Genomic DNA, 57308 nt, shown 5'->3' with positions numbered 1-57308 from the left:
TCTGGTGGGAGCTGCGCGCTTAACAGCCACTAACCCTGGTTCGGGGATTCCTCGCCGTTGTGTGCGCCGCGATGGCGCTTGAGAATTTCCACCAGCTCGTCCTTATTTTCCGCAATCTTTTCTGGCCGACCGAAAACGCAGACCGCCGCGACAGTAGCACCGTCTTCCTCCACTGCGATAGAGACACCGTCAACGCCACCGCCTTCGGCAATACCCGGGGCAGCACAGACGCCGGTCTCAGCGATTTCCCCGGCCTGGCGGAGGAAATCATCCACATAGACCTGGTCTTCCGGCCGCGCGGAGTTCAGGTAGGACCACAGTTCGCGCTTTTCAAACCGACTCATCAAAACCCAACCTGCAGAGGTGCGCAACAGCGAGCGCGGCAGGAAGTTCTCCGTCAGGTACTGGTAGCGCATGGATTCACCGACGGTTTTGAGGTAGAAAAGCTTGCCACCAACCGGCAGTGCCAGCACGGTAATCAAGCCAGTTTCGTTGTGAATCGCCTCGAGCTCAGCCGTCGGAACGTTGACCATGCGACGACCGGCCATGACATTGAGCAGAAACGGCGCCATGCCGAGCGTGTAACGCTTGTTGGACTCGTCAAGGTAACCTGTCACAGTCAGACCGTTGACAAGGCCCTGCGTGGTACTGAGCGGATAGTTCAGCGTGTGGGCGATGTCAGTGAGGGTTAGACCTTCGTTAGAGCGCGCAACGAGTTCGAGGATCGCCGCAACGCGGTCGACCATGCGGTGGCGGGGGCGGACAGTTTCTGTCATAGGACTAACACTAGCAATCAACCTACGCCATTGTGTTAATTACCTACCCAAATAGGAATATCTAGCAGGTTAGCTATGGCCGTAGAAATTTTTTCCGAATTGTACGCCCTATCGACCTATGCGATGCGTCAGGGCGACCAGAACGCTCTAATATGTACTCCATGAGCTATCTTCAGCCCCAACCTCAGAACCCCATTGAGCTCCGTAAGAACGCGGTGCGAAAGTACTCCCGCAATGCCGTTGTATGGGCAGGCAGCGGTGTCGTCGGCGGTGCAGTGCTCGGACTTCTAGCCGAAAGCATGTCCCTATTCCTCATCCTGGCAGTAGTCGGCCTGGTCGGTGGTTTTCTCAATTGGCAAAAGGTTCAGCGGATTGTGAACTACAAGGATCCGCAGTAAATGCCTGCTCAGCAGCAATTGTCTACCGAACCAGTGCGTATCGATGCCTGGATTTGGGCGGTCAGGTTGCTGAAAACTCGCTCATTGGCCGCAGATGCGTGCCGTGGCGGCCACGTCAAAGTCAACGGCGAAGCCGTGAAACCCTCAGTTCTGGTCGTCCCAGGGGACAGAGTGCGACTGTGGGCAAACCACCGCGAACACATTGTTGAGGTCACCAAGACGGTGAAGAAGCGGGTCGGAGCTCCGGTGGCCAGGCAGTGCTATATCGACCACTCTCCGCCACCGCCTCCGAGGGAGATTCTCGCATCGATGCCGACGCGCGATCGCGGTGCCGGGCGGCCTACGAAGCGCGATCGCCGTCAGCTCGATCGTCTTCGGGGACGTCGCTCATAGGCATCCCGGCCTCCGCTAGTTGCTGCAACCGTGCGCGCAAACGGGCTGGTCGACGCTTCGGGTTATGGCTGGTATCCGCAGTGGCCTTGATGTGCTTTTCACCGCGAGCCGCTAGTAGTAGGTCATCGATAACACGCACATGGCCTGGGTTAAAGCGGTACTTCATGGCCTTGCTTACCGCACTGAGGCGCTGCGGATTAAGTAGCTCTCGCAGCTGCCCGACAGTGCGGATGCCATTGCGCTCCAGCAGTTCTTCTGCCCAGCCGTAATGCTCTGATTTCGATCGGGGCGCATCTGGAAGCAGCATCGTCAGCACGCCGGGTAGGGTTTCCTCAGTCACCACAATGTCATCGGCTGTGGTCTTTGCCGGAGCTGAGGGCTGTTTGCCCTCTCCCTGCGCGGAATCGTCCGGCGTGGATTCCTCCAGCACGGCAACGACTTGGTCGAACTGCTGATCCGCGAGCTCAATAAGGCCAGCGGCCAGCGCAAAAGCTCGATCAATCCGCGGGTCTGTCGCTCCCTCAGGGGCCTTGTAGCGAATATCGTGCTCAAACTCCGCCCACGCATGCTGCAGCACAGTGCGCAGTTGCACCTCAAACTGCATATCCGCATATGGAGCTAGCTCTGACGGCGCCGCCGTCGACACCTTGCAGATCAAGTGCTGGGAGCCGTATCCCAACCGGCCGCTGATTCGTGTCTCCGCGGTTTTGTCAATCCTACGCAGCACAGTCAGCGAATCTCCCAGCGCATCCATAATCGCGGGAATCTCCGTCGAATGGTACGTGGTTACACGCACGCCGATGATGTCGTGGATACCGTGCCACGGGTCAGGGTAGACGTAGTTGCCGTCCGCTTCACGACGCAGGGCCTTCTGCCGCAATGAGCGGAAAGACTTCACCCGCGCCGTGACATTGTCAAAGGCCAAACCGGCATCGGAGAGAATCTCTTTAATCGCATCGACAAAGTCCTGCGCGGCAGTGGGGTGCCGAGTTGCCCACGAGTCGTACTTCGACTGCAGCGCACGTGTAACCTCTCGATCCTCCGCCAACTGAGCCTTGCGGGTCTGCTCGCGGGAACCGTCGGCAAGCGAATCCTTCATTCGATTAATCGTCATCGTCCTCGCGTACCAGCAGTGCTACTGGGAAGGAGCTGAACAGAGAAGCCACGGCGATGGTGCCCGACCAGGTATGGCCGGTGAAACGGTCGGTCCAAAACCCCTTGGGAAGTGTCACTGTAGTGTCGCCCCAACCGCCTTCGCGCTGCAGCCCGAGCGGACGGCGCGTCACCAGCGCGATAACATCTTCCGGCTCGCCCTTCGGTCCACGTGCTGCACCGACCAAATGACGCTCGCCGACACCCACGGCGAATACTGGCTGGTAGGCGCCGCCGACGAAGGACTCCGGACGCTCTGCACGCAGCTTCACTCCGTGGTGAGTCACCATCAGCTTTGCGACGTCCGCATCGGCATCCGTAAAGTCCTCCGGCAGCTCAGCTGGGTGCTCTGGACTCTTAGTTACCGACGTGACCTCATCGCGAGCAACCTTATCCAGCGCCGCGACGCGCGCATCGTAGTCGACGAACCGGCGGTTGTCAGGATCAACCAGGGAGTCCTCTGTGAACTCCGTCCCCTGGTAGGTATCGGGGATGCCGGGGCCGACAAGCTGGAGGAGTTTGCGCGACAGAGACGTGGTCAGGGCAGCTGGCGCAATGGAGCGGACGAACTCTGTGATGGAGTCGGTCAGGGGGCCGTCGAGAAGCGCGTCGATCCAGCTGCGGATGCCGAGTTCGAACTCCTCGACCGGCTCCGTCCAGGAGGTGTGCACATCTGCCTCGCGGATGGCCTTAATGGCGTAGTCGTGGAGGCGTTCACGCAGTTCATCGGTAATCACGCCGTCGGTCGGCCAGACTCCGATGATGTTCTGCAGCAGGAAGTAGCCGGTGGCATCGTCCGGGGCGGGGGTGATGGCCATCCAGTTGCGGACATTTTCAGCCCAGTCGCCGGAGACATCGGAGAGCTGGAGAATGCGGGCGCGGACATCTTCGCCGCGCTTGGTGTCGTGCGTGGACAGCGTGGTCATGGTTCGTGGCCAGAGGCGAGCACGTTCCGACTGCAACAGGTGGAACTCCGCCGCAGACATGCCGTAGCGACCGAGATCACCGCCGACTTCGTTTAGGCTGATCAGGCGGCAGGCACGGTAGAAGGTGGTGTCTTCGACACCCTTTGCCATGACCGCACCACAAACCTGAGCGAACCGCGTGGCGGCCTCACCACCGGCTACCAAACCTGCCGAAATGAGGTCGAGGGCAAAGACACGCGAGGGGAAACGCGCTGCCATTTCACCAATGACCGTGGAAGCCACTCGCGACAGGGAGACATAGTCCGAACGGTAGACAGGCATGGCAGCGACCAGCTTGCAGATGGTGTCGATAAGTACCTCATCGCTGACGCTGGTACCGCTGATAGACCAGTTATCGCGGCGCAGGGCACGTGCTAGACGACGGACTTCTGCAGCCAACTCGTGCGCTGCGACATCGTGTTTGAGAGCCTGCGCAGTTGCCTGCACGGCAGTTTTGTCCCAGGTTGAGCCGGACTGCTGCAGAGCCAACATACTCATGGCGTCTCGGGAGTCGCGGTTGACGAAGACATTGTCGAACTCACGCAGGGCGTCGTAACCCGTGGTGCCGTCAACCTGGAGCCTCGGATCCAGTGGCTCTTCGGCACCCAGAATCTTCTCGATAACCAGCCACTTGTCATCGCCGAGTAGACGGCGCAGCTCACTGAGGTATCCGAATGGGTTGCTGAGGCCATCCGGGTGGTCAATGCGGACACCGTCAATGATGTCCGCAGCTAGCAGCTCGCGGATGATGCGGTGTGTGTGCTCGAATACCACCGGGTTTTCCTGGCGGATGCCGGCCAGGCCGTTGACGCTGAAGAATCGACGGTAGCCAATGACCCCGTCCTTCCAGTACATCAGGCGATAGGCCTGGCGATCATGTACTTCCTGCGGGGTGCCGTCCTCGGTGCCGGGGCGCACCGGGAATGTGTTGTCGTAGTAACGCAGAAGTGGCTCGTCGCCAGAGGTGTCGAGCTCCAGCTTGTCGATATCCTCCGGGGATCCCAGAATCGGCAACCCCATCTTGCCGTTGGCACCGTTGTCCTCGTGCCAGTCGATATCGAAGTATGGCTCGAACTGAGAATCCTTGCCATAGGTCAGAACGTCCCACCACCAGGCATTGAGCTTGGGCTCCTCAACACCGAGGTGGTTCGGTACCAGGTCGATAATGATGCCCAGACCGGCCTTGTGCGCCACCTGCGCGAGCTTCTGCAGCTCTTCCATGCCGCCGAGCTCCGGGTTCACTGTCGTCGGATCGATGACATCGTAGCCATGGTTAGACTCCGGTACGGCGGTGAGGATAGGCGACAGATACAGGTGTGAAATTCCGAGGTCTGCCAAGTAGCCGACCTGTTCAGCCGCGTCAGCGAACGTGAAAGCGCGCCCGTTTGGGTCGGCCTTGGGGCCACGGAGTTGGAGACGGTAGGTGGACGTAATTGGTCGGCGACTCATGTTCCCCTTTATACCGCCCACCAGGAAAAGCTGCTGCCTGACCGCTGTGGCAGCAGCTAGCCCCAGAGTCTGCACCCGCCGTCCGAATGCGGATTTTTTCTCGTGAACGTGGCCTAGAAGGGTGGCATTCCGTCATCGCCCGGCAGGGAAGTGGAACCAAACATTGGAACCGACTCACTGGAGTTGTCCCCGGTGCTGGCGCTAGGTGTTCCTTCCGCAGTGTCTCCCGCTTCGGACGCGCCATCCTCTTCCGGATTCAGCCCGAGTGCGGTGAAGAGCTCCTTCTCAGTCCAGATCTGGATTTCCTGGCCTTCGGCCTGCAGCTGTCGAGCCCTCTTCTCCTTCGACGTCACCGAATCCCACGGACCGGCGACCAAAATGGTCGTTTTCTTCGTGACACCCTTATTGATATTCGCACCTGCAAAGGCAATCTTGTCCCACAGAAAGCCCTTGTCATACGGTGCAAAATCACCGGTCAGTGTCACCCGCTGCTGGTACAACAGGCCGCTTGGATCCGCGTCCGGATTCGGGTCTGGAATGGTGTCCGGTGTCTTGGCCGCATCCCATTTCGCATTGCGACGCGGCCGTCGTGACGGCGCGGAACTGCCGGACTGCGCACCAGCACCAGCACCAGTTCCCGCGTTGGTCCCGGCACCAGTGCTGGCGACACCAGCCGGGTCATAGCGCACCATCCGCACTCGTCCACTGCCAATCTGGCCCAAGCTCAGCGAGACCTTCTGGCTCAAATCAGCCACCGATGTTGCGCGCTGCTGCTCCATCAACCACAGCGCTACCTCAGCACATGCGACCGCATCGGCCGTCGCATCATGATGATTCTCCAGCGACGTCCCCGCGGCCTCCGCCAATGTCGGCAGCTTCAAGTTGGGCAGCCCCAACTGCATCTGCCGAGCCCACATATAAGTACACGCAAAATTCAACTTCGGTGCTGGAATGCCTTCCGCCCGGCACGCCCGCGACAGGGCTGTGAAATCAAACCGCGCATTGTGAGCAACTACGTCCAAATCCCCAACGACGTCAACAAACTTCGCCAGCTGCTCCGGAAATGACGGCTCACCGGCCACATCCGCCGCTGTGATGCCATGAATCGCGACATTGGCTTCATCAAAATACTCCAGCCCCTTTGGCGGACGGCACATCCAGGAATAACGATCCGTCACCTTCCCGCCACGCACGACCGCAACACCAAGCTGAATAATCGAGCCGGTGTCTTCGTTCGCTGTCTCTACATCGAACGCCGCAAACGGTGCGATGTCTGACACCGCAACCTCATCCCCAGTAGGAAGCGGTGCAAAAGGCACAGAGTGCTTTACGACGTCGCCCGCGCCCTCAACCACACTCACGCCTTCGGTGACCGCCGCGCGCTGTGCCACCCACGGCATCAACGTGGAAGTAAAAGCATCTGCTGAGTTGTAGAACTCAGGATTCTTGGCTATCTCCGCCACGAGGTCTGCCAGCAACTGCGCTGCTGCCTGACGATGAGGCATCACACGGGCCTTTGGTAAAGCTACCCCGAGGTCTACCGTGCCGGGGAAAAAGCGGTTGGCCGGAGTGTAGACACCGTTTTTACTTGCCGATGCGACCTCGGCAACGTCGGTAAGCGGGAGGGGCTTCGCGGGGGCGGTGCTGGCCGTGTTGATGGTGTGGGTAAGGCGGAGCCCATCTGCGGTAATAGTCACCGTGTCGCCTGTGAGCTCGAAGACGACGGCGGGCTCGGAGGATGGCGTGGTCGTAGTCATGCACTAGATGGTAGCGCCGATGGCGGATTGAGCCCCATAGAGGCTGTGGTACCTGCGGTTCTCGCCGAGTACACGTGGCTTCCGACAATGTGGAAATGCCCACAAAAATAGGAATATTTATGGAGCGTTCGGACAGTGGGGGTGTCTGTACCCCTGAAAACCACATGTTTTGGGGGGTTAAATGTCCGGATGCATTTTGAGCGGGCGCTCCTTATACTTTTCGACGAACGGCGGTAACTGGTCGTTCGAGCTTTCGAGCTCAAGCGAAGGGCAAAGCGGAAACAACGTATGCCAGTGAAGCGATGAAATAAGGAGTAAACATTTTGAGCACGCATCCTGTGCACCCTGGTTCTATCTTGAACGATAATTTCCTCGAGCCGCGACACCTCTCTATCTACCGACTGGCTCTTGCCATCGGCGTGCCAAGCTCAACTCTGGAGCGCTTTCGCACCGGCCGCACTGCGGTCACCACTGACCTCGCAAATCGACTGTCCGACTACTTTGACACCGAGCCGGAGTACTGGTTGAACTCTCAGGCGGAGTTCAATATGCGCGCATCTGCGTAAGAAGACTTCACGCCAGCTCGGCTCCCGCGGTGCTGTGTTGACCCAAACCCTGTTTTGAGTTGAACTCAGAGCCGAAAATCCCCTGTCAGTGGAAGAAAAGTCTTCCGCCGACAGGGGATTTTGTGTAGGAACCAACCCAGGCCCGGGCCCCTACACCCAACGCGGATGCGGCTAGTGCCGCTCGATCAGCACGATGGTAGAACGGGCTGGCACGCGGAGCTCGCCTTCTGGCTCAACGATGCGCTCGCGGGTCGGGCGACCCGTGATCTCTGTGGTGTCGATGATGACTTCCCAGCTGTGTGCGTATTCGGTGCCCGGAATTTGGAACATGATGTCCTCGTGGTGGGCGTTGAAGCACAGCAGGAAGGAGTCATCTTCAATCCTGTGACCTCGGCGATCAGGCTCAGTGATGGCATCGCCGTTGAGCCAGACCATCAACGACTTGCCGAAGTCGAAGTTCCAGTCATCGGTCGTCATGACACGACCCTCATAGGTCAGCCAGGCAATGTCACGATCGTCGGTTTCCGCACCGAGCGGGCCACCGCGCAGGAACCGGCGGCGTCGGAAGACTGGGTGCTCCGCACGCAGCTCAGTCAGGAACTGGGTGTATTCGACCAGTTCAGAGTTGGTACGCGTCTGATTCCAGTCGACCCAGGCCAAACGGTTGTCCTGGCAGTAGACGTTGTTGTTGCCCTTCTGGCCACGTCCCATTTCGTCACCGTGGCTAATCATCGGAGTGCCCTGGGACAGCAGGAGAGTGGTCAGGAAGTTACGACGCTGGCGGGCGCGCAGCGAAATGATGCGCTCGTCGTCGGTCGGGCCTTCCACACCGCAGTTCCACGAACGGTTGTGGGACTCGCCATCGCGGTTGTCCTCGCCGTTGGCCATATTGTGCTTCTCGTTGTAGCTGACCAAGTCGTTGAGGGTGAAACCGTCATGCGCGGTCACGAAGTTAATCGACGCAGTTGGGCGGCGGTCATTGTTTGCATACAGGTCCGAGGAGCCGGTGATACGTGAAGCGAACTCGCCGAGCGTGGATGGCTCACCGCGCCAGAAGTCGCGGATGGTGTCGCGGTACTTACCGTTCCATTCAGTCCACTGCGGTGGGAAGTTACCGACCTGGTAGCCACCTTCGCCGACATCCCACGGTTCTGCGATGAGCTTGACCTGGCTGACAATCGGATCCTGCTGCACCAAGTCAAAGAAGGCGGAGAGGCGATCCACATCGTGGAATTCTCGAGCCAGGGTGGATGCCAAATCGAAGCGGAAGCCGTCGACATGCATCTCGGAGACCCAGTAGCGCAGCGAATCCATAATCAGCTGCAGCGAGTGTGGGTGGCGCACATTCAGGGAGTTACCGGTGCCGGTGTAGTCCATGTAGTGCTGGCGATCGCCTTCGACCAGGCGGTAGTAGGCCTCGTTGTCGATGCCTCGGAAGCAGATGGTTGGGCCCATGTGGTTGCCCTCGGCGGTGTGGTTGTAGACCACGTCGAGGATGACCTCAATGCCGGCATCGTGAAATGCGCGCACCATGCCCTTGAACTCGCTGACTGCTCCGCCTGGCTTTTGGGAAGCCGAGTAGTCCTGGTGTGGTGCTAGGAAACCGAAGGTGTTGTAGCCCCAGTAGTTGCGCAGCCCCTTTTCGCGCAGGTGGTCGTCCTGGAGGAACTGGTGGACCGGCATCAGTTCGATAGCCGTGACACCAAGGTCCTTGAGGTAGTCAATAATTGCCGGATGCGCGAGACCGGCATAGGTACCACGTAGCTCCTCCGGGATATCCGGGTGAGTCATGGTCATACCCTTGACGTGGGCTTCGTAAATCACGGTCTCGTTGTACGGCGTGCGAGGTGCGCGGTCAGCGCCCCAGTCGAAGAATGGGTTGATGACCACGGAGGTCATGGTGTGTCCCAGGCTGTCCTCGGTGTTGCGCTTCGAGTGGTCATGAATGTCATAGTTGAACAGTGATGGGTGACCGTCGAATTCGCCGTCGAAAGCCTTGGCGTATGGGTCGACCAGCAGCTTGTTGGGGTCGCAACGCTTACCGTTGGCCGGATCGAATGGGCCGTGTACGCGGTAGGCGTAGCGCTGGCCCGGCATGATAGACGGGATGTAGCAGTGCCAGATATGCGCATCGACTTCTTCCAACTCAATGCGTGTTTCTTCGCCTTCGGCGCTAATCAGACAAAGCTCAACCTTTTCCGCAACGTCGGAAAAGAGTGCAAAGTTGGTGCCAGCGCCGTCGTAGGTAGATCCGAGCGGGTAAGGCTCACCCGGCCATACTTGATAATCGCCGACTGTATTTGCTTGGTTCATGTGACTACCTTAACTGTTTTGTAAAAAACATGAGCCGTTTTCGGTCCCGTGTGGGCGCGCCATCCGTCCCATCTGTCGAGCGCACTTCGCAAAAACGACCCCCAAGGAAAAATTCGAGTCGAACGGTTAAGAGCATAAACTTCGCGCGAAAATAAGTATTTAACCCTGCAAGTGGGCAATTTGACACTCTAAACGCACCTTGGTGGGGGCCGAATCCCCAATATTCGCGGTCACCAACGCGCGAAGATCCCCAAAGGCCTTTACTTTTGGAATTATGAGTCCACGAACCATTGGTGTAACGGAAGTAGCGTTCCGAGACGCTCATCAGAGCCTCATGGCAACGCGAATGGCTATGGAAGACATGGTCGATGTCTGTGAAGAAATGGACAAGGCCGGTTTTTGGAGTGTGGAGTGCTGGGGCGGCGCAACCTTTGACGCCTGCATCCGCTTCCTTAATGAAGACCCCTGGGAGCGCCTGCGGACATTCCGCAAGCTGATGCCGAACAGTCGCCTGCAGATGCTGTTGCGCGGTCAAAATCTCCTCGGTTACCGCCACTACGAGGACATGGTGGTTGACAAGTTCGTCGAAAAGTCTGCTGAAAACGGTATGGACGTATTCCGTGTTTTCGACGCGCTTAACGACCCACGCAATCTCGAGCACGCCATGCGCGCAGTTAAGAACGTCGACAAGCATGCGCAGGGCACGATCTGCTACACGACGTCTCCGCTTCACGACGTCGACGGGTACGTGAAGCTCGCTGGTCGTCTACTGGATATGGGGGCGGACTCCATTGCGTTGAAGGACATGGCAGCGCTGCTGAAACCTCAGCCGGCTTACGACATCATCCGCGGCATCAAGGAAACTTACGGCGAGGACACCCAGATTAACGTCCACTGTCACTCGACCACCGGTGTCACGATGGTGACTTTGATGAAGGCCATCGAAGCTGGGGCGGATGTCGTGGACACGGCAATTTCGTCGATGTCGCTGGGCCCGGGGCACAACCCGACCGAGTCGCTGGTGGAAATGTTGGAGGGAACCGACTACACCACCGACCTGAACATGGATAACCTGATCACCATTCGTGACCACTTCCGCAAGGTGCGTCCGAAGTACGCAGAGTTCGAGTCGAAAACCCTGGTCAATACCGATATTTTCATGTCGCAGATTCCTGGCGGCATGTTGTCGAACATGGAAAACCAGCTCAAGGCCCAGGGCGCGGGCGACCGCGTCGAAGAGGTCATGCGTGAAGTACCGATTGTCCGCAAGGACGCCGGTTACCCGCCGCTGGTGACTCCGAGCTCGCAGATCGTCGGCACGCAAGCTGTGTTTAACGTGCTGATGGGACGCTACAAGGTTATGACGGCTGAGTTCGCTGACCTCATGCTCGGCTACTACGGGCAGTGCCCGGGTGAGCGCAACCCAGAGCTGATTAAGCAGGCAGCGGAACAGACCAAGAAGGAAGAAATCACTGTTCGTCCGGCTGATCTCCTCGAGCCCGAGTGGGACGACCTGGTCAAGCAGGCCAAGGAGCTCGACGGTTACAACGGCACCGCCGAGGACGTCCTGACCAACGCACTGTTCCCATCCGTCGCACCGGGATTCTTCACCACGCGCGGCGAAGGGCCGAAGAACGTCGGTAAGACTGCCGAACAGCTCAAGCGCGAGGCGGAGCAGGCCTCTGGTGCTGCCAATGCCATTCGCGAGCCAATTCGCTACAAGGTCACCGTTGGCGGTCGCTCGCAGACCGTCCAGGTGGAACCCGCCTAGGAACATCGGGAGAAGAGATAGCAATGTCGCAAAGTTCAGCAAACCAGCCGAATTCGGCGGATGCCGTCGCGCCGGGCGTCGACGCCTCGATGGCGGAGCGCCTGGATTATTTGGATGCTCAGCGTCGCCGTGTTGAGGCCGGTGGCGGTGAAGCCCGCCAGGCCAAGCAGCACGAACGTGGGAAGATGACTGCCCGCGAGCGTATCGACAACTTCGTCGACGAGGGCACTTTCCGTGAAACCGGCATGTTCATGACTCACCGCACCACCGACTTCGGCATGGATACTGCCGACGCGCCTGCCGACGGTGTGGTCACCGGCACTGCTGCGGTTCTCGGCCGGGCAGTGCATGTGGCCTCCCAGGATTTCACGGTCATGGGTGGCTCCGCTGGTGAAACGCAGTCCCGCAAGGTTGCGGCCACCATGCGCGCTGCTGCCGACAACGGCACTCCGTTCGTTTTCATCAACGACTCCGGTGGCGCTCGCATTCAAGAGGGAATTGACTCTCTGTCGGGCTATGGCCAGGTCTTCTACAACAACGTGTGGCTATCCGGTCTGGTGCCGCAGATTTCCATCATTGCAGGCCCATGTGCTGGTGGCGCTGCCTACTCGCCAGCGCTGACCGACTTCATTATTCAGACTCGCAAGGCACAGATGTTCATCACCGGCCCGGGCGTTATTAAGTCGGTGACCGGCGAGGAAGTCACCTCCGAGCAGCTCGGTGGCGCTGATGCGCACATGGCCAAGGCCGGCAATATTGACTTCGTTGCCGACGATGACGAGCAGGCCATCCTGATTGCGCAGAAGCTCTTAAGCTTCCTGCCACAGAACAACACGGAAGAGCCACCAATCGTGGATCCGGTATTCGACGCCGAGCCGGATCCAGAGCTCCGCGACATCGTCCCCGTCGATGGCAAGAAGGGCTACGACGTCCGCGAGGTCATAATCCGTATCGCCGACAATGGCGACTTCCTCGAGTGCCAGGCGGGTTTTGCCACCAACCTAGTCGTTGGTTTTGGTCGAGTTTTGGGGCGTACCGTGGGCTTTGTCGCCAACCAACCGAACGTGATGTCCGGTGTGCTGGACATCAATTCCTCGGACAAGGGCGCAAAGTTCATCCGCTTCTGCAATGCCTTTAACATCCCGCTGGTCACCCTGGTTGACGTTCCTGGCTTCATGCCGGGCGTCACCCAGGAGCATGGCGGCATCATCCGCCACGGCGCAAAGATGCTCTACGCATACTCCGCAGCGTCTGTGCCCAAGGTGACCGTCGTCATGCGTAAGGCCTACGGAGGTGCGTACCTGGCGATGTGCTCGAAGGACCTCGGCGCGGACTACGTATTCGCATGGCCGACCGCGGAAATTGCGGTGATGGGCGCAGAGGGTGCGGTCAACGTGGTCTTCCGAAAGGAAATTGCCGCAGCGGGCGACGAGGAAGAGCAGGCGCGCGTGCGCGACGAGCGTATCGCCGAATACAAGACACGCTTCTCGACGCCGTATGTCGCCGCCTCGCGCGGACTGGTCGACGACGTGATTGACCCGGCGGAAACCCGCCTGCGTGTGGCTGACGCACTGTCGGTTCTGCGTAACAAGCGCGAGGTTCGCCCGGCCAAGAAGCACGGATTGGGGCCACAGTAATGTCTGACGGCATCGGTGAGATTAAGGAGCTGCGAGCGCTCGTCGCTGAACTGAACGACCGGTTGGATGCGACCTCGACAAGCTTGCAGAAAGCCACGGCACGCCTGAATCAGGCAGAAAGCGAGTTGGCTGAACTGCGCAAACGCGTGGACGCAGATATCCCCGAGGATACTGTCATCGCTATTTCGGCAGCAGTGTCTGCGTACCTGGGCAATCGCGGCAAGGTGAAGGCAATTCGATACAACCGCCATAAGACGTGGGCTGCGCAGGGACGCCAGATCCAGCAGCAGCGCAACCTGCGTTAGTTGGAAATTTTCGATACCCGACTTAATTGAGTCTGACTCATTGACTTTTGCTACGTGAGGATTGTTGAGCCATGAAATTGAAAGTGACTGTCGGCGGCATTGCCTACGATGTCGACGTTGAAGTAGTTGAGGAGCCCAAGCGTCTTTCGCCCATCGTGTTGGGTGGATCGTCGAGCGCTTCCGTTGAGCCGGCCACCGCTAGTGTCTCGGGTGTCTCCGCCAATTCGGTGGTGGCGCCACTGGCAGGTTCGGTCAGCAAGATTTTGGTCGAGGAAGGCCAGAAGATTGAGGCTGGGGAGGTGCTGCTCATTCTCGAGGCAATGAAGATGGAAACCGAGATTACGGCCCCGGCTGCAGGCACCGTCGGCTCTATTCATGTCGAAGTCGGCGACGCAGTGCAGGGCGGCCAGGGACTCGTCTCGATTGATTAGCCGCATTAGCCGGGGTGTAAAGATTTTGGGGTGAAGTCTTTCTAGCCCCGGTTGCTGGAAATACTTAAGGTTGCCTTAATATTTTCCTTATGAATGCCGTTCTTCTCGCCGTTTTGGTGATGCTAATCCTGGCGGTCTGCCGGGTACACGTTGTGCTAGCGCTGTTTATTGGCGCCTTAGTCGGTGGTCTTTCCGCCGGTATGGGGCTCGATGCCACAATGGTTGCCTTCCAGGAAGGCCTCTCTGGTGGTGCGAAGATTGCCCTGAGCTATGCCATGCTGGGTGCCTTTGCCATGGCAGTGGCATCCTCTGGGTTGCCCAAATTGCTGGCCGATTGGCTGATTGCCAAGATCGGTACGGAGGATGAAGGCGCTAAATCTAAGGCAGAGGCATGGACCAAGTGGGGTATGGTCGCCGGCATTTTGGCCATGGCGATTATGTCGCAGAACCTCATCCCAGTTCACATTGCGTTTATCCCGCTGATTATTCCGCCGCTGTTGCCGGTATTTAACCGCCTCAACATCGACCGTCGAATGATTACCAGTGTGATGACCTTCGGTTTGGTCACCACCTACATGTGGGTTCCGGTCGGATTCGGTTCTATCTTCCTGAACGACATCCTGCTGGGGAACATCGAGAATGCTGGCCTTGATGTTTCCAATATCAACATCATGATGACGATGGGCATCCCGGCTCTCGGCATGCTGGCCGGTCTGGCCATTGCCGTATTTTTCTCCTACCGGAAGCCACGGCATTACGAAGATCGGCCGATTGCCCAGTCCTCACACGCAGAAACCCAGTCTGACGAACCGGTGTCGAAGTACCGAGTTATCGTCGCTCTCGTTGCAATCGTGGTGACTTTCGTCGTCCAGATTGTGATGAATTCTATGGAGACCGATGCCGATCCGTTGCTGATTGGTGCACTCACTGGTCTGGCAATCTTCATGCTCACCGGCGCCGTGCGCTGGCGTGAGGCGGACGACGTGTTCACCGCCGGTATGAAGATGATGGCCCTGATTGGTTTCATCATGATTTCTGCACAGGGCTTCGCCTCGGTGATGTCGGAGTCCGGCCAAATCGAGCCGCTGGTGACCGCTACTGCAGAGCTGTTTGCGGGCAACAAGCCTGCCGCTGCATTCGCCATGCTGGTCGTTGGTCTGGTGGTCACGATGGGTATTGGTTCGTCCTTCTCGACGCTGCCGATTATCGCCATCATCTATGTGCCGTTGTGTGTATCGCTGGGCTTCTCGCCGATGGCTACCGTCGCCATCATTGGTACTGCAGGTGCTCTGGGCGATGCTGGTTCGCCGGCATCGGACTCGACGCTCGGCCCGACGATGGGTCTCAATGCCGACGGGCAGCACGACCACATTCGCGATTCGGTTATTCCGACCTTCCTGCACTTCAACCTGCCGCTGCTGGCAGCTGGTTGGGTAGCAGCTCTGGTGCTCTAGCGCCGGGGCGTGACCGTGAGCGTGATTGTTTCAGCGGGGCTTAGTGACCTGCAATTCCCTTAGTCCCCGCAACCCCCGCAATTCCGGCGATAAAGAGCTCGGTTCCCAGTGCAATGCGCTGGCGGCCGAGCTCTTTTGTCTGTGTAGCCGTATCTTCAGGGGAAGTCGCGACCTCAGCGTCCTTACCGGCGGTGTTCTCGCCACTGGCATCACCATTGTCGGAAACGCCCTTGGCGCCATTTAGATTAAGCGCGATGGCTGTCTGCTGGTCGACTGTCGCACCGAGAATGAAGTACACGAGGACAGACGCGGTATCACCCGCTAATGGGGTGCTGATGGAGGTTTCGGATGCATTCTCCAGGACGTCGGCAAGCAGTTGTTCGGGGCGAATCGTGGCGGTGCCCGTAGCGAGCGCGGCCGAGACGACCTCGGCGCCATCCCGATGAGCGGTGAGGCAGGAGTAGAGCAGCTCGGCGACGGCTTCGATGTCGGCACGCCAATCGCCTGTGGCGGAAAACTCTGTGCAGGGAGCCAAGATGCGGTCAGCGACGGCGCCCAGCAGTGCCTGCTTGGAAGGGTAGTGCCAGTACATTGCGCCAGCGGCGGTACCCAAGTGGCGAGTCAGGCGGCGGATTGTGAGATCGCCGAGTCCGTACTCGTTGAGAATGGTGAGAGCTGCGTCGACAATGATGTCCTTGGTCAATTGCACACTGCCTACCGTAGACGAAAGAAGAATCATCTGGAAGATGTCTCAAGGCTGAAATGGGGAGCGTAAATCCGCGACACGACGGGAATTGAACCCTGTTCGACATTCTGTAGCTGCGGTATTAAGTTTGATAACTGAACAACTTCTGAAACGGTGTTCAAGTTTTATCCCCAGCCTCAAGGAGCATCACCCCCATGACTCAACAGCAGCAGGACATTTTGGAACTCGCCCGAGAAAAGGTGCTCGGCCGCGGTGAGGGGCTGAACTATGAGGAGACCCTGGCAGTTCTGAACCTCGATGACGACAGCATCGAGGATCTGCTGGCACTGGCGCATGAGGTGCGCTTGAAGTGGTGCGGCGAAGAGGTCGAGGTTGAAGGCATTATCTCGCTGAAGACTGGCGGCTGCCCAGAGGACTGCCACTTCTGTTCGCAGTCGGGTCTGTTCGAGTCCCCGGTGCGTTCGGCATGGCTGGATATCCCGGCACTGGTGGACGCCGCAAAGCAGACTGCAAAGTCGGGTGCGACTGAGTTCTGCATCGTTGCTGCAGTAAAGGGGCCGGACGAGCGACTGCTCAGCCAGATGGAACAGGCCGTCGCCGCCATTCAGGCAGAGGTTGACATTAATGTGGCCGCCTCTATGGGCATTCTGACGCAGGAGCAGGTGGATCGCCTGGCCAAGGCTGGTATTCACCGCTACAACCACAACCTTGAGACCGCTAAGAGCTACTTCCCGCAGGTCGTGACCACCCACACTTGGGAAGAGCGCCATGACACCCTGCGCATGGTCGGCGAAGCCGGTATGGAGGTCTGCTGTGGCGGCATCCTGGGTATGGGAGAGACCCTTGAGCAGCGTGCCGAGTTCGCTCAGGACCTGGCGGAGCTCAACCCGACCGAGGTGCCGATGAACTTCCTCGACCCGCGTCCGGGCACTCCGTTCGCCGGTCGCGAGCCGATGCCAGCCAAGGACGCACTGCGCGCCATCGGTGCCTTCCGTCTGGCCCTGCCGAAGACCATCCTGCGTTTTGCTGGTGGTCGTGAGCTCACCCTGGGCGACCTGGGCGCAGAAAAGGGGCTGCTCGGCGGTATCAACGCTGTCATTGTCGGTAATTACCTGACCACGCTGGGCCGTCCGGCGGAGCAGGATCTGGACATGCTTGGCAAGGTACGACTTCCAATTAAGGCCCTCAATGCAACTGTCTAAGCCTCGGACATCTAGCCCGCGTGCGACGCGGGGTAAGAAAGTCGACTCCACGGAGCTGCTCCAGGCCATGGTGCTGGGGGACGATCCCAAGTTCGATCCTTTTACCGGCGCCGACCTCGAAGCTGGTGAAGTGCGCGAACGCTCCTATGGTGCAAAAGCTGGACTGGAGGCGCCTCGATTCTGTCAGCTCTGTGGGCGCCGGATGGTGGTGCAGGTGCGTCCGGACGGCTGGACTGCAAAGTGCTCGCGCCACGGCGAAGTGGACTCCGTTATGTTGGAGCAGCGATAAAAGGCGCTGGTTGTGCTAGTGCGCCATTCGGGCACGCTAGTACTGGATGTGCGCCGTGAGGTAAGTTAGTCAACTATGACCATGAAAAATACCCGAGTCCCGCACGTTGAAAAGCAGAGCGTGGCAATGGCCTCGGGTATTGTTCTCTTCTCCGTTGTAACGGGAACGATAGCGGGAGTGGCCTGGGCATTCCTGCGCCCCAAGCAGCAGGTGCAAATGCTCCCAGATAACCAACTGGCGATTATTCAGGAAACCGTTGACGCTGGTTTTATCGGGCTGCTCTGGTTTGTTGCTGTCACTGCCATCAGCGGCCTGGTGCTGGGAATTACTACCTTCCGAAACCGTGCCATCACGACTCCTGTGCAGATGCTCACGGCAATTGGATGGGCAGGTTTCTCCGCGTTGATGAGCGCAGCAGTGACGTACCTCGTCGGTCAGTCGGTTGCGGCATTGCTCCAGCCGGATCTGGCGGGAATGCAGCCGGGCGATAAGTTCTCGGTGATTCCAGACTTCAAAACCTATGTAGCACTGCTGGTCGCGCCACTGGTTGCCATGCTCGCACTGTGGTCCCGGGTGCTGTTCCAAACGGACTTCACGGAAGGCAACGAGAGCGCTGCAGACAATGTTACGGACGCAGATTCGGTCACTAAGTGAGACGGAGAGGTTCGGCGTGGGGGCCGTCGTAAAGCACTAATTCCTACTGAACAGGGGTAGTTATTGGGAAATAGGCTTATACAAGCCTTACAATTTTGGGAAATAGGTTCGTCCTCGATGTCAGTATTCGCCCCGATTTAGGGGCTTTTTCGATATTGTGTGGCGAGCTTAGGTCTCTTGCACTTGCCCGTTTGAGTCCGCTGCGAATGCCTCCGGGGACCGTTGCCGGTAACGGTGACGGCGTTTTCTCCGGTCGTAGCCACAGCCCATTGAAGTAAGGACGTAGTTTTCCGTGAATACCAGCCTTGCGGCCAATGCTTCCAGCCTGCCGCGCCTTGAATCGGATCTGTACGAATCGGTAGTCGATAAAGATGGCCGCTACGGTGGCGTAATTGCAGATGAGCGCTGGGCCCAGGAGATTAAGCGCCTCGCCCGCGAACGCAATGCCGTAATTCTTGCGCACAACTACCAGCTGCCGGAGATTCAGGATATTGCCGATTACACAGGCGACTCCCTCGGACTTTCCCGCATCGCTGCGGAAACCGATGCTGACGTCATCGTCTTCTGTGGTGTCCACTTCATGGCGGAAACCGCCAAAATTCTGAGCCCAGAGAAGACCGTCCTTATTCCGGACGAGCGCGCCGGCTGCTCCCTGGCGGACTCCATCACCGCAGACGAACTGGCCGAGTGGAAGGCAGAGAATCCCGGCGCACTGGTAGTCAGCTACGTCAACACCACGGCAGACGTAAAGGCTCTGACCGACATCTGCTGTACTTCCTCCAACGCCGTCGACGTGGTCAAGTCCATCCCGGAAGACCAGGAGATCCTGTTCAACCCGGATCAGTTCCTCGGCGCACACGTCCGCCGTGAGACCGGCCGCGACAACATCAAGGTATGGGCTGGTGAGTGCCACGTCCACGCCAACATCAACGGTGAGGAACTCGCGTACCGCGCGGAGGAGAACGCCGATTCGCAGCTGTTCATTCACCCGGAGTGCGGTTGCGCGAACTCTGCGATTTACCTCGCAGGTGAAGGCACCATCGAGCCCGAGCGCGTGCAGATGCTCTCCACCGGCGAGATGCTGACCGAGGCGCAGAAGCTGAAGGAGAACAAGCCCAACGGCAAGGTGCTCGTGGCCACTGAGGTGGGCATGCTCCACCAGCTGCGCAAGGCCGCGCCGGATGTCGACTTTGAGCCGGTCAACGACCGCGCTTCCTGCTCGTACATGAAGCTCATCACTCCGGCGGCTCTGCTGCGCTGCCTCGTCGAAGGCACCGACGAAGTCGATGTCGAGCCGGATGTCGCCGACAAGGCGCGCGCTTCGGTCGAGCGCATGATCGCCATCGGTAATCCAGGCGGAGGCGAGTAACACGTTTGGTCTGCGCCCATCATTCGACAGTTGGACACTGACGTGTGACTTCCTCGTCATCGGCGGGGGAGTCGCAGGGCTCAGTGCTGCGCGTCGGGCTCTTGAGCTCGGCCTCGACGTGCTGGTTATCGACAGCGTCGAGTGGCGCGTCGGTGCCCGCAAACAGCTGCGTTTCGCCGATGCTGCCACGAATCTCGCCCAGGGCGGGCTCGCGGTCGTCGGGCTTGACGACGACCCCAGCGGCCATGTGGCCAACGGGTTCGACGACACCATTGATTCCCACATCGCGGATACTCTCGATGCCGGTGCCGGCCACTGCGATGAAGGGGCCGTGGCTTCTATCATCCGTGCTGGCGCTGCGGCGACCGAGTGGCTGATTGGGCTAGGCGCCACATTCGACCCGGCACCGGATAACCCGGCCGTACATTCCCGTACCAAAGAGGGCGGACACCACGCGCGGCGCATCATGCATGCCGGTGGTGACGCCACTGGTGCTGAAATTGAGCGCGCCCTAGAAGCCTCAGTTACCGGCGTGCGAGTACTGCAAAACGCTACAGCTCGCCAGCTCATCGTTGGCAATGACGGCCGCGTGCTGGGGGCGCTGGTAGCGGATCCCCGTGGTGGCGGCGCTATTCGCGCTAGCGCAACTCTGCTGGCTACCGGCGGCGTGGGCCATATTTACCGCGCGACCACGGCTCCCTCGGGCGCCCGCGGTGAGGCTATCGGCATGGCCTCCGATGCTGGCGCAGAGATTCGGGACATGGAGTTTATCCAGTTCCACCCGACGGTGCTCTATGACGAGCGCTCGGCATCAGATGGCACCGGCCGACGCCATCTCATCAGCGAGGCTGTCCGTGGTGAAGGAGCCTTTCTCGTCGATTCCCGGGGAAACAGCGTGACCGCCGGCGTTGACCCTCGCGGGGACCTGGCTCCGCGTGATATCGTCTCGCGCGCCATCGCGACCCGCATGCGCGAGCTCGGCGAGGACCACGTCTTCCTCGACGCACGTCACATCGACAACTTCGCCGCCCGCTTTCCGACGATCACAGCGGGCCTGACCGCAGCGGAGATTGATCCGACCAAGGACCTCATTCCCGTGGCCCCGGCGGTCCACTACACCTGTGGTGGCATTGCCGTCGACCCATTCGGTGCAACTAGCGTGCCGGGTCTCTTTGCGGCCGGCGAATGCTCCGCGACGGGACTTCACGGTGCCAACAGGTTGGCCTCCAATTCGTTGCTGGAGGGACTGGTCGTCGGCAAGCGGGTGGCCGAAAAAGTCGCTGAAACACACGCTGTGCCGGTCGGGGACGAGGAATTCGCAGCGGCGGTTGAAGGCCTGCCACAGCCACGGCCAGAACTGGAACCGCGCCAGCTTTTCCGGTTGCAGACGGCGATGCAGGAAGGCGCTGGTGTAACGCGTAATGAGCAGAGTTTGCGGCAGGCGTTGGCGGTTATCGATCGGCTCCCGCAATCGGTTCAGGTCGTGGCCGCAAGGAAAGTCGTCGAAGCAGCATTGGCACGACCATATACTTTGGGGTGCCACACTTGGTTTGAAAAGGACGGGGATTAGCCAACCATGACTCTTGAGAAGGACACTCTGCGCGGGGTGCTGAACGAAAACATCACCCGTGGCCTCATTCGGACGGCACTACAGGAAGACATGAGCTTCGGGCCGGATGTGACCTCGCTGTCGACAGTCTCGGCATCTGCGCAGGCACGCGCCCGCCTGGTGGCCCGGCAAGAGGGCGTTATCGCGGCAATCGATGCGGTGGAGTGGACGCTGCAGGAGGTCATCTCGGGTGAGTTCACCGTCGAAAAGCACGTTGAAGATGGCACCCTGGTGCGTCCTGGCACAGTGCTGGCAACGATTTCTGCGCCGACTCGGGGGTTGCTGACTGCTGAGCGGGCAATGCTGAATATCCTCACGCACGCCAGTGGTGTAGCTACTGCGACGCGCCAGTGGGCTGACGCGATTGTTGGCACCGGTGCGCGGGTGCGCGATTCCCGAAAGACGCTGCCGGGGCTGCGCAACTTGGAGAAGTATGCGGTGACTTGCGGCGGCGGAATTAACCACCGCTACGCTTTGGGCGATGAAGCACTGATTAAGGACAATCACGTGGTGGCTGTCGGTTCCGTGTCCGGTGCGTTGAAGAGGGTGCGGAATCAGTACCCGGAGCTGCCGTGTGAGGTGGAAGTCGATACCCTCGCACAGCTCGATGAAATCCTGCCGATGAAGCCGGACATCGTCATGCTGGACAACTTCGAGGTCTGGGAGACCCAGATTGCGGTGCAGCGCCGCTCGCAGATTTCTCCGGCCACGCAGCTTGAGTCCTCTGGTGGACTGACCATCGATGTGGCTCGTGAGTACGCGTCCTGTGGTGTCGATTACCTGGCTGTGGGCGCGCTAACCCACTCGGCCAAGGTGTTCGATGTCGGACTCGACTTCGACGAGCAGTAGCTGAATCAGCCCCCCCGGTATCGCTTCGCAGCTTCGCCTACAGGCGACGGGCGATTTCCGCGCCAATCTCGCTTAGTGCCGACCCCCAGCGCTCCCGCGACCGCTCATCACAGGTTTCCTGTGCGCGGTAAAGTGCCTTCTCTGCAGCAGCGACATCGCCCAAATGCAGGTGGCACTGTGCAATTTGTGCAAGCAGAGGCACGGCCTGGATATTGAGGTTATCGGACTGGAAAAGTCCCGCCGCCAACTCCAGGTGATCAATGGCGCGCCCTTGATGTCCTCGACGAATCTCTGCTTGGCCGTTCAAGGTGTGCCACATCGCCCAGCGCAGGTGGCGCGGTGGGGTGTCCGCAGTCGGCTCGAAGCCGTCTTTCTCCAGGTTATCCAGCAAATCCAACCAGTCCGCGGCCTTGTCCATCAGCTTCGGTGCAGAGCCACGGATGGGGCGCCCTAGACTGTCGGTCTGCGGGGCATCAGCCTTGTCGCCGAGCTCCTCGAACCCCTGCATCAGAGTTAGGGCTGCTTCCCAGAGGTTGTTTTCCTCAGCCAATGCCGTGGCGGCGTCGAAAAGCTGCTGTGGGCTAGAAGTCGCGGAATCACCAGAAGTAGTCATGACCTAACACTCTACTTTGTGCCACCGCCAGCACCGAAGTGGGCGGGGCGCTAGTATTCGTCGTCAAGCGACTGAATGATGATGACGTCAAGGGCATCGAGAACAGGATGGCCTTCCCACACGTCGCGGGGCAGAAGCTCTTCGACGCGCCGAGCATAGGTGGCGGCACCGTCGGAATCACCCGCGTCGAGACGGTAGCGAACCCCCGCCAGCAGCGCGCGGGCGGCTTCCTCGCCATCACCGGACTGCAGGTAGCCCTTCGCGGCGGCTTCCACATGGTTGATGGCCAAAGTGTCCCGGCCAGCGGAGTAGAAGACGTAGGCGGCATCGTCGTGCCAGTCGGCGAGTGACCAGTCGTCGGAGATGAGCTTCTGAGAACGCAGCAGAAGGTCCTCAGCCTCGTTGAGCGTGTGGTCAATGGCGGCGGAAGCATCCTCGGAGACGATCTCGGCGGTGAATTCGGAGCCCTCTTCGGAAATGACCAGGTCGATGACATGAATGATGGAACGCGCAGCCTGGCGGTAGGCCTTGGCAGCGCCCTTGGTATCGCCGTTGCGTTCAAGATGCTCGCCGTGCTCGATGAGCAGCTTTGCCGCTCGGCGGGGATCATTGCCGAGCCCCGCGGCTGTGGAGGCAATAGAAAATGCCGCGTCGGTGCGTTCTTCATCGGCGGTAAATGCTGACCAGTGCGCAACTGGTTCGGCAAAGCGCAGCGCCTCGTCAACCTCGTCGGCGTCGAGGAGACTGCGGGCCAAAACGAGCTGGATATCCATGGTGATGGGGTTAACCGGCATGCCTTCGGCACTGGCGAGCGCGCGCCGGGCAATCTCGGCGGATTCCGCGAAATCGCCGTGGGCGTTGAGAAGCGCACAGAGCAGACGCACGCTGCGAAGCACCGCGACCGTGAGTCCTGCATCGAGACCAGCCTGCACGATTGGGCGTAGCTGGCGGATTGCCTCCGCTTCCTCACCAGCTTCCAGAGAGAGGAAAGCCAGGAATTGGCGAGCTTCAATCGTCGTGGTGACGGGTTCCGACTGAGGGGCTGCCGCGACGCTGGCTGCGATGCGGGCGGCCCTGCGCAGCTCACCACGGCTGTGCGCGAGCTGCGCCTCCAACAGCTTGCGGTCATCAAAACTGCTTCGCTTTGGTGCCCAGCGTACGGACCATTCAGAGAGTTGACCGGCGATTTCCGCCCGGCGCGCCAGCGATGCTGCGGCACCAGCAACAGCCGCGCTGACCAGGTAGTAATAGGCCTCCCCGGGCTGTGGTGTGGTGGCGACGATGTCCTTAGTAAGACTGATCAGCTCTGGGATTTCGGAGTCCTCGGGGCGCCGGCCGGTGATGGCATCACCCGGGTTGGTGTCGATGAAGGCCTCTGCCTCGGCGAATGCTCCGTAGGAGCGTGCGTGCAAGATCGCGGGGCGGATGTTGGCCTCAGTTGCCCAGCGCAGCCACTCGGCGCGTGCAGCAGCGGCTTCTTCTACTAATTCCAGCTGGTCGGCGACTGCGTGCCTGAGCGCGTGGAATTCGCCAATGACATCGGGGGAGTTGGTAGGTGCGTCGGCCAACCAGTACGTGTGGGCGAATTTGGTGACAGCGCGCCAACTGGTGACGTGGTCGAGCGTGGCACCGGCCTTGCGGGAAATAACCAGCAACTCCGGGAGAGAGTCCGGTAATGCCTTTAGCGGATTGGGCAGGGGAGGAAAGTCCAGGGGTTCGGACGAGTTCTCCGTTGCTGATGCGTCTTCTGAATTCCCTGACGCGTAGTCGGCAGCGATGCCGGCATCCCAATCGCCAACTTGAATTCCAGACTCAGAGTTTTCTTCTTCCCACCAGACCATTGGACTATCTTCGCCCGTGGCATCGGGAAGATGCAAAAACTGCTTTGTTTTTCAGACCTGTGCAGTCGGGTGCGCTGTTAATCCGGGTTTGAAAAGCTACGCATTAGTCCACGAACTTCATCGCGCACTGGGTGATCCGGGCCGACTAGGTCGCCGATGCGAACCGCGAACCGGCGGGCGCGATCCTCATTGTTATCACTAGCAGCAGCACGCACTGCGATAGTCAGCGTGCGGGCGGCGTCGGCAGGGGCGTGGGCTTCTAAGAAAAGCTCGGCAGCTTCGTCGGCGTACTTGTACACGCCGTCGTTGTCCCACACAGACCAGCACAACAGCGCCTGTGCTTCGTGCCACTTGGCCGATTCCCAGGACCCAACCACGTAGCCACGTGAGCGTTCCATCAGGTGGTCGGTCAGCTCACTTGTGGCGCCCACGTTACTGAGTGATAGTGCGGCATCCATCAGAGTTTCCGCAGGCGAAATCGGGGACGAGTATCCGGCACGAATATCGGCCAGTGCGTCGAAGAGCACTGCAGCATGCTCAGTATTTCCCTCTTGGACTGCCGATTCCGCCGCAATGGCACAGGAAAAATCAGTACGTGCGGCATCCTCGGTAGGCTCAGACCACTTTGCAACCGACTCCGCTTCCTGGCCGGCATGACGGAAATCTCCGAGTTCGTACAGTGCCGTTGCCTTCAGCAGCGCGATTTCCATGGTGACTTCACAGTTGGGGTAGTCTGCCGACACATCCTGGGCGCGCTGAGTTAGCTTCAGCATCTCCCCGGCATCGGGCTTGTTGTGTGCCACCTCGAAGTTGATGTCTGCCATCTCACGAACCGCGAGAATATAGTCAGTGTCCAGTCTGTGCTGGTCCGCGACTGCCACGTTGTTTGACAGCATTCGGAACGCGGTATCGCTATTACCGGTCTCTATCGAGTACCGTGCCAAATTCTGCCTCAGCTCAAGGCCCGCGATTACGGAGCGGTTACCGATTGCATTGAGCTGTGAGGCGCAAAGTCGCGCTGCGTCGACGACTTTCCCGGCTCGGTGCAGCAGTGATGCCTCCGTCAGAGTCTTCGCCAGCGCAATCGACTCAAACTTATCCTCATTTGGCAGTGCACGAATCATCTCGTGCAGCTCCCGTGCCAAGTCCTCGCGGTTGACCTTTCGCAGGGCGCTTGCAATCCGAATCAGCGCGTCAGTCAGTGCTGCCCGCTTCTTCCACTGGCGTGGGCTAAACGGCTCCTCCGCTTCTTCGCTTGCCGACGATTCCTGCGGCCGCGGCCCATCCGCATCCGTGGTCACCGCGCTGTGACTGCTGGTTGGGGCATCCAGATCGTCGGCAAGCACGAGTGCCCGGTACGATGTAATCTCCCTGCTCATGCGTGCGATGAGTGGGATTTCGGTCTCTGCGGCAGCAGAGGTGGGGCCATCGGCGATAAAGGTGGTGTAGCGGCGGGCTTCATCCGCCGCTAGCCGTGCCCGGGCGCGCCAGTACTCCGGGACGTTGTCGTTATCGGATGCCCATACCATCCAGTTCAGGGCGGCATCGTGCGCAGCCGTCATCATGCCGAGCGATTCGGTGACCTCGCGGACTATGCGGTAAAACGCGCCGACGTGTTCGGTAACGCCGTGGGCTTCCGGGTCAGAAAAGAGCTGTGGGTTGTAGAAATGATGCGCGAAAACTGATTCCAGTTGGCGCGTGGCCAGGGAATTGTCGGCTGCGGTCGCGTCTGCATAGGCTGCGACGAGCTCCGGCAAATCCGGGCTGTTTCCTTCCTGGTTCAACAGCTGACCTTTCTACGACTGGTTACTACTTTCCTTAACACTGTAATGGGTCACTGTGGCGGAGCTAACTTGCGCCACAGTATGAGGGGTTAAATGGGGCAATCGGTATGAACCTAACGTGAGAAAGATATGCTTAGTTCATACTCAAGGGTGCCTTTAAGGGCGAATAGTAGCGAAAACCGTGGATAAAGTCTTTGGCTTTGACCCAGATTTTCAATACTTTGTTGTCATTTCTTTGTCACTCTGAAGTGCTCACGTATGAATCCATCGTGCGAATAGGCGGTTACTAATTAATTATGTTGTCCACTATTGATCTTCGCGGTCAGACTCCCACCACCGCCACTCTGCGTCGAGTGTTGCCGCGTGGTGCGGCAGACGTTGATTCGATGATTCCCACGGTCAAGCCCGTTGTCGATGACGTGGCAGCCCATGGTGTGGAAGCGGCGATGGAGTACTCCGAGAAGTTCGACCGTATTCGTCCGGCATCCATGCGCGTTCCAGCGGAGGTTATCGATGCCGCGGAAGCTGCGCTGGAAGACGATGTCCGCTCTGCTCTGCAGGAGTCCATCGGGCGTGTGCGCGCGTTCCACGCTGCTCAGAAGCCGAATGATAAGACTGTCGAAATTCTGCCCGGCGGCATTGTCCGCGAGAAGTGGATTCCGGTTTCGCGCGTCGGTCTTTACGTCCCCGGGGGCAACGCCGTCTACCCGTCGTCCGTATTGATGAACGTCATCCCAGCTCAGGAAGCGGGTGTGGAGTCCCTCGTCGTCGCCTCTCCGCCGCAGGCCGACAACGACGGCTGGCCGCACCCGACCATTCTGGCCGCCTGCAAGCTGCTTGGCGTGACCGAGGTATGGGCCGTCGGTGGTGCACAGGCTGTCGCACTGCTCGCATACGGCGATGAAAACGAGAGCCTCGAGCCGGTCGACATGGTCACCGGTCCGGGCAACATCTTCGTTACCGCCGCCAAACGCCTGTGCCGCTCGGTCGTCGGTATCGACGCCGAAGCTGGCCCGACCGAAATTGCCATTCTCGCAGATAACACCGCTGATCCTGTCTCCGTCGCCTACGACCTGATTTCCCAGGCTGAGCACGACGTCATGGCCGCCAGCGTACTTATCACCGACGACGCCGATTTCGCCGCCACCGTCGACCGCGAGGTCGAAAACCGCTACGAGGTCACCATGAACGCCGACCGCGTTCGCGAGGCGCTCACCGGCGATCAGTCTGGCATCGTGCTTGTCGACGACATGAATATCGGCGTCCAGGTTGCAGATGCCTACGCCGCTGAGCACCTGGAGATCCACACCGAAAACGCGCAGGCCGATGCCGAACGTATTACGAACGCTGGCGCAATCTTCATCGGTCGCTTCTCGCCGGTGCCACTGGGCGATTACTCGGCCGGCTCTAACCACGTGTTGCCGACCTCCGGCACCGCCCGCCACGCCTCGGGCCTGTCAACGCACACCTTCCTCAAGTCGGTCCACATGATTGACTACAACGAGGCCGCGTTGAAGGAAGTTGCCGACAGCGTAGTAGTCCTGGCCAACGAAGAACGACTGCCAGCGCACGGCGAGGCCATCCGTGCCCGCTTTGAGACGCTTCTCGGCTCTGAGGGCAATGGCGCAGAAAAGGGGAACAACTAATGAGCAACCAGCCTGAGAATCAGCCACAGCCGTCGGTAGCTAAGTTGGCGCTGGCAGATTTGCCGCTGCGCGACGAACTTCGCGGCGAGGAAGCCTACGGTGCTCCGCAGCTCGACGTCGATGTTCGCCTGAACACCAACGAAAACCCGTATCCGCCATCCGATGACCTCATCGCCGACCTGGTCGCAGAAGTGGAGAAGGTCGCCTCTGACCTCAACCGCTACCCGGACCGTGACGCAGTAGCACTGCGCAGCGCACTCGCCGACTATGTCACCCGCCAGACTGGCGTCGACATCACCGTCGACCAGGTATGGGCTGCCAACGGCTCCAACGAGATTCTCCAGCAGCTGCTGCAGGCGTTCGGCGGGCCGGGGCGCAGCGCAATGGGCTTTGTGCCCAGCTACTCGATGCACCCGATCCTCTCGTCCGGCACGCAGACGGAGTTCATCGGCATCGACCGCGACCCGGAGACCTTCGACATCGACCTGGATAGTGCGCTCGCGGCAATTGCCGAGCACCGTCCTGACGTCATCTTCATCACGACTCCGAACAACCCGACTGGCAACCTGACCACGCTCGCTGACCTGCGCCGCATTATTGAAGCCGCGCCGGGCATCGTCATTGTCGATGAGGCCTACGCCGAGTTCACTGAGGAGCCGTCGGCGACAACGCTGCTGGCTGAGTTCCCGTCGAAGCTGGTTGTCTCCCGCACGATGAGCAAGGCTTTCGACTTCGCCGGAGGCCGCCTCGGCTACTTCGTTGCTAACCCGGCATTTATTGATGCTGTGATGCTCGTACGTCTGCCATACCACCTGTCGACGTTGACGCAGGCCGCAGCCACGGTTGCACTCCGCCACTCGGATGCGACGCTGTCGACCGTCGCAAAGCTTGCCGACGAGCGTGACCGCGTCGTAGCCGCCCTGAACAGCTATGGCTACGACGTGATTGACTCGTACTCGAACTTCGTCTTCTTCGGGCGCTTCGCCGATGCCGCGGCGGCATGGCAGAGCTTCTTGGATGAGGGAGTACTCATCCGCGATGTTGGCGTGTCCGGTCGTCTGCGTGCCACTATTGGTCTGCCCAGCGAAAATGATGCGCTGCTGGCGGCGGCCAAGAAATTGGCAGCGACCGCGCTGGCTTAAGCGAAATGCTGCCGGTACATCCCACTACAAGGAGAGATCTGACTTATGCACTTCAGTGATAAGGCCCATCTGGAGGCAGAGCGCACTGAGCGCGTTGGCCGTGTCGAGCGCGCCACCCGCGAATCGAGCATCGTCTGCTCGGTGAATCTCGATGGCACCGGCAAGACCGATATTTCGACCGGTCTGCCGTTCTTCGACCACATGTTGACCGCTTTCGGCTCCCACGGCAGCTTCGACCTGACTGTGCACGCCAACGGCGACACCGATGTCGATGCGCACCACACGGTGGAGGACACCGGCATCGTTATGGGGCAGGCGTTTGCCCAGGCACTGGGGGATAAGTCCGGTATTCGCCGCTTTGGTGACTGCTTCATTCCGATGGACGAAACGCTGACGCACGCAGTGGTTGACGTGTCGGGCCGTCCGTATTTTGTTGGCACTGGCGAGCCAGAGCAGATGTTGACTGCCGTTATTGGTGGCCACTACGCAACGGTTATCAACGAGCACTTCTTTGAGTCCTTCGCCCTAAATGCCCGTATTGCGCTGCATGTTCGCTGTCTCTACGGGCGCGATCCGCACCATATCACCGAGGCTGAGTACAAGGCTGTGGCCCGTGCCCTGCGTGCTGCCGTCGAGGACGACCCGCGCGTCCACGGTGTGCCGTCGACCAAGGGCACTCTGTAGGTCGCAGCTGTAGTAGACGGCCGCTGTAGGAAACCGGAAAATCCGCCTTAGCTGGCATTTTAGGGGAATCGATGGTAACAACGTCTGTAGACGTGCTTTTAGCGCAGGTGTCTACCGCATCGACGCTGAGCACTTATTTTTTGTTCATTGTCGCTGGTCTGCTGGTGGGCGGAACGTGGTCACTCTATAAATCCGGATCGAGGGTCGGAACAATTGTCCTTGGTCTCTTATCTGTGATCGCGCTTGCCGGCGCAATTTTGTGGTTGATAGGAGTGATGGAGTAAATGGCGTCCCGGGTGATGGACCGCAAGCAGTTGGACGAACTGGACAGCATGTGGAAAGCGCCCGGACTAGTACCTACGCTAGTCGCCGTGATGGCCGCCTTCGGTGGCTGGTCACTCCTCATGCCTGTCATTCCGCAGGCAATTCTTGACGATGGCGGTGGAACCTCGCTCGCCGGTGCCTACACCGGTGTTTTTATGGCCGCCACAGTTCTCACGCAAACGCAGACTCCACGTATGTGTCGCCGTCTTGGCTACGGCATGACCATGCTGATTTCAGGTTTGTTTCTGGGCTTGCCGACGATTCTGCACATCTTTGGCACCGATGCTGCTTTGGTGCTCATCATTGCGGTTCTCCGCGGTATGGGCTTCGGTGCGCTGACTGTCGCCGAGTCCGCATTGATTGCAGAGCTTGTGCCCCTGAAGTTCCTGGGGAAAGCCTCCGGTGTGCTTGGTGTGGCCGTTGGTTTGTCCGAGCTCATTTTCCTGCCGCTTGGTCTCATCATCGCGGACAAGACTGGCTCCTACACTCCGGTTTATATTCTGGGTGCCGTCATTTCGCTCGTTGGCTCGGTGATGGCCCTATTCATTCCGAAGATTAAGCCAGCGCCGAAGGAGGGCAAGGGCGGCAAGGAAGACGTCGGCGATCCTGTGCCCGGATCTGCAGCAACTCAGCCGAGCCCCGTTGAGCACGTTGCCACATGGAAGCTGGTGGCCATTCCCGCGCTCGCAATTTGCACGATTGCGATGGGCTTTGGTGGTATTTCCGCATTCCTTGCCCCGGCAGCTCGCGAAATTGATCTGGTCTCCGGTGCGGTTGTGGCTGGCCTGTCGCTGTCTGTTCTCGGTGGCGCGCAGATGGTGTTCCGTTATTTCGCAGGAATCTACGCCGACCGGAAGTCGGAGGCTGGAATTCTGCTGATTCCGGCATTGATCAGTGGTTTTATTGGCCTGCTGATGATGTCCGGCGTGGTTCTCTTTGATCTGTCGGCCTGGCTGCTGCTGGTTGCGGCCATTTTCTACGGCGCGGGCTTCGGCATAGTGCAAAATGAGGCTCTGCTGCTGATGTTTGCCCGCCTGCCGCGTGACCGTACTGCTGAGGCCAGTGCCTTCTGGAACATGTCCTTTGACTCGGGCACTGGTATCGGCTCGTTCGTTCTGGGAGCCGTAGCCGCGGCTGCACTCCGTCCGTACCCGGCTGTCTTTGCCTTTGCGGCAGCTCTGCTGGCAGTTGGCCTCATTGGTGCGGTGCTCGACCGAATCATCGGAAAGCACCGCGTGGCGGAATACCAGAACACCCGCGCTACGCTGCGTCGTCTGGGGGATGCCGTGAAGCGTCGTACGCCGGAGGCCGCTGTGCGTGTTGCCCGCCCGGCAAAGAATGCAGTGACGCGTTTGACGGTTCGGGACCGCAAGAAGAAGTAACTACATACAAAGAGACGTTTGAAAAAGAGTGGCTGCGCAAGTTCTTGCGCAGCCACTCTTTTTGGTTATTAGATGCAACCCCCGGCGTGGGGCAGCCGTGCCTGTTTATGCGACGGCGACGTCCATCTCGGTGAAGAGAGCCCGCAGGCGGGTTTCGATATCGTCGATAAGCGACTGGAGCTCATCGTCTGCGAGATTGTCCGGATCTGCGACATCCCATTCCACGTAGCGGTCGCCGGGGACTGCTGGTGTCTCGTCGATGCCCATGAGTACGACAACGTCGGCGCGGTGGGAAACGCGGGGAGTAATCACCTTTTGGGTGAGGCGTGAGGTGTCCACGCCACGGTCGTGAAGAGCCGCGACGACGCGAGGGTTCAGGCCATCCTCTGGATTGAGGCCGATAGTGCGGATAAAGACTTCGTCGCCAACCAGGTGGTAGGCCAGGGCAGTGGCAATCTGACTGCGGCCGGAACCGCGGCTATCGGCAAAGAGAATCTCTTGGCGCGGGGCGAAGTCCTTGCATCCGCTCGCGGCTTTGATGCGTTCGGTGGCCTCGCGTTCGGCGAGGACGGGGAGGAAGTTAGTCACCTTCGCAGAGCTGGACAGCTCTGCAATGACATCGTCGAGGATGGAATCGATAGTCGCAGCATCGCAGGCTGCACCATAGAGCCGGTGAAGGTCCTCGCGGACAATGGCAAATGATTTACTAAGAACGGATGCGGTAGTCATGGCGTCGGAGCCTCTCTGTGAAAAGTAATCAGGGGTATTAGGGATAAATCAATAACTTAGTTAACCTGTTGTTAACCTTGAGTTTACCAAAGTATTCGGTAGTTGTATACCAGCGCTTTTGCCTGTCCAAGCAGTTTTCTTGGGGTAAGTGGCAAACATCGATTCCCAGCGCCTTAAAATGTCCAACTATGGAACAAGTCTCACCTTCGACGAAGACCCCGACCGTTGCCATTCTTGATTACGGCTCCGGTAATTTGCGTTCAGCTGAGCGCGCTGTGGCTACGACGGGTGCCGAGGTTATTGTGACCGCCGATCCGAAGACCGTGATGGAGGCCGATGGTCTGCTCGTTCCCGGCGTTGGCGCCTATGTCGCATGCATGGAGGGTTTGCATCGAGTACAAGGGCCGCGCCTGATCGGCTCTCGACTCGCAGGTGGTCGACCAGTGATGGGAATCTGCGTCGGTATGCAGGTGCTCTTTGACCGCGGCGTCGAGTACGCCGACGGCATCCACGCAGCGGAGACCGACGCATCCGCAGCTGTCACCGGCACCCCGGGTTGTGGTGAATGGCCCGGTACTGTCGAGCGTCTCGAGGCGTCGATTCTGCCGCACATGGGCTGGAACACGGTTGAAGTACCGGAAGGCTCAAAGATGTTTAAGGGACTGGAAGATCAGCGTTTTTACTTCGTCCACTCCTACGGTGTGCGCAAGTGGGACCTTAATACGGATTCTCGCATCGCTCCGCCGCTGGTGACGTGGTCTGCCCACGAATCCGATCGGTTTATCGCAGCCGTGGAAAACGGTCCGCTGTGGGCCACGCAGTTCCACCCTGAGAAGTCTGGTGAAGCAGGGTTAAAGCTGCTGCAGAACTGGGTGGACACGCTGTAGTTGCCCAATCGGTAGTATCTGCCCTAACCGCACTACCTGGTAGGTGACGGAGTTTCGCCACCTAGACCACCTATACTGAGATAACTAGCAACAAGCGTCGTGGTGACAATCGTCACAACGCCCAAAAGTCGAAGAGAGTAGAGCCCCCATGAGTTTGACCCTGCTGCCCGCTGTAGACGTAGCCGATGGCCAGGCTGTGCGCCTTGTTCAGGGTGCTGCTGGAACCGAGACTTCCTACGGTGCACCGCTGGAAGCTGCCATGAATTGGCAGAACGCAGGCGCTGAGTGGATCCACCTGGTCGATCTCGACGCCGCGTTCGGTCGCGGTTCGAACTACGACCTGCTTGCCGACGTGGTGGGCAAGCTCGACGTGAAGGTGGAGCTCTCCGGCGGTATCCGTGACAACGCTTCGCTCGAGGCTGCGCTGGCCACCGGTTGTGCCCGCGTCAATATTGGCACCGCCGCACTGGAGAACCCGGAGTGGTGCCGCGAGGTTATCGCCAACTACGGCGACCGCGTGGCCATTGGCCTGGATGTTCTTAACGAAGATGGTCAGTGGCGCCTGCGCGGTCGCGGCTGGGTCTCCGACGGCGGTGACCTCTGGGAGGTGCTGGAGCGCCTGGATGCTCAGGGTGCATCCCGTTTCGTGGTGACTGACGTCTCCAAGGACGGCACCCTGCAGGGGCCGAATGTGGAACTGCTGCGCGAGGTCGCCGCTGCTACCGATGCTCCAATCGTCGCTTCCGGCGGTGTCAGCAGCCTGGACGACATTGCAGCTATTGCCACACTGGTCGATGAGGGCGTTGACTCCGCAATTGTGGGTAAGGCGCTCTACGCAGGGCGTTTCACCCTGGAAGAGGCCCTGGCAGTAGCTCGCGGCTAAAGAGAACACTTTCGTGGCCGGGCCGGGGAGACGTCGTCAAGCGAAAGCGTTAACGAGCAAACGGCACCCCGGCTGAGACGGCGGATGAAGGACTTAGAAAGTATGGATGCCCTGGAACCGCGGGCGATGCTCGCTATTGCTGAAGCGGCGCTCGATGAGGTTGAAGGCCTGTTCACTCAGCAGGTGGGCGCGGACCCGGTTGTCATGAAGCCGCGCGGAGATTTCGCGACGGAGACCGACCTGGAAATTGAGCGTCGTTTGCGCCAGCTCCTCACGCAGTATTCTGGCCTGCCCGTCTACGGCGAAGAATTCGGTGGCAAAGTCCCCGAGGAACATACCGCCTGGGTCATCGATCCGATTGACGGCACCACGAACTATTCCAACGGCTTTCCACTGTGTGCCATGCTGCTCACGCTCATGCATGAGGGGGAGCCGGTGGTCGGAATTACCTCCATGCCTCTGCTGCGCCGGCGTATTACCGCAGCTAAAGGTAGCGGCACGTTCGTCAACGGCCGTCGCGTCAACATCGATGCCGAGGCCGGCCGCCCGGTTTCGATTGCCTTCGGCTCCGTTATCGCGAGTACCGACGGCACACTCCCGCGCAAGTGGCGCCAACTGCTGCTGTCAAAGGTGGGCGAACGCTATCCGACGATCCGAATTACTGGCTCTGTCGGAGTGGACTTGGGTTCCACCGCGATGGGGGCATTCGGCGGCACCGTGACTTTCTCACCGCATGTGTGGGATAACGCAGCTGGTGTACTTCAGATTTCCGAAGCTGGTGGCGTGGTCACAGACTTGGCGGGCAATCCCTGGCGGCATGATTCCGTAGGCGTGCTGGCGGGAACTCGAGATGTTCATGCCACGCTGCGGTCGATTATTGACCAACTGGGTCGTCCGGAGACTTTCCGGAGCTAAACCGTGGGCGACGTCCCGAGCTGGGTGGTTGCGCAAACCGTCGAGCCACAACTTTGAGCTAACACGAGGAGAACTTAAAAACTATGTCTCTGGCAGTACGCGTGATTCCTTGCCTGGATGTCAACAATGGGCGGGTCGTCAAGGGGGTTAACTTTGAGAATCTCCGTGATGCCGGCGATCCGGTGGAGCTGGCTCGCCGCTATGGCGAGGAGGGCGCTGATGAGCTGACCTTCCTGGATGTCACGGCTTCCAAGGATGGCCGTGGCACCATGCTCGACGTGGTGCGTCGCACCGCAAGTGAGGTCTTCATTCCGCTGACGGTCGGCGGTGGCGTGCGCAGCGTCGAGGATGTCGATCAGCTGCTCCGCGCCGGAGCTGACAAGGTCAGTGTCAATACCGCTGCGATCGCACGTCCAGAACTGCTCAGCGAGCTGTCGCGCCGCTTCGGTGCGCAGTGTGTCGTTCTGTCGGTGGATGCCCGCCGCGTTCCCGAGGGAGGCACGCCGCAGCCGTCGGGCTTCGAGGTGACGACGCATGGTGGTTCACGCTCGGCGGGGATCGACGCCGTCGAGTGGGCACGCCGCGGCGAGGAGCTCGGGGTCGGCGAGATTCTGCTGAACTCCATGGACGGCGACGGCACCAAGGACGGTTTCGACCTGGAGCTTCTGGAGAAAGTCCGCGCTGCCGTCGACGTCCCGGTGATTGCCTCTGGCGGTGCGGGCAAGGCAGAGCACTTCCCGCCAGCAGTGCGCGCCGGCGCCAACGCGGTGTTGGCCGCATCCATTTTCCACTTCGGCGAGGTCAGCATTGCTGAGGTTAAGGAAGAGATGGCCCGCGAGGGAATCGAGGTGCGCCAGTGACTGGTCTAGCCCCGGGCGCTGCAGCTCACGGCGCCGGCGACGATCCGCGTGAGTACACGCTCCCAGCAGATATCGCGAACATCGCCAAGTTCAACGCTGACGGCTTGATTCCCGCTATTGTGCAGGAGGAATCCACTGGCCGCGTGCTCATGATGGCGTGGATGGATTCCCACGCACTGGCATATACCATCGCTACCAAGCGCGGCACCTACTGGTCGCGCTCCCGGTCCGAGTACTGGATTAAGGGGCTTACCAGCGGCCATTTCCAGACCGTGACATCGCTGGCGTTGGACTGTGATGGCGATACCGTGCTGATGCAGGTAGTGCAGGACGGCGCGGCATGCCACACTGGCTCGCACAGCTGCTTTGACGTGCATCCCGTGTTCGAGGACTAGGCAGTCAACCCCGGCTGCCGAGGTGGGGATTTCGTCGTCAAGCGCGCCCACCTCCGGTGAAGTCCGGGGTTAAGTGATGTGCAATCCGGGTGCGTGGCACAATAGCGGCTATGACTCGTATCACCATGACCACGCGTGAGCGCTTTCGTGAACTGGCTGCACACCATCGGGTCGTGCCCGTGGTTCGCAAGGTTTTGGCGGACGGCGAAACGGCGCTGTCGGCCTACCGCAAGCTCGCGGCCGATCGTCCCGGCACTTTCTTGCTGGAGTCCTCCGATGTGGGGCAGTCGTGGTCGCGCTGGTCATTTATCGGTTGCGGCAGTCGTGCTGCGCTGACGGTGGATGATGCGGGGGAGGCAACCTGGATTGGCAATGCGCCGTCGGGTGCGCCAGAGGGCGGAAATCCGTTGGATGCTCTGCGTCGCACGCTGGAGCTGCTGCACACGGAGCTTCCGCTTGCCGACGATGCCTCGGTACCCAAGCTCACCTCTGGTCTCGTTGGCTACTTCGGGCATGACATTGTCCGCTACATCGAGCCACAGCTGCCGGATACCACTGACAATGATTTGCAGATTCCGGAGCTCATGCAGCTGCTGGTGGAGGATCTGGCTGCTTTTGACCACCACGAGGGTGTGCTGTGGCTGATTTCTAATGCAGTGAACTGGGACGGCTCGGATGAGCGGATTGACCAGGCGTATGACACCGCCTGTGATCGGGTCAATGCGATGGTGGAGCGGCTGTCGGGGTCCTCTGATCTGCGTCCGGCGGAAATTAGCTTCCCAGAGCCGGTGATTCGTCGCCAGCGCGCCGCCGACGACCACATGGATCGTATTGAGCGTTGCAAGGACCACATCCGAGCTGGTGATGCGTTCCAGATTGTGCTCTCGCAGCGGTTCGAGATGGACACGCAGGCGTCAGCATTTGATATCTACCGCATCCTGCGGGTTTCCAATCCGTCGCCCTACATGTTCCTGGTCAACGTTCCAACCAAGGACTTCTCCGATACCGCTTTCCAAATTGTCGGTTCCTCCCCGGAATCACTCGTGGCAGTCCATGGCAGCGAGGTCATCACCAATCCCATCGCGGGCACACGTCCGCGCGGTGCCACGGTGGAACAGGACAATGCGCTGGAAGCTGATTTGCTGGCAGACGAGAAGGAAAATAGTGAGCATCTGATGCTCGTTGATCTTGGCCGCAATGACCTCGGACGTGTCTGCCGCCCGGGCAGTGTAGTTGTGCACGACTTCCGTCATATTGAGCGCTACAGTCACGTTATGCATCTGGTCTCTACGGTCACCGGCGAGCTTTCCAGCGACGCCACTGCCGTCGACGCGTTCGCGGCCACCTTCCCAGCGGGAACGCTGTCGGGTGCGCCGAAGCCTTCCGCACTGAGCATTATCGACAAGTTCGAAGACACGCGTCGGGGTGTTTACGGCGGCACTGTTGGATACTTTGACTTCCGGGGCAATACCGATCAGGCAATTGCCATCCGCACAGGTGTGAAGAAGGGCGATACGGTCTATGTTCAGGCTGGCGGCGGAATTGTCAGTGACTCTGACCCGGTGGCAGAGGATGAGGAGACCCGCAACAAGGCCGCGGCCGTGCTGCGAGCTGTCGCGGCAGCTGAGACACTAGTCCCAGCGGAAAGGAGCTAGGTTTTCGATGAAGTCGACAACGATGCTCTCCGGTGGCCTCATTGGTGTGGCCGCAGCGGGAATGTGGTTGTGCAGCCGTAGTGCGTGGCTGACGGTCGATACTGTTGATGACAAGTCCGGTCCAGCGACCACAGATTTGGTGGGCGCAGTCTGGGCTCCAGAGTTGACGTCGATTGCGCTGGCAATGGTGGCTGCACTGTTTGCCACCACCATTTTGGGCTCACTGGGGCGCCGTATTGTCGGTGGCCTCGCGGCGCTGCTCGCAGTTGCGGCGTCGTGGACTCCGATGACTCTGCTTGCCAGCGGAGAAGACGGGGTGGATTCCCAGCGGGCACTGGATTTGTTGACGTCGGGAAGCGCCTCACAGCGCGCCAGTGATGCGGTGACTGTGGCAGACTGGGCGCAGATCTCAGCGATTGAAGTGCATGCGATGGGGCCATCCCTGGCCTTGCTGTGCTGCGCATTGGCGCTGGTCGGGGCGGTATTGTTGGTGCGTCGACCGGGTACTGTGAAGAAGCAGAAGTCCAGCGCGTATGAGACCCCGGAGGTACGCCGTCAGCGTATCGCCGAGGACCTGGAGGAAGACCCACAGTCGGGTCGAGTTCTGTGGGATGCTTTGGATGCCGGTGTAGATCCTACGGATCTGGATAAGGAGTAAGGCCGTGGCTAACGTTCTGGACAAGATTATTGAGGGCGTGCGGGAAGATCTCGCTGCTCGGGAAGCCAAGATTTCCTACGGTGAAATCAAGGAGCTCTCGCTGAAGGCGCCGTCGCCGATTGATGCCGTGGCGGCACTGGCTAAGCCCGGGGTGCAGGTGATTGCAGAGGTCAAGCGTGCCTCTCCGTCGAAGGGAGAGCTGGCTGACATCCCTTCGCCGGAGGTCTTGGCGGCAGAGTACGAGCAGGGTGGCGCGGCTGTCATTTCCTGTCTGACTGAGGAGCGCCGCTTCCGCGGTTCGCTCGCCGACCTCGATGCCGTGCGCCGCGCGGTCAACATTCCAGTGCTGCGCAAGGATTTCATCGTCACTCCGTACCAGGTCCATGAGGCCCGCGCACACGGTGCCGACCTGGTGCTGCTGATGTGCTCCGCTTTGGATCAGCCGACGCTGGAATCCCTGCTGGATCGCACCGAGTCGCTTGGCATGAACGCTCTGGTTGAGGCGCACACCGAAGAAGAGGTCGAGCGTGCCGAGGCCGCTGGTGCCAAGATCCTCGGCATCAACGCCCGCAATCTAAAGACCCTCGACGTGGATCTCTCCGTGTACGAACGCCTTGCGCCGATGTTGCCGGATCATGTTGTGAAGGTGGCAGAGTCCGGTGTCAAGGGGCCGGAGGAACTGCGCTACTACGCCTCCCACGGCGCCGACGCGGTACTGGTGGGCGAGGGCCTGGTTACCGCGGGCAAGCCGGGTGAGGCTTGCCGACGTCTCGTTGCCGCCGGTGTCCACCCGACACTCCGCAGCGAGTAGTGATAGACCGCAGTTGCGATAAGCAGCTGTACCGCGCTGCGAACTGCGCCTAGTTTGGTTGCGTGTCACACCTGTTGTGCTGGCACACCACAGTTTCTTAGGCCTTATGTCCCCGCAACCGGTGGGGATAGTCCACAATAGATAACTGTGAGTGACCAAGATTTCAAGAATCATGATGCCCGCGGTGACCGCCTGCCCACGATGGGTGAGGTTATCGCGGAGACAACGAACCACGAATCAGATGCCATTGGGCACTGGGGTAAGTGGGGCGGCCAGTTTGTGCCGGAGGCGCTGATGGCCGTTATCGGTGAGGTCACCGATGGCTACGCGAAGGCCCGCGTTGATCAGGATTTTCTCGATGAGCTCGACCGGCTTCAGCGTACTTATGTCGGACGTCCCTCGCCGCTGTACTACGCGGAGAAGTTCTCCGCTGATATCGGCGCTGACGTCTGGCTCAAGCGCGAGGATTTGAATCACACCGGTAGCCACAAGATTAATAACGTCTTGGGCCAGGTTCTGCTTGCCAAGCGCATGGGCAAGAAGAACATCATTGCCGAGACCGGTGCCGGCCAGCACGGTGTCGCAACCGCGACTGCCTGTGCGCTGCTCGGCCTTAACTGCCGTATCTACATGGGCAAGGTCGACGCAATCCGCCAGCGTCTCAATATCGCTCGCATGCGTTTGCTTGGTGCCGAGGTTATCGAGGTCGAGATTGGCTCGAAGACTCTCAAGGACGCAATCAATGAGGCCATGCGTTTTTGGGTTTCACACGCCGATGACACCTACTACTGCTTCGGCACTGCAGCCGGCCCGCACCCGTTCCCAACAATGGTGCGCGACTTCCAGCGCATCATCAGCGCCGAGGCACGCCAGCAGATCCTTGCGGAAACCGGCTCGCTTCCCGACGCTGTCGTGGCCTGTGTCGGCGGCGGTTCTAATGCGATCGGCGCGTTCCACCACTTCATCGATGATGAATCGGTTCGACTTATTGGCGCTGAAGCTGGCGGTGACGGTGTTGAGACCGGTCGCCATGCAGCACCGATTTCGGCCGCCGGTAATCCGGGTGTGTTCCAGGGCTCCTTCGCCGCCCTGATGCAGAACGAGGACGGCCAGATTACAGAGTCGCACTCGATTTCCGCGGGTCTGGATTACCCGGGCGTGGGCCCGGAGCACTCGTACCTGGCCGATATTGATCGCGCCTCCTACCTGCCGGTGACCGATACCCAGGCGATGCAGGCATTCCAGGACCTGACTCGGATGGAGGGCATCCTGCCCGCTATCGAGTCCGCACACGCGGTGGCTGCCGCCCGACTCATCAGCGGTGATCTGAATGAAGAGCTGGGCCGTAAGCCGCTGATTATCGTCAATGTTTCCGGTCGCGGTGACAAGGATGTCGACACCGCTGCTAAGTGGTTTGATCTGATGGAGGAGTCCTAAATGAGTCTGAGTGACGTCTTTGACAAGGTCCGTGAGGAAAACCGCGCAGCATTTATCGGCTACTACCCAGCGGGTTTCCCGACCACCGATAAGTCGATTGAGAACATCAAGGCGATTGTCGACGCTGGCGCCGACATCATCGAGGTTGGTCTGCCTTTCTCCGACCCGATGATGGATGGCCCAACCATTCAGGATGCCGCCAACGTGGCTTTGGATGCGGGTTTCCGCACCCGTGAGATTATGCGTGTGGTCCGCGAAGTCACCGAGCACGGCGGTACCTGTGTGGTCATGAGCTACTGGAATCCGATTCTCCAGTATGGTCCAGAGCGTTTCGCCGAGGACTTGGCCGCCGCTGGTGGTCGTGGCACCATTATCCCGGATCTCATCCCCGAGGAGGCCGGCCAATGGCAGCGTGCGGCAGAGGCCAATGGTCTATCCAACATCATGCTGGTGGCTCCGTCATCGACTAACGAGCGTCTGCAGCTAACTGCCACCGCGTCGACCGGCTTCGTCTACGCCACCAGCCACATGGGTGTCACAGGTGCCCAGGCCAGCGTCGACTCGGCCGCCGGCAAGTTGGTTGCCCGCACGCGCGAGGTCACCGATACACCGGTGTGCGTCGGTTTGGGTGTCTCCAATGGGGCACAGGCCGCCGAGATTGCCGAGTTTGCAGATGGCGTGATCGTTGGCTCAGCACTGATCAAGGCCGCGATGAAGAGCACCGATGACCTGGTAACGCTCGCCCGCGAACTCGCCGCGGGCGTACGAGGAGAGAGCTAGCGCATTTATGAGTTCCACCCTTGTTCTCGCTGAAACTGCAACGACGTATCTGGCCAACATTCCCTCTCCGCCGCAGGGGGTGTGGCAGCTAGGGCCGCTACCACTGCGTGGTTACGCGATTTCCATCTTGATTGGCGTACTCGTCGGCATTTACTGGATGCAGCGCCGCTACGCGGCCAGGGGTGGAGACCCGGAGTTGGTCCTCGACATTGCCATTGCGGTTATTCCTGCGGGCATTATCGGCGGCCGTCTCTACCACGTCGCCACCGACTGGGAGAAGTACTTCGGCCCCGGCGCCAATCCCGCCGATGCACTGAAAATCACCAATGGTGGCCTCGGCATCTGGGGAGCGGTGGCGCTAGGAGTGCTGGCTGCGTGGGCGGTCGCTAAGTGGCGAAAGGTGCCGTTTGCGCCAGTTCTTGACGCGGCCGCACCCGCAATCATCCTTGGACAGGCCATTGGGCGTCTGGGCAATTGGTTCAACCAGGAACTCTACGGTGGCCCAACGTCACTTCCGTGGGGCCTGGAAATTTACCAACGAGTTGATGAGCTTGGACGGGTTGCCCCTGTCACCGGAACGTCGACAGGCGAAGTGCTGGCCGTGGTGCATCCAACGTTTCTCTACGAGATGGTGTGGAACGTCCTCGCCTGTCTGGTCATTGTGTGGGCGGACCGAAAGTTCAAAATGGGCGGCGGGCGCGTCTTTGCACTCTATGTCGCGGCCTACACTTTGGGACGTTTCTTCATTGAACTCATGCGCGTCGATGACGCAACGCTGATATTCGGTGTGCGTATTAATAACATCACGTCGCTCGTGGTCTTTTTCTGCGCTGTCATTGCTTTGTGGATTCTGCGGTCCAAGAGCCGCGAAACCGCAGCTGAAGTCAGGGGAGAGCGCGAGGCTGCTGAAGCTCACAGTGCTTCCAACTGACGCATAGCCCGTTAAGGGACTAGGCTGGAGGCCGTGCTTAGACGAACGAAGATTGTATGTACCCTCGGTCCAGCAGTTGCTTCGCTGGAGGGGATTACCGGGCTGGTCAACGCCGGCATGGATGTTGCCCGTCTGAATTTCTCTCACGGTGAGCATGAGGACCACGCTCAGAACTACCACTGGGTGCGTGAAGCATCCGACGCTACGGGACATGCCGTCGGTATTCTCGCCGACTTGCAGGGACCAAAGATTCGCCTCGGTCGTTTTAAGGAAGGCTCGACGTATTGGGCTGACGGCGAGATTGTCCGCATCACCGTCGACGATGTCGAAGGCACGCACGACCGCGTCTCCACCACGTACAAGAATCTCGCTGACGATGCCCGTCCGGGCGATCGCCTGCTTGTCGACGACGGCAAGGTGGGCCTGGAGTGCATCGAGGTAGATGGCAACGATGTGGTGTGCCGTGTCATCGAGGGCGGTCCGGTCTCGAACAACAAGGGTGTTTCCCTGCCGGGGATGAACATCTCGGTGCCGGCTCTGTCAGAGAAGGATATCGCCGACCTGCGCTTCGCTCTGAAGCTGGGAGTCGACTTCATCGCGCTGTCCTTCGTCCGTTCGCCTTCCGACGTCGAACTGGTCCATGCGGTCATGGATGAGGTTGGCCGTCGTGTCCCGATTATCGCCAAGCTGGAGAAGCCAGAGGCAGTCGAGTCTCTCGAGGCCATCATCCTGGCCTTCGATGCCGTGATGGTCGCCCGTGGTGACCTTGGTGTTGAGGTGCCGTTGGAAGATGTTCCGCTGGTTCAGAAGCGCGCTATTCAGATTGCCCGCGAGAACGCCAAGCCGGTCATCGTCGCCACCCAGATGCTCGACTCCATGATTTCGAACTCGCGCCCGACTCGTGCGGAGGCCTCCGACGTGGCCAACGCTGTGCTCGATGGCGCAGATGCCGTGATGCTCTCGGGTGAGACCTCGGTTGGTAAGTACCCGCAGTCCACGGTTAAGACCATGGCTCGCATCGTCACCGCCGCTGAGCGCGAGGGGGAAGTTCCTGCGCTGACCCACATGCCTCGCACGAAGCGTGGTGTGATTTCCTACGCAGCTCGCGATATCGGTGAGCGCTTGAATGCCCGCGCTATGGTTGCTTTCACCACCTCGGGTGATACCGCTCGCCGTGTGGCACGCTTGCACTCTCGCCTGCCGCTGCTGGTATTCACTCCGAATCAGCAGGTTCGTTCGCAGCTTGCGCTGACGTGGGGTGCGGAGACCTTCTTGGTGCGCGAGGTTAACAGCACGGATGAGATCATGCAGGTCATCGATGAGCAGCTCTTGACCATGGAAAACTACAACGCTGGCGACACGCTGGTCGTTGTTGCTGGTACCCCTCCAGGAAATGAGGGCAATACCAACATGATTCACGTCCACGTTATTGGCGAGGACGCTCGCTAGCTCTCTGGCGCGTTAGGAAAAGCCGGTAAGCCCTTTTGGGGCTTACCGGCTTTTTGCTTGGAGCCTTTCGACCTGGGGGTTAAGTAGCAAAACTGACAACCCGAAAACTGAGCTGTCTTTTTTGGCGCGGTGCGCGGTGGCAAGCGGCCGGCACGCAGCTCTTACTTTGCCAAGTAGGACAGTACGGCGGCAGCGGCGGCAGAAGTCGCGGAGGTAGCCGTCGGCTCGAAGTCCGGCAGGAATGTCGGCATGTGATTCGACGATACGTCTTCGACCACGCGGTCGGCAGCAACGGCGGCTTCCCACGTATCCCGAGGTGTGGCGCCAACGGTCCAGTAGACATATGGGCAGTTCAGTCCACGCGGCAGGTCTGAGAAGTCCTCCGATGCGGTCCACGGCACAGCATCGGTGGAATCGTCGCCGAGCACAGCGTCCATGACCGGGCGAATCGTGGCAAACGCCTCCGGATCATTGTCAGTGACTTCGCCGTGATCGGAGTACTCAATCACAGGCTCAACCTCAGTGCCGGAAGCCAGGCACTCGCCACGAACAACGCGCTCAATGCCCGCAATGAGCTTCGCGCGCACATCGTTGGAGTAGTAGCGAATATTCAGCACAATCTTGGCCTGACCGGGGATTGTGTTATTCGAATTGCCGGACTGCAGCGTGCCGACGGACAAAACACCAAACTCGTGGGGAGGAATCTCGCGCCCCACAATTCCTTGCAAGCGCAGAACGATTGCGGCAGCCAAGTACGTCGGGTCAATGGCGTTGTGCGGCATAGATCCATGTGCGGAGCGACCTGTCAGCGTGATGCTAATGGTGTCACAGCCAGCAAGTGCCGGGCCGGGCATAGTCATTACCTGACCTGCGGGGCCGGGAACAATGTGCTGGCCGAAGCACACATCTGGGGTGGGGATGAGGTCTGCCAGGCCGTCGTCAATCATGGCCTGTGCACCACAGGCCAGTTCCTCGGCGGGCTGGAACAGGGCAATGAAAGTACCCGACCACTCAGACTTAGTTGCTGCCATCAGGCTAGCCAGACCAAGACCGGCCGTCATGTGCATGTCATGGCCACAGGCGTGCATGACGGCGGTGGCAGAACCATCGCGGGCGGTACCGGTGGCAGAGGAAGCGAAGTCCACACCTGTTTCCTCGAAAACGGGAAGCGCATCGATATCAGCGCGGAACAGCACGGTAGGGCCGGGGCCATTTTCCATGACACCAACGAGGCCGTGACCGCCGATTCCCTCATGCACTGTGTAAGTGCCCATGTCGCGAAGAGCACCGGCCAGATACGCGGCAGTGTTCTCCTCCGCCTGAGATAGCTCCGGGTGCTGGTGCAGGTAGCGGTAGATTTCCCACTGCCGGTCCAATGGCACTCGATGGGTGGCGATGAGGTCGCGAATGCGGCTCAGTCGTGCTTCATTGTTGCTCACCTGGTCTAAGACTCCTAACTTCTCTCTCTACTCTGTGCCAGAGACCTACAGCCGCGATCCGTCTTCAACGAGCGGGTTGTATTTCAGCGAGTTGGGCTGGCACTGGCACTCGGTCGCAATGTGAATGCTGTCCGAGATTTTTCCGGTCTCCCGTAAACGGTACATCTCCGGGACAACGCGGTCGCGCAGATCCCATGGGGAGATGGTGTTCAGATAAATCTTGGTGCCACCTTCAAAACCGGCCAAATTTGAGGTGCGCCACTTAATCATTACGCGCCACGGCATGCGGGCATCCAAATCGACAGGGCGGTGGTGCCATTCCTCGTTACACGGAATGGTGGGCCCGGCAGCGGCATGACATGCGTGAATCAGGTCCGACATTGCGTCTATCTCAGCCCGGGTTTGCAGCCACGGTTCGCAGACATCCGACTTCGAGAAGATCTCCAGCGTCGGGTAGCGGTGTCCGAATCCTGCGAAAGCCACCGCGTGCTCGTTTTCAGCGATAACCAGGTTGTGGCGGGCCGCATAGTCCACTGCGTATTCGTTGTAGATATTCGGGTTCTTGCGCACCGCCTGCACTTCGCGCTTGAGCTGCTCACCGTGCTCATCGATGGCCACAAGCTGCTTGTGCAAGTGATCGAAGCTTGCGCCTGCCGGTTTCAGCCAGTTTTGGAAAGCGGCCACATAACGCACGTAGCGGTTACGTCGGTACAGGTCAGCAATCGACTCGACGGTAAACGCAATAAGTGCGCGGTGCTCGGCAACGCTCAATGTGCCAGAAGAAGCCAGCTGATTATCGTGAGTAGCGCCGTCGACAAAGTGGCGACGGGCAACAATCACATCGTGGCCGCCGGCGAAATAGCTTGGGGCGCGGCGCAGCAATTCCTCGTCGGAAAGCGCGCTGATTTCCTCTTCACTGCGTCCAGCGGCGCGGTAGCGCGTGCGAATGATGTTGAGCACGTGCTCGCGGCCCTTCGGGTCATCGAGGTAGGCCTCCATGCGTTGCTGAGTTTCGCGGTCGGGCTCGAAGCCGTAGTTTTCCGACCAATAGTCATAGGAGACGATCTCGAACAGGTTGGGCACGCGGCGGAACTCCGCAGTGGTGTCGAAGAGCTGGTCGGGCAGTACTCCGGTCACCGTGCTGTAGCCGCCGAATACCGATTCGTCGAGGACAACACGGGCCTTCTCCGGCGGGGTTTGCAGCAGGTTGTTCCAGCCAAAGGAGTCGCGGGATCCAAAATCCTCCTCGCTCAATGGCTGCGGATCCGTGTGCTTAATTCCCAACGGCCGATTTCCACGACCTGGGACTGTCCACACCTGGGTACCGGAAAAAGGATTAACTTGCTTCACCGTGCCGTCGGCAAGCGTGATGAGGGGATTGCTGAAAGCCTGCATAAGTCCAACACTACGTCTTTGCTGGCGGTCGGCGCGCCAACGTAGGGGGACAAGGGCTTGACGACGGTTAGCTATTGTCTGGCCGTCTCGCGTGGCTTAGCCTGTGAAGTTATGTCGAAGATTGTTTTTCACTGCCTGGTGAAGCCGACCGAATCGGAGGCGCTGGCCGAGGCATTTCGTACCAAGTTGAGTGAGTTTGACCGCGCCGGGCGAGTTAGTGACGTGGATGTTTCGGTGGCGTCGGCGGACACGGACGCGCAGTTGGTGGAGCAGTGGGAGCGTGAGAACCCGAAGGAGCCGTTGGGGGATAGGAAGGTATTCCGTTATCTCTTGAGCTTCGATCAGCACGGTGGTTCTCTCAATGAACTCGCTATGGACCTCTCTGAGCTACTGACTCCGCGTGCAGAATTGCCCCCGGACCCAGTGCTGCGTGAGTTCGACGAAATGCTCGAATCTGTTGCGACGTATCCCTGGAATGTTGCCGTATTTAGGTAATTTCCTACCTAATTCGTGAAAAGTGTAAGCCTCCACAGAGTCAGTGATTGGCTTGGCCAACGGGTGTAGCGCAAATCGCTACGAGTTTTCCCAGCAATATGCCGTTGTATAATTATGTCCGCTTCAATATCTACAGTTGCCCAGTCCTTGTGCACACAACCTGTGCCACCGAGTTACGGCAACCGGGAAGTGGTTTACAACCGCTGACGGTTTGTTCTTCGTGGGCGCCATAATGGTTTCGCAGAGAGGTTTATTTTGAATATCGAGCAGAAGGTTTCGGGACTCTATGACCAGATTCTCACCCGAAACGCCGGTGAGCCGGAGTTCCACCAGGCAGTGGCAGAAGTTCTGGAGTCGCTGAAGGTCGTCCTGGAAAAGGACCCACACTACGGTGACTACGGCTTGGTTCAGCGTCTGTGTGAGCCGGAGCGTCAGATTATTTTCCGCGTGCCGTGGGTCGACGACCAGGGGCAGGTCCAGGTCAACCGTGGCTTCCGTGTTCAGTTCAACTCTGTGCTGGGCCCGTACAAGGGCGGTCTGCGCTTCCACCCGAGCGTGAACCTCGGCATCATTAAGTTCCTGGGCTTCGAGCAGATCTTCAAGAACTCCCTGACCGGCCTGCCGATCGGTGGCGGCAAGGGTGGCTCCGACTTTGATCCGAAGGGCAAGTCCGAGCTGGAAATCATGCGCTTCTGCCAGTCGTTCATGACAGAGCTGCACCGCCACATCGGTGAGTACCGTGACGTCCCGGCCGGTGACATCGGCGTCGGCGGCCGCGAGATTGGCTACCTGTTCGGTCAGTACCGCCGTATGGCCAACCAGCACGAGTCCGGCGTTCTCACCGGTAAGGGCCTGACCTGGGGCGGTTCCCTGGTTCGTACCGAGGCCACCGGTTACGGCTGTGTCTACTTCACTGAAGAGATGATGAAGGCCAACGGTGCCGACATCAACGGTGCCAAGGTCATCGTTTCCGGTTCCGGTAACGTCGCCATCTACGCCATTAGGAAGGCTCAGGAGCTCGGCGCTACCGTCGTCGGTTTCTCTGACTCCTCCGGTTATGTCTCCACTCCGAACGGTGTCGACGTCGAGCTGCTGAAGGAGATCAAGGAAGTTCGTCGTGCTCGCGTCTCCGAGTACGTCGCTGAGGCTGAGGGCGCTGAGTTCCACGAGGGTGGCAACATCTGGGAGCTCAAGGCTGATGTCGCACTGCCGTGTGCAACTCAGAATGAGCTCAATGGCGAGTCCGCCAAGCTGCTGGTCGACAACGGCTGCCGCTTCGTTGCTGAGGGCGCAAACATGCCGTCCACTCCGGAGGCTATCGAGGTCTTCAAGGCCAACGGTGTCCACTTTGCGCCGGGCAAGGCTGCCAACGCTGGCGGTGTTGCAACCTCCGCTCTGGAGATGCAGCAGAACGCTACCCGCGATTCCTGGTCCTTCTCCTACACCGATGAGCGCCTGAAGCGCATCATGACCAACATCTTCAAGAACTGCGAAACCACCGCCGCTGAGTACGATCACGAGGGTAACTACGTGCTCGGTGCCAACATCGCAGGCTTCAAGAAGGTCGCTAACGCAATGCTGGCTCAGGGCGTCATCTAGTCTGCTAACGTTTCCGCTTTACGACGGATCCTCGGCGACCCCGCCCGTCGAATAGCCAAAAAGCCCACGCTGTAAACTCCCTCCCATGGAGTTATCAGTGTGGGCTTTTGTCTTTATCGTGGCAACGATTTTCATCGGGGCCCTGATGCAGCGAATAGCCGGTATGGGACTCGGACTGTTGGGAGGTCCGGTCCTCTCACTGGTTGCAGGTCCCGTAGCAGGAATTTTGATTATTAACGTGCTCGCATCGGTCAATGCGATCATGCAGACCATCTCGGTGCGAGAAAACGTCGATTGGAAGAAATTCTGGCTGATTGGCCCGGTGATGGCTCTCGGCGCACTGCCCGGCGCTTGGGTGGTTCACAACACGCCCAGCGGGCCGCTCCAGGTGTTGGTCGGCGGGCTCGTGCTACTTGCGCTGCTGGTGACATCGTTTATGCCTCAGCGCATGCGTGTCGACGGTCCACAGTACGCCGTCGCCTCTGGTGTTGCCGGCGGTTTTATGAATACCCTGGCCGGCATTGCAGGACCTGCCATTACCGTTTACGCGCAGGCTTCCCGTTGGCCAGCGCAGACCTTTGCGGCCACCCTGCAACCGCTCTTCTTTGTTTCCGGCGCGTTGTCCTTGCTGTTCAAGGAAGTCAGCGGTGACGTATCTGTCTTCGCCACCACACCGGTTGTGCTCTGGCCGCTGTGTTTGATTGCCATGATTGTGGGTATATTTTTGGGCACCCGCGTTTCTCGACGAGTGCCCATTGTGCAAGCTAGAAAACTCGCGGTCATTCTGGCGACTACCGGCGCGGCAGTCACTATGTTTCGCGGAATCTCCGCAACTTTTGGCGCTTAGGCTTGCTGTTCCGCTTGCCAGCCTCTCCTTGCTGTTACTTCAACAGCGAAGACAGGAAGTTGCGGGTGCGCTCGTGCTGCGGATTACCCAGCACCTCATCCGGGGTGCCTTTCTCCACGACCACGCCGTCAGCCATAAACACGACCTGGTCGGCGACTTCGCGGGCAAAGCCCATCTCGTGCGTCACGACGACCATGGTCATGCCCTTATCGGCCAGACCACGCATGACGTTGAGAACCTCACCGACGAGCTCGGGGTCAAGAGCGGAAGTCGGCTCATCGAAGAGCATTAGCTTCGGCTCCATGGCCAGGGCTCGAGCAATGGCAACACGCTGCTGCTGACCGCCCGAGAGCTGAACAGGGTAGGCATCGGCCTTGTGCGCCAGACCAACAGTCTCCAGCAGCTCCATGGCACGCTTTTCAGCCTGCTCCTGAGAGACACCCTTTACCAGCACTGGTGCCTCAGTAATATTTCCCAGCACCGTGCGGTGCGGGAACAGGTTGAAGTTCTGGAAAACCATACCGATATCGCGACGCTGACGGGCAGCTTCTGCGGCGGAAATCTCGTAGAGGCTGCCGTTCTTTTCGCGGTAGCCAATCAGGGAACCGTCGACGTAGAGACGGCCGGCATTGACCTTCTCCAGGTGGTTGATACAGCGCAGCAGCGTGGACTTACCGGAGCCCGAAGGACCAATGAGGCAGGTAACCGTACCGCGTGGAACTTCCAGGTCGATGCCCTTGAGGACCTCGAGACGGCCGAAGTTCTTCCGAACCTTTTGCGCCTCAACCATCAAATCTTTGGTAGTCATTTACTGCGGATCCTCTCGGTAGAAGTGCTCTTCGTCCTTATCGACAACGCGAGCATTTGCAAGCGGCACACCTTCGGCGTCGGCAAGCGCGGCCAGCTGGCGGGCGGTGAGCTGACGGGTAGCGCCGCGGGCGAAGTAGCGCTCAAGGTAGAACTGTCCGACCATCAGAATCGATGTGATGACCAAGTACCAGGTGGCCGCGACAAGCAGCATCGGCACCGGCAGGAACAGCGCATTGGCGATGTCCGTGGAGCGGCCGTAGAGCTCCAGCGAGAACGGCACTGCGATGACCAGCGAAGTGGTCTTCAGTAGGGAGATGAACTCGTTGCCCGTCGGCGGGATGATGATGCGCATAGCCTGCGGCAGGATGGTGCGGCGGACAGTCTGCCACCAGCTCATACCCAGTGCCTTCGATGCTTCGGTCTGGCCCTCTGGGACAGCTTGAATGCCGGCACGGACAATTTCAGCCATGTATGCGGACTCATTCAAGCCGAGACCGACGAACGCCAACACAAAGGTATTGGACAGGACAGTGCTGAGATCAACCTCGGCAACGCCCAGGTCAATCGTCGAGTAGATAGTGCCGAGGAGGCCCCAAAAGACCAGCTGCACGTAGACCGGAGTTCCTCGGAAAACCCACAGGTAGAACCAAGCAACAGTGGACAGCACGGGGTTGTCCGACATTCGGAGTACGGCGACGATGGCACCGCCGACGATACCGATGAGCATGGCTAGGACAGTCAGTGCAATGGTCCAGCCAGCGGCAGCGGCGATTCGTGTGTCGAACAGGTACTGGAAGTAAACATCCCAGTGGTAGGCCTCGTTACGGGCGGCACCGATGATGAACCACAGGAAGAGCACCAGCAGCACTGCTGCGGTGATCCAGCGACCCGGGTGCGGCAGCGGTTTGGCCTTAATTTCTTCGTTGAGTTCCGCCTGTGTGGCCTCGTAGCGGGCGCCAGACGCAGATGAGTCGCTCACTTAAAGTTCCTCTCCGTTAATAGTGGCGCGTTCCAAAGCACCGTCTTCCAAACCCCATGTGGTCAGGATTTGCTTGTACTGGCCGTTGTCGATGAGGTACTGCAGTGCCTGCTGCAGCACTGGGCCAAGTTCTGAATCCTTCGGAATAGCGAAGCCGAACGGGGCACCATCGTAGATATCTCCGGCAAGCTCGAGTTTGCCCTCAGAACGATTGACCGCGTAGGCACTGACTGGTGAGTCAGCTGCCAGCGCGTCAGCACGCCCCAGCACCACGGTGGTAGCTGCGGTACCAGCATCCTGGTAGGCCAACTTGTTAACTGGTGGCAAACCGCGATCCAGACAATCCTGATTCTTTACCGGCAGGTCCTCCATGTCAGCGACGGTATTGCGCTGAACAGCGACAGTTTTGCCACAGTAGTTGTCGGAGCTGGCGTCGCTGCCCGGGCGACGTGCCCACTGCAGGCCGGTATCCAGGTAGTCGACGAAGTCGTAGGTCTTGCGGCGCTCCTCGTTTGAGGTGAAGCCGGAGGCACCAACATCAACTGCGCCGGCCGACAGGGCCGGCAGAATCAGTGCGAAATCCTGTTCTTGGATTTCCAGCCGCAGATCCAGGACGCTGGCCATGGCCCGCATGAGGTCAATGTCGAATCCGATGATGGAACCGGCGGAATCCTTAAACTCTGCCGGGGCGAATGTTGGGTTGGTGCCGATGCGCAATACTTCGCGCTTACGAAGATCTGCTGGGACCTGTTTCGCCAGTTCGGGGACCGCTGCCGGTTTGATCTCTGACCAGCCCTCGGGGTTACCGCTTTCGTCATTGGTGACGCAGCCTGTAAGCCCTAAGAACAAGGTCGCAGTCAGCGTGGCAGCCGCCAATGCGATGGGTCTTTTCATATCTGAATATGTTACCTAGGCACAGGAATACCTTAAATTCGGTACCCCTATTCAGCTGCGTCTTAGGCTGGTGCAGGAAAACCGCACACTTTTCAGACTTCCCGGGGAATAGTCAGCGCCGGTTTTCTAGTTCGCTTCAGCTGCAGCAAAGCCATTGCCAGTGACGTCGAGCGGGCCGACCGCGCCGGAGGCCGGGGCGCTCAGCGCAGCATCGCGGACAGCCTTCGCCACGGCCGGCATGACGCGCGAATCCAGCGCCGACGGGATAATGCGGTCGGCACTCAGGTCTTCTACGCCAACATTTGCAATGGCCTGAGTAGCAGCCAGCTTCATGGCCTCGGTGATCCGCTTGGCGCCCGCCTCCAGTGCGCCACGGAACAGACCCGGGAAGGCCAGCACATTATTAATCTGGTTCGGATGATCCGAGCGACCGGTGGCTACCACGGCTCCGTACTTGCGGGCGACTTCCATCGGAATCTCCGGAATCGGGTTGGCCAGCGAGAACAGAATCGGGTCAGCAGCCATCTGGCTAATCGCATCCTCGCCGATACGGCCGGCAGAGACGCCGATGAACACGTTAGCGTCGACAAGCGCATCGTTGATCGAGCCGGTGATACCGCGTGGGTTAGTCATGCCGGCGACCCACTGCTTGATGTCGCTCAGTGGCTCGCGGTCCGGGTGGATGATGCCGCGCGAATCGACGACGACGATGTCGGACACGCCAGCGGACAGCAGCATCTTCGTCGCAGCGACACCAGCAGCACCAGCGCCGGAGATGACCATACGGAGATCCTGGAAGCTGCGGCCGGTCAGCTTGCAGGCGTTGATCAGGCCGGCGGCGATGACGATGGCGGTGCCGTGCTGGTCGTCGTGGAAGATAGGGATGTCGAGTTCTTGGTCGAGACGCTGCTCGATCTCGAAGCAGCGGGGCGCGGAGATGTCTTCGAGGTTCACTCCGCCAAACGACGGTGCCAGCGCCTTGACCGTCTGGATGATTTCCTCCGTGTCGAGGGTATCCAGGACGATTGGCACAGCGGAGATGCCAGCGAACTGCTCGAAGAGCTGGGCTTTTCCTTCCATCACCGGTAGCGCGGCCTTGGGTCCGATGTCGCCAAGGCCAAGCACCGCGGTGCCGTCGGAGATTACTGCGACGTTCTGGCCGGTCCAGGTGTAGGTGCGGGCCAGAGCCGGATCTTCGTGGATGGCCTCACAGACGCGAGCGACGCCTGGCGTGTAGCCGATGGAGAGGTCGCGAATCGTCTCGAGCTTCATGGTCGAGTGCGAGCGGAGTTTGCCGCCTCGGTGCGCCTCGAAGATTTCTGCATCGGTGATGGTCGACGGATCTGTGGGGGCGGTGTCCTCCGGTACTGCGTGAAGCGGCGCCTTAGTGGAGTTCGCGTTCGCAGTGTGGTCGGAGGAGCTAGAAGAAGAATTCGCAGCAGGCATGATGACAGTCCAAAACGTGTTGAGTACTGAGTACCGTGTTGAGTACTGAGTACTTTGTACTTTGAGAAAACTCGACCGCGGCGAGAGCTGCTGGTGGGCAGTGCGCAAAGCCGGGAGCAAAGGCTGGCAGATGATACGTAGTGGTGTGCGTAGAAACTAAACCAGTCTTGCTATACGGGATTGGTATCTCATTATATGGACGGTGGGGTGGAAAATAAAATCTTTGTGGGTGTCTGCGCGGATTGGGGCTGGTAATCGAAAATATTTGTGTAGTGGCGGGAAATTGAATCCGGGGTTCCTGAGGTAGTTCGAACTGACGGCAGAGAGCTGTTCGTTTATTGCAACTTCTACGCAGGAGGCTTCTTACGATGTCCGATTCCACTTTCCCCTAGAACCCGCAGAGCCCACAGAACCCGTATGGCCCCGAGGGGGCGTATGTCTCCGAGGGGTCGTATGGGTCCCAGAATTCGCAGGATTCGCTGGGGCAGCAGTCTTACCAACACAACCCGCAGGATCCGCTCGGTCAACAGTCCTACCCGCAGGGTCTGTCGGCAACTGGGCAGGTGCCTCCGGCGCCGAAAGAAAAGAAGAAGGGTGGCTGCTTCAAATGGGGCGGTATCGCCGCGGGTGCTGTTGTGGTCCTCGCTGTGGCGGCTAGCTTGACCGGTGGAGGCGATGCCGATTCGGGCGGCGATTCTGAAGCTGCATCTCTCTTTGGTTCGGATACTGCAGTTGTGGCTGATTCTGGCTCTGTTGAGAATGCCGATTTCGCTGAGGACCTTGGGGCTGCTGTCGATGAGAGGGACGGTACAGAGAAGCAGGAAAAGCAGGATGAGAAGGTTCCGACCGAGCACAAGAATGCTCTCCGCAAGGCAGAGATTTACGCAAATCGTATGCACATGTCGAAGGCCGGTATCTATGACCAGCTGACCTCGGAGTATGGCGAGAAGTTCTCACCGGAGGCTGCCCAGTATGCAATGGAAAACCTCGAAGCGGACTGGAATAAGAACGCACTGGAAAAGGCGCGAATCTACCAGAACTCGATGGCAATGTCCCCGGATGCGATTTACGAGCAGCTGACGTCGGAATACGGCGAGCAGTTCACTCCGGAGGAAGCTCAGTACGCGGTGGATAACCTGTAGCAGCGGGCTTCGTTTGTTGATGATGCCAATTGGCCAGAGCCCAGTTGGATGCATGCTGCAAAAGGACGGCTTCCGCTTCACCAGAATGCATTTGCTGCACACTGAACGGCTGCTGGTGAAGCGGAAACCGTCTTGGCTGTTTTAAGCGTGACCTGGCAGTTGAGCGACTGTTGGCAGCACAACTTCGGCACGGTGCAGATCGTGCCGGGAAAAATGTGGATCAGATTGCTGATTACGCATATTTCTCTAATGACTCGTGGATGATTGGTGCTGCTGAAGGCGAGCCAGAGGGTAGCCCTACGTACTTTGTGGCAATAGATGAAAGGATTATCGAAAAGTCACATCGCGAATTAAAAGAGATAATTCGGTTTGCATCCAATGCTGTAGAGATTGCTTTGTAGGTTAGTTCCTGCATATTGATCCAAAGAATCAATACCATCGGCAAATGGGTATCACGATAATTGTGAGGGTGTCGCCACCGATCTTTGTGAGGGACGAAGTCGTCTTGCCCGTACCACCAGCACATCCTGAAGAAATTAAGCAGGCGGTGATGACCACGTTCCGTTTGGTGAAGGTTACGTGCACAAATGATATCAACGTGCCGACCATGTCAGATTCGGCCGGACCTGCTGACGACTGGGCAGGCTGCAAATAATAGGGTAGCCATCCGGCTACCCCGGCAGTCGAATGGCTGGAAACATAGTGTTTTAATGCGTTAACTTAATTGTGTACCTGGATTGTCTATAGGTTGTCCAAAGGGATTCTTTATGCAGAAGAAGATTCAAAGTCTTGTCAACAGGTTGTTGGCCGGGATTGGGGTAGCATCTCTATGTCTGGTGCAGTTACCCTCACCTGCACATGCTGAAAGTATTGAAGAACTCGCTAAGCAAGGGGTTCTCGAATGGCGAATTAAGCCAGATATTCCCAACGAGAATCCGTTGAACTCTGTACCCATGTCGTGGAACCCCGATTCGGGGCTTCCTCCATTTGCAGCGTGTGGTCCAGCAACCGACACATTCAAAACGGTAGCAAGCTGGAAGTATGTTGATTTAGGAACGCCGCAAGACTTCATGCACGCAAATGAAATCACGTTGCGCTGTGGAGATGCTCATCACGGATTAAAGCACATTCGACAGAATCATCCTGAATGGTCAACGCTCGCAGACATTGAAGGAAAGGACGGGGATTCACTAATCCGGATTGCGATTGATGCTGCACTGGAGAACACTACGTGGTCAAAGAGAGTTGAACCTTCAAGTCAGAATCGTGATGGTAAGTTTTGCGCGTCCGCTCAAATTTACTTAGTTGATAAGATCCGAGGGATAATTGTAAAGACACTTGAACCATCAATCTTTGTCGCCGAACATGGCCACCACGTTATTACTGCCTACCCCACCAATACGTCGAGGTGTAAATAGTATGGGGTTTGCACAAAAATTTATCGGTGCTCTTGAGGCAGATCCCCATGTCGATGCTGACCATGCTGCTTTTATCGGATCTGACGGCGATGCTGTTTTGATTCGATACCGGGGCCGGGATTTGCAGTGGCAGATTCCTGTGCGAATCAATGAACCTGGTTGGCAAAAAATGGACTATATTACAAGTAGCTTTGATGGTGTAGATTTTGGTCTCTTCTTAGATGAGGAGCTTTATAAACTGAACGAAAAGGAGTGGATTAAACCGGAGTTGCACCTTAGTGATGACACAGGGAAGTGGCATTTGGTAGAAACAGCTAAGACCTTTACCTAGTCTGGGCAGTCTTCACCGCAGTAATCACTAACTCCAATCATCAACCCCGTCACATTTGGTGAACTGCTCCCCATTAGTTGGACTGAGAAATCAGTTACCGACTAGTGGGGAGTAGTTTTCTTTGAGAGCACGAAGTTCGCTAAGTGAGCAGCAGCGTGAACAGTTAGTGGAGTGTTTCGAGCAGGGCATGGGGTGCAAACAGCTGCCAATTCCCTCGGGGTCTCCAGACACGCCGTGCAGAGTCTCTACCGTCGGTTTGTGCTGCGTGGCAGGCTATGTCCCCTGGAGAAGCCGACGAAGCAGCAGTACTCGTTCGAGATCAAAAAGGAAGTTGTCGAGCGTCACCTTGCTGGCGAGACAGCGATGGATTGGGAGATTCGCAGGCGCTACCGACAGCCCGGAATCCACCGACCGAGACATAAATCAAGAATCTTTGCCCCGCTGGTTTGAGCTGTTCGGAAATTCCGAACAGCTCGCTGGCGGGGCGTCTTTCATTCCTACAAGGAGGGCTGGGCAACGATACTGTTTTCGAAAAGTGTGATTCCACAGCCGAACTCTTGGGATTGGAAATCCTGCTCCTTTACGGGCTCTTCCGTTTTTAGAGTGCGTTGATCTTCCCCTGCAGCTGTCCGGAGTGGATCAAGCACCGCAAGATGTAGTGG

At 59.1% G+C, this 57308-nt stretch carries 56 protein-coding genes (1 of these 56 running past the window's edge); 40 read left to right on the top strand and 16 right to left on the bottom strand.

Annotated elements, in window-relative coordinates; translation table 11 throughout:
- Nucleotides 1–23, top strand: partial view of a YigZ family protein gene (locus QP981_RS04180; RefSeq protein WP_181895421.1) — the final stretch only. The gene continues 679 nt to the left of window position 1, outside the view; only the last 23 of its 702 coding nucleotides appear in the window; its start codon lies off the left edge, out of view; it ends in the stop codon at nucleotides 21–23.
- A gap of 6 nt (nucleotides 24–29) precedes the next feature.
- On the opposite strand, the gene QP981_RS04175 is transcribed toward QP981_RS04180, so the two are convergent.
- Nucleotides 30–776, bottom strand: a complete 747-nt coding sequence (locus QP981_RS04175; RefSeq protein ID WP_016422973.1) for a helix-turn-helix domain-containing protein — start codon at nucleotides 774–776, stop codon at nucleotides 30–32.
- A 152-nt stretch (nucleotides 777–928) separates the two neighbouring features.
- Between QP981_RS04175 and QP981_RS04170 the strand changes: the two genes are divergently transcribed.
- Nucleotides 929–1174 (top strand): hypothetical protein, encoded by a 246-nt coding sequence (locus QP981_RS04170; RefSeq protein WP_256886859.1) that lies wholly within the window; start codon nucleotides 929–931, stop codon nucleotides 1172–1174.
- Nucleotides 1175–1567 (top strand): RNA-binding S4 domain-containing protein, encoded by a 393-nt coding sequence (locus QP981_RS04165; RefSeq protein ID WP_080969602.1) that lies wholly within the window; start codon nucleotides 1175–1177, stop codon nucleotides 1565–1567.
- Here QP981_RS04165 and QP981_RS04160 read toward each other — a convergent pair.
- From QP981_RS04160 to QP981_RS04150, 3 genes are all read right to left on the bottom strand, one after another.
- Nucleotides 1515–2681 carry a GTP pyrophosphokinase gene (locus tag QP981_RS04160; protein ID WP_284857481.1) on the bottom strand — a complete coding sequence of 389 codons (1167 nt, stop codon included), beginning with the start codon at nucleotides 2679–2681 and terminating at the stop codon, nucleotides 1515–1517. The two genes, QP981_RS04165 and QP981_RS04160, sit on opposite strands and share 53 nt — an antisense overlap.
- On the bottom strand, nucleotides 2671–5133 hold the full coding sequence (treY, locus tag QP981_RS04155; protein WP_016422970.1) for a malto-oligosyltrehalose synthase: 2463 nt from the start codon (nucleotides 5131–5133) through the stop codon (nucleotides 2671–2673). The genes QP981_RS04160 and treY overlap by 11 nt, the downstream gene beginning before the upstream one ends.
- A 113-nt stretch (nucleotides 5134–5246) precedes the next feature.
- On the bottom strand, nucleotides 5247–6890 hold the full coding sequence (locus QP981_RS04150; RefSeq protein WP_070595599.1) for an exonuclease domain-containing protein: 1644 nt from the start codon (nucleotides 6888–6890) through the stop codon (nucleotides 5247–5249).
- Nucleotides 6891–7213: 323 nt separating this feature from the next.
- On the opposite strand from QP981_RS04150, the gene QP981_RS04145 reads away from it, so the two are divergent.
- The gene (locus QP981_RS04145) at nucleotides 7214–7456 is read left to right on the top strand and encodes a HigA family addiction module antitoxin (protein WP_005510305.1); all 243 of its coding nucleotides are present in this window, start codon (nucleotides 7214–7216) and stop codon (nucleotides 7454–7456) included.
- Nucleotides 7457–7627: 171 nt separating this feature from the next.
- Here QP981_RS04145 and glgX read toward each other — a convergent pair whose 3' ends face one another.
- The gene (gene glgX, locus QP981_RS04140) at nucleotides 7628–9769 is read right to left on the bottom strand and encodes a glycogen debranching protein GlgX (RefSeq protein ID WP_049193987.1); all 2142 of its coding nucleotides are present in this window, start codon (nucleotides 9767–9769) and stop codon (nucleotides 7628–7630) included.
- Nucleotides 9770–10043: 274 nt separating this feature from the next.
- On the opposite strand from glgX, the gene QP981_RS04135 reads away from it, so the two are divergent.
- The 5 genes from QP981_RS04135 (at nucleotide 10044) to QP981_RS04115 (ending at nucleotide 15367) form a co-directional block, all read left to right on the top strand.
- The gene (locus tag QP981_RS04135) at nucleotides 10044–11540 is read left to right on the top strand and encodes a methylmalonyl-CoA carboxytransferase subunit 5S (protein ID WP_049170291.1); all 1497 of its coding nucleotides are present in this window, start codon (nucleotides 10044–10046) and stop codon (nucleotides 11538–11540) included.
- Between the two features lie 23 nt (nucleotides 11541–11563).
- A complete protein-coding gene (locus QP981_RS04130) occupies nucleotides 11564–13177 on the top strand; it encodes an acyl-CoA carboxylase subunit beta (protein WP_049193986.1) in 1614 nt (537 codons plus the stop codon).
- Nucleotides 13177–13482, top strand: coding sequence for a hypothetical protein (locus tag QP981_RS04125; protein WP_176719111.1), 306 nt, complete (start codon nucleotides 13177–13179; stop codon nucleotides 13480–13482). The genes QP981_RS04130 and QP981_RS04125 overlap by 1 nt, the downstream gene beginning before the upstream one ends.
- A 71-nt stretch (nucleotides 13483–13553) precedes the next feature.
- On the top strand, nucleotides 13554–13913 hold the full coding sequence (locus QP981_RS04120) for a biotin/lipoyl-containing protein (protein WP_016422964.1): 360 nt from the start codon (nucleotides 13554–13556) through the stop codon (nucleotides 13911–13913).
- A gap of 89 nt (nucleotides 13914–14002) precedes the next feature.
- A complete protein-coding gene (locus QP981_RS04115; RefSeq protein WP_016422963.1) occupies nucleotides 14003–15367 on the top strand; it encodes a Na+/H+ antiporter family protein in 1365 nt (454 codons plus the stop codon).
- A 40-nt stretch (nucleotides 15368–15407) separates the two neighbouring features.
- On the opposite strand, the gene QP981_RS04110 is transcribed toward QP981_RS04115, so the two are convergent.
- Nucleotides 15408–16076, bottom strand: coding sequence for a TetR family transcriptional regulator (locus tag QP981_RS04110; RefSeq protein WP_284857484.1), 669 nt, complete (start codon nucleotides 16074–16076; stop codon nucleotides 15408–15410).
- 191 nt (nucleotides 16077–16267) lie between these two features.
- Between QP981_RS04110 and bioB the strand changes: the two genes are divergently transcribed.
- The 6 genes from bioB to nadC all read left to right on the top strand — a co-directional run bounded on the left by bioB (nucleotide 16268) and on the right by nadC (nucleotide 22045).
- Nucleotides 16268–17275 (top strand): biotin synthase BioB, encoded by a 1008-nt coding sequence (bioB, locus tag QP981_RS04105; RefSeq protein ID WP_016422961.1) that lies wholly within the window; start codon nucleotides 16268–16270, stop codon nucleotides 17273–17275.
- Entirely contained in the window at nucleotides 17262–17564 is a 303-nt protein-coding gene (gene bsaP, locus QP981_RS04100; RefSeq protein WP_048734678.1) for a biotin synthase auxiliary protein BsaP, read from the top strand. Before bioB ends, bsaP begins: the two co-directional genes overlap by 14 nt.
- Before the next feature lie 75 nt (nucleotides 17565–17639).
- A complete protein-coding gene (locus QP981_RS04095) occupies nucleotides 17640–18218 on the top strand; it encodes a hypothetical protein (protein ID WP_284857485.1) in 579 nt (192 codons plus the stop codon).
- 292 nt (nucleotides 18219–18510) lie between these two features.
- The gene (nadA, locus tag QP981_RS04090; protein WP_410193892.1) at nucleotides 18511–19587 is read left to right on the top strand and encodes a quinolinate synthase NadA; all 1077 of its coding nucleotides are present in this window, start codon (nucleotides 18511–18513) and stop codon (nucleotides 19585–19587) included.
- Nucleotides 19568–21157 carry an L-aspartate oxidase gene (gene nadB, locus QP981_RS04085; protein ID WP_350309522.1) on the top strand — a complete coding sequence of 530 codons (1590 nt, stop codon included), beginning with the start codon at nucleotides 19568–19570 and terminating at the stop codon, nucleotides 21155–21157. The genes nadA and nadB overlap by 20 nt, the downstream gene beginning before the upstream one ends.
- A gap of 6 nt (nucleotides 21158–21163) precedes the next feature.
- Nucleotides 21164–22045, top strand: coding sequence for a carboxylating nicotinate-nucleotide diphosphorylase (gene nadC, locus QP981_RS04080; protein WP_284857486.1), 882 nt, complete (start codon nucleotides 21164–21166; stop codon nucleotides 22043–22045).
- A gap of 37 nt (nucleotides 22046–22082) precedes the next feature.
- Here nadC and QP981_RS04075 read toward each other — a convergent pair whose 3' ends face one another.
- The 3 genes from QP981_RS04075 to QP981_RS04065 all read right to left on the bottom strand — a co-directional run bounded on the left by QP981_RS04075 (nucleotide 22083) and on the right by QP981_RS04065 (nucleotide 26283).
- Entirely contained in the window at nucleotides 22083–22658 is a 576-nt protein-coding gene (locus QP981_RS04075; RefSeq protein WP_101687517.1) for a hypothetical protein, read from the bottom strand.
- Nucleotides 22659–22708: 50 nt separating this feature from the next.
- A complete protein-coding gene (locus QP981_RS04070; protein WP_284870002.1) occupies nucleotides 22709–24499 on the bottom strand; it encodes a hypothetical protein in 1791 nt (596 codons plus the stop codon).
- Between the two features lie 77 nt (nucleotides 24500–24576).
- Complete coding sequence (locus tag QP981_RS04065; protein ID WP_284857488.1) at nucleotides 24577–26283, bottom strand: hypothetical protein; 1707 nt, start codon at nucleotides 26281–26283, stop codon at nucleotides 24577–24579.
- Nucleotides 26284–26579: 296 nt separating this feature from the next.
- Between QP981_RS04065 and hisD the strand changes: the two genes are divergently transcribed.
- From hisD to QP981_RS04045, 5 genes are all read left to right on the top strand, one after another.
- Nucleotides 26580–27929 carry a histidinol dehydrogenase gene (gene hisD, locus QP981_RS04060; RefSeq protein ID WP_258225313.1) on the top strand — a complete coding sequence of 450 codons (1350 nt, stop codon included), beginning with the start codon at nucleotides 26580–26582 and terminating at the stop codon, nucleotides 27927–27929.
- Nucleotides 27929–29071 carry a histidinol-phosphate transaminase gene (locus tag QP981_RS04055; protein ID WP_258225312.1) on the top strand — a complete coding sequence of 381 codons (1143 nt, stop codon included), beginning with the start codon at nucleotides 27929–27931 and terminating at the stop codon, nucleotides 29069–29071. Before hisD ends, QP981_RS04055 begins: the two co-directional genes overlap by 1 nt.
- 45 nt (nucleotides 29072–29116) lie before the next feature.
- Nucleotides 29117–29755: an imidazoleglycerol-phosphate dehydratase HisB gene (gene hisB / locus QP981_RS04050; protein WP_284857489.1), complete on the top strand. Its 639-nt coding sequence runs from the start codon at nucleotides 29117–29119 to the stop codon at nucleotides 29753–29755.
- Between the two features lie 71 nt (nucleotides 29756–29826).
- Nucleotides 29827–30039 (top strand): CG2302 family histidine operon protein, encoded by a 213-nt coding sequence (locus QP981_RS11280; RefSeq protein WP_016422950.1) that lies wholly within the window; start codon nucleotides 29827–29829, stop codon nucleotides 30037–30039.
- Nucleotides 30040–31461, top strand: coding sequence for an MFS transporter (locus QP981_RS04045; RefSeq protein WP_284857491.1), 1422 nt, complete (start codon nucleotides 30040–30042; stop codon nucleotides 31459–31461).
- A 105-nt stretch (nucleotides 31462–31566) separates the two neighbouring features.
- Here the strand turns inward: QP981_RS04045 and QP981_RS04040 are convergent, their stop codons facing one another.
- Entirely contained in the window at nucleotides 31567–32190 is a 624-nt protein-coding gene (locus tag QP981_RS04040) for an arsenate-mycothiol transferase ArsC (protein WP_284857492.1), read from the bottom strand.
- Between the two features lie 188 nt (nucleotides 32191–32378).
- Here QP981_RS04040 and hisH point away from each other — a divergent pair, with 188 nt between their 5' ends.
- The 12 genes from hisH (at nucleotide 32379) to pyk (ending at nucleotide 43851) form a co-directional block, all read left to right on the top strand.
- Nucleotides 32379–33077: an imidazole glycerol phosphate synthase subunit HisH gene (gene hisH, locus QP981_RS04035; protein ID WP_187406575.1), complete on the top strand. Its 699-nt coding sequence runs from the start codon at nucleotides 32379–32381 to the stop codon at nucleotides 33075–33077.
- A gap of 148 nt (nucleotides 33078–33225) precedes the next feature.
- Nucleotides 33226–33960 (top strand): bifunctional 1-(5-phosphoribosyl)-5-((5-phosphoribosylamino)methylideneamino)imidazole-4-carboxamide isomerase/phosphoribosylanthranilate isomerase PriA, encoded by a 735-nt coding sequence (gene priA / locus QP981_RS04030; RefSeq protein ID WP_048734641.1) that lies wholly within the window; start codon nucleotides 33226–33228, stop codon nucleotides 33958–33960.
- 102 nt (nucleotides 33961–34062) lie between these two features.
- Nucleotides 34063–34875: an inositol monophosphatase family protein gene (locus QP981_RS04025; RefSeq protein WP_048734639.1), complete on the top strand. Its 813-nt coding sequence runs from the start codon at nucleotides 34063–34065 to the stop codon at nucleotides 34873–34875.
- Nucleotides 34876–34958: 83 nt separating this feature from the next.
- Complete coding sequence (gene hisF, locus QP981_RS04020) at nucleotides 34959–35735, top strand: imidazole glycerol phosphate synthase subunit HisF (protein ID WP_005510401.1); 777 nt, start codon at nucleotides 34959–34961, stop codon at nucleotides 35733–35735.
- Complete coding sequence (gene hisI / locus QP981_RS04015; RefSeq protein ID WP_005510296.1) at nucleotides 35732–36130, top strand: phosphoribosyl-AMP cyclohydrolase; 399 nt, start codon at nucleotides 35732–35734, stop codon at nucleotides 36128–36130. The genes hisF and hisI overlap by 4 nt, the downstream gene beginning before the upstream one ends.
- 110 nt (nucleotides 36131–36240) lie before the next feature.
- A complete protein-coding gene (locus QP981_RS04010; RefSeq protein WP_284857493.1) occupies nucleotides 36241–37785 on the top strand; it encodes an anthranilate synthase component I in 1545 nt (514 codons plus the stop codon).
- A gap of 7 nt (nucleotides 37786–37792) precedes the next feature.
- Nucleotides 37793–38443 (top strand): TIGR02234 family membrane protein, encoded by a 651-nt coding sequence (locus tag QP981_RS04005; protein ID WP_049182100.1) that lies wholly within the window; start codon nucleotides 37793–37795, stop codon nucleotides 38441–38443.
- 4 nt (nucleotides 38444–38447) lie between these two features.
- Complete coding sequence (gene trpC, locus QP981_RS04000; protein ID WP_016422942.1) at nucleotides 38448–39254, top strand: indole-3-glycerol phosphate synthase TrpC; 807 nt, start codon at nucleotides 38448–38450, stop codon at nucleotides 39252–39254.
- Between the two features lie 147 nt (nucleotides 39255–39401).
- Nucleotides 39402–40691: a tryptophan synthase subunit beta gene (gene trpB / locus QP981_RS03995; protein WP_005510336.1), complete on the top strand. Its 1290-nt coding sequence runs from the start codon at nucleotides 39402–39404 to the stop codon at nucleotides 40689–40691.
- Nucleotides 40692–41471: a tryptophan synthase subunit alpha gene (gene trpA / locus QP981_RS03990; RefSeq protein WP_016422940.1), complete on the top strand. Its 780-nt coding sequence runs from the start codon at nucleotides 40692–40694 to the stop codon at nucleotides 41469–41471.
- A gap of 7 nt (nucleotides 41472–41478) precedes the next feature.
- Nucleotides 41479–42402 carry a prolipoprotein diacylglyceryl transferase gene (gene lgt, locus QP981_RS03985; protein WP_070603134.1) on the top strand — a complete coding sequence of 308 codons (924 nt, stop codon included), beginning with the start codon at nucleotides 41479–41481 and terminating at the stop codon, nucleotides 42400–42402.
- Between the two features lie 33 nt (nucleotides 42403–42435).
- Nucleotides 42436–43851 (top strand): pyruvate kinase, encoded by a 1416-nt coding sequence (gene pyk, locus QP981_RS03980; RefSeq protein ID WP_016422938.1) that lies wholly within the window; start codon nucleotides 42436–42438, stop codon nucleotides 43849–43851.
- Nucleotides 43852–44012: 161 nt separating this feature from the next.
- Here the strand turns inward: pyk and QP981_RS03975 are convergent, their stop codons facing one another.
- A complete protein-coding gene (locus QP981_RS03975) occupies nucleotides 44013–45290 on the bottom strand; it encodes an amidohydrolase (protein ID WP_284797200.1) in 1278 nt (425 codons plus the stop codon).
- Nucleotides 45291–45335: 45 nt separating this feature from the next.
- Nucleotides 45336–46685 (bottom strand): DUF4921 family protein, encoded by a 1350-nt coding sequence (locus QP981_RS03970; RefSeq protein WP_016422936.1) that lies wholly within the window; start codon nucleotides 46683–46685, stop codon nucleotides 45336–45338.
- 111 nt (nucleotides 46686–46796) lie between these two features.
- Here QP981_RS03970 and QP981_RS03965 point away from each other — a divergent pair, with 111 nt between their 5' ends.
- The 3 genes from QP981_RS03965 (at nucleotide 46797) to QP981_RS03955 (ending at nucleotide 49626) form a co-directional block, all read left to right on the top strand.
- On the top strand, nucleotides 46797–47180 hold the full coding sequence (locus QP981_RS03965) for a hypothetical protein (protein WP_049193965.1): 384 nt from the start codon (nucleotides 46797–46799) through the stop codon (nucleotides 47178–47180).
- 255 nt (nucleotides 47181–47435) lie between these two features.
- Nucleotides 47436–48779 (top strand): NADP-specific glutamate dehydrogenase, encoded by a 1344-nt coding sequence (gene gdhA, locus QP981_RS03960; RefSeq protein ID WP_151011010.1) that lies wholly within the window; start codon nucleotides 47436–47438, stop codon nucleotides 48777–48779.
- Between the two features lie 85 nt (nucleotides 48780–48864).
- Nucleotides 48865–49626: a sulfite exporter TauE/SafE family protein gene (locus QP981_RS03955; protein ID WP_070652782.1), complete on the top strand. Its 762-nt coding sequence runs from the start codon at nucleotides 48865–48867 to the stop codon at nucleotides 49624–49626.
- Between the two features lie 34 nt (nucleotides 49627–49660).
- On the opposite strand, the gene ehuA is transcribed toward QP981_RS03955, so the two are convergent.
- The 4 genes from ehuA to QP981_RS03935 all read right to left on the bottom strand — a co-directional run bounded on the left by ehuA (nucleotide 49661) and on the right by QP981_RS03935 (nucleotide 53755).
- The gene (gene ehuA / locus QP981_RS03950; protein WP_016422932.1) at nucleotides 49661–50434 is read right to left on the bottom strand and encodes an ectoine/hydroxyectoine ABC transporter ATP-binding protein EhuA; all 774 of its coding nucleotides are present in this window, start codon (nucleotides 50432–50434) and stop codon (nucleotides 49661–49663) included.
- Complete coding sequence (locus QP981_RS03945) at nucleotides 50435–51352, bottom strand: amino acid ABC transporter permease (RefSeq protein ID WP_369707174.1); 918 nt, start codon at nucleotides 51350–51352, stop codon at nucleotides 50435–50437.
- 63 nt (nucleotides 51353–51415) lie between these two features.
- Nucleotides 51416–52309 (bottom strand): ABC transporter substrate-binding protein, encoded by an 894-nt coding sequence (locus QP981_RS03940; protein WP_284857495.1) that lies wholly within the window; start codon nucleotides 52307–52309, stop codon nucleotides 51416–51418.
- Nucleotides 52310–52435: 126 nt separating this feature from the next.
- Nucleotides 52436–53755, bottom strand: coding sequence for an NAD(P)-dependent malic enzyme (locus QP981_RS03935; RefSeq protein ID WP_284857496.1), 1320 nt, complete (start codon nucleotides 53753–53755; stop codon nucleotides 52436–52438).
- 479 nt (nucleotides 53756–54234) lie between these two features.
- On the opposite strand from QP981_RS03935, the gene QP981_RS03930 reads away from it, so the two are divergent.
- From QP981_RS03930 to QP981_RS03910, 5 genes are all read left to right on the top strand, one after another.
- Nucleotides 54235–54897 carry an Ltp family lipoprotein gene (locus tag QP981_RS03930; RefSeq protein ID WP_502869551.1) on the top strand — a complete coding sequence of 221 codons (663 nt, stop codon included), beginning with the start codon at nucleotides 54235–54237 and terminating at the stop codon, nucleotides 54895–54897.
- A gap of 170 nt (nucleotides 54898–55067) precedes the next feature.
- Nucleotides 55068–55298, top strand: a complete 231-nt coding sequence (locus QP981_RS03925) for a hypothetical protein (RefSeq protein ID WP_141752720.1) — start codon at nucleotides 55068–55070, stop codon at nucleotides 55296–55298.
- 366 nt (nucleotides 55299–55664) lie between these two features.
- Nucleotides 55665–56315, top strand: a complete 651-nt coding sequence (locus QP981_RS03920) for a hypothetical protein (RefSeq protein ID WP_005510325.1) — start codon at nucleotides 55665–55667, stop codon at nucleotides 56313–56315.
- Between the two features lies 1 nt (nucleotide 56316).
- Nucleotides 56317–56646: a hypothetical protein gene (locus tag QP981_RS03915; protein WP_005510359.1), complete on the top strand. Its 330-nt coding sequence runs from the start codon at nucleotides 56317–56319 to the stop codon at nucleotides 56644–56646.
- A gap of 234 nt (nucleotides 56647–56880) precedes the next feature.
- Nucleotides 56881–57096, top strand: a complete 216-nt coding sequence (locus tag QP981_RS03910; protein ID WP_284857499.1) for a hypothetical protein — start codon at nucleotides 56881–56883, stop codon at nucleotides 57094–57096.
- Nucleotides 57097–57308 lie beyond the last annotated feature (212 nt).

This window comes from Corynebacterium sp. MSK047, from assembly GCF_030232285.1.
Lineage (GTDB): Bacteria > Actinomycetota > Actinomycetes > Mycobacteriales > Mycobacteriaceae > Corynebacterium > Corynebacterium jeikeium_D.
This window is presented reverse-complemented; position numbering and strand designations above follow the sequence as displayed.

Excerpts from the sequence above, each read along its gene's own strand:
- QP981_RS04010 (WP_284857493.1), top strand. The coding sequence starts at position 36,241 with ATGACTCGTATCACCATGACCACGCGTGAGCGCTTTCGTGAACTGGCT.
- QP981_RS03915 (WP_005510359.1), top strand. The coding sequence starts at position 56,317 with ATGGGGTTTGCACAAAAATTTATCGGTGCTCTTGAGGCAGATCCCCAT.
- QP981_RS04120 (WP_016422964.1), top strand. The coding sequence starts at position 13,554 with ATGAAATTGAAAGTGACTGTCGGCGGCATTGCCTACGATGTCGACGTT.
- QP981_RS04055 (WP_258225312.1), top strand. The coding sequence starts at position 27,929 with ATGAGCAACCAGCCTGAGAATCAGCCACAGCCGTCGGTAGCTAAGTTG.
- QP981_RS04005 (WP_049182100.1), top strand. The coding sequence starts at position 37,793 with ATGAAGTCGACAACGATGCTCTCCGGTGGCCTCATTGGTGTGGCCGCA.
- QP981_RS04175 (WP_016422973.1), bottom strand. The coding sequence starts at position 776 with ATGACAGAAACTGTCCGCCCCCGCCACCGCATGGTCGACCGCGTTGCG.
- trpA (WP_016422940.1), top strand. The coding sequence starts at position 40,692 with ATGAGTCTGAGTGACGTCTTTGACAAGGTCCGTGAGGAAAACCGCGCA.
- hisD (WP_258225313.1), top strand. The coding sequence starts at position 26,580 with ATGTTGTCCACTATTGATCTTCGCGGTCAGACTCCCACCACCGCCACT.
- QP981_RS04070 (WP_284870002.1), bottom strand. The coding sequence starts at position 24,499 with ATGGTCTGGTGGGAAGAAGAAAACTCTGAGTCTGGAATTCAAGTTGGC.
- lgt (WP_070603134.1), top strand. The coding sequence starts at position 41,479 with ATGAGTTCCACCCTTGTTCTCGCTGAAACTGCAACGACGTATCTGGCC.
- QP981_RS04025 (WP_048734639.1), top strand. The coding sequence starts at position 34,063 with ATGGATGCCCTGGAACCGCGGGCGATGCTCGCTATTGCTGAAGCGGCG.
- QP981_RS04165 (WP_080969602.1), top strand. The coding sequence starts at position 1,175 with ATGCCTGCTCAGCAGCAATTGTCTACCGAACCAGTGCGTATCGATGCC.
- treY (WP_016422970.1), bottom strand. The coding sequence starts at position 5,133 with ATGAGTCGCCGACCAATTACGTCCACCTACCGTCTCCAACTCCGTGGC.
- QP981_RS04075 (WP_101687517.1), bottom strand. The coding sequence starts at position 22,658 with ATGACTACTTCTGGTGATTCCGCGACTTCTAGCCCACAGCAGCTTTTC.
- QP981_RS03955 (WP_070652782.1), top strand. The coding sequence starts at position 48,865 with ATGGAGTTATCAGTGTGGGCTTTTGTCTTTATCGTGGCAACGATTTTC.
- QP981_RS04130 (WP_049193986.1), top strand. The coding sequence starts at position 11,564 with ATGTCGCAAAGTTCAGCAAACCAGCCGAATTCGGCGGATGCCGTCGCG.
- QP981_RS04045 (WP_284857491.1), top strand. The coding sequence starts at position 30,040 with ATGGCGTCCCGGGTGATGGACCGCAAGCAGTTGGACGAACTGGACAGC.
- QP981_RS04095 (WP_284857485.1), top strand. The coding sequence starts at position 17,640 with ATGACCATGAAAAATACCCGAGTCCCGCACGTTGAAAAGCAGAGCGTG.
- QP981_RS04135 (WP_049170291.1), top strand. The coding sequence starts at position 10,044 with ATGAGTCCACGAACCATTGGTGTAACGGAAGTAGCGTTCCGAGACGCT.
- QP981_RS04170 (WP_256886859.1), top strand. The coding sequence starts at position 929 with ATGTACTCCATGAGCTATCTTCAGCCCCAACCTCAGAACCCCATTGAG.
- QP981_RS03940 (WP_284857495.1), bottom strand. The coding sequence starts at position 52,309 with ATGAAAAGACCCATCGCATTGGCGGCTGCCACGCTGACTGCGACCTTG.
- bsaP (WP_048734678.1), top strand. The coding sequence starts at position 17,262 with ATGCAACTGTCTAAGCCTCGGACATCTAGCCCGCGTGCGACGCGGGGT.
- QP981_RS04115 (WP_016422963.1), top strand. The coding sequence starts at position 14,003 with ATGAATGCCGTTCTTCTCGCCGTTTTGGTGATGCTAATCCTGGCGGTC.
- priA (WP_048734641.1), top strand. The coding sequence starts at position 33,226 with ATGAGTTTGACCCTGCTGCCCGCTGTAGACGTAGCCGATGGCCAGGCT.
- QP981_RS03935 (WP_284857496.1), bottom strand. The coding sequence starts at position 53,755 with ATGCCTGCTGCGAATTCTTCTTCTAGCTCCTCCGACCACACTGCGAAC.
- QP981_RS04040 (WP_284857492.1), bottom strand. The coding sequence starts at position 32,190 with ATGACTACCGCATCCGTTCTTAGTAAATCATTTGCCATTGTCCGCGAG.
- bioB (WP_016422961.1), top strand. The coding sequence starts at position 16,268 with ATGACTCAACAGCAGCAGGACATTTTGGAACTCGCCCGAGAAAAGGTG.
- QP981_RS04125 (WP_176719111.1), top strand. The coding sequence starts at position 13,177 with ATGTCTGACGGCATCGGTGAGATTAAGGAGCTGCGAGCGCTCGTCGCT.
- QP981_RS03970 (WP_016422936.1), bottom strand. The coding sequence starts at position 46,685 with ATGCAGGCTTTCAGCAATCCCCTCATCACGCTTGCCGACGGCACGGTG.
- hisH (WP_187406575.1), top strand. The coding sequence starts at position 32,379 with ATGGAACAAGTCTCACCTTCGACGAAGACCCCGACCGTTGCCATTCTT.
- QP981_RS04150 (WP_070595599.1), bottom strand. The coding sequence starts at position 6,890 with ATGACTACGACCACGCCATCCTCCGAGCCCGCCGTCGTCTTCGAGCTC.
- ehuA (WP_016422932.1), bottom strand. The coding sequence starts at position 50,434 with ATGACTACCAAAGATTTGATGGTTGAGGCGCAAAAGGTTCGGAAGAAC.
- hisB (WP_284857489.1), top strand. The coding sequence starts at position 29,117 with ATGCACTTCAGTGATAAGGCCCATCTGGAGGCAGAGCGCACTGAGCGC.
- glgX (WP_049193987.1), bottom strand. The coding sequence starts at position 9,769 with ATGAACCAAGCAAATACAGTCGGCGATTATCAAGTATGGCCGGGTGAG.
- QP981_RS04160 (WP_284857481.1), bottom strand. The coding sequence starts at position 2,681 with ATGACGATTAATCGAATGAAGGATTCGCTTGCCGACGGTTCCCGCGAG.
- QP981_RS03965 (WP_049193965.1), top strand. The coding sequence starts at position 46,797 with ATGTCGAAGATTGTTTTTCACTGCCTGGTGAAGCCGACCGAATCGGAG.
- QP981_RS11280 (WP_016422950.1), top strand. The coding sequence starts at position 29,827 with ATGGTAACAACGTCTGTAGACGTGCTTTTAGCGCAGGTGTCTACCGCA.
- hisF (WP_005510401.1), top strand. The coding sequence starts at position 34,959 with ATGTCTCTGGCAGTACGCGTGATTCCTTGCCTGGATGTCAACAATGGG.
- QP981_RS03920 (WP_005510325.1), top strand. The coding sequence starts at position 55,665 with ATGCAGAAGAAGATTCAAAGTCTTGTCAACAGGTTGTTGGCCGGGATT.
- nadC (WP_284857486.1), top strand. The coding sequence starts at position 21,164 with ATGACTCTTGAGAAGGACACTCTGCGCGGGGTGCTGAACGAAAACATC.